This is a genomic window from Ruegeria sp. CDSA193 (genome assembly GCF_059611885.1).
In genome coordinates this window covers 114,701-170,729 of the sequence record NZ_JBXWPN010000010.1, presented here as the reverse complement: position 1 = coordinate 170,729, position 56,029 = coordinate 114,701, and the positions used below count along the sequence as shown (strand labels likewise).

Annotated in this window: 56 protein-coding genes and 1 pseudogene (1 of these 57 only partly in view); 30 read left to right on the top strand and 27 right to left on the bottom strand. The window is 57.4% G+C overall.

What is annotated here, in order from left to right:
• Both AC2FLG_RS18125 and AC2FLG_RS18120 read right to left on the bottom strand, forming a co-directional pair.
• Window positions 1–210: pseudogene (locus AC2FLG_RS18125) on the bottom strand (hypothetical protein); the annotation flags it as partial.
• A gap of 54 nt (window positions 211–264) precedes the next feature.
• The gene (locus AC2FLG_RS18120) at window positions 265–978 is read right to left on the bottom strand and encodes a uroporphyrinogen-III synthase (RefSeq protein ID WP_142637490.1); all 714 of its coding nucleotides are present in this window, start codon (window positions 976–978) and stop codon (window positions 265–267) included.
• 97 nt (window positions 979–1,075) lie between these two features.
• Here AC2FLG_RS18120 and tsaD point away from each other — a divergent pair, with 97 nt between their 5' ends.
• The 4 genes from tsaD to AC2FLG_RS18100 are packed head-to-tail and all read left to right on the top strand — an operon-like array spanning window position 1,076 to window position 3,825.
• Window positions 1,076–2,173, top strand: a complete 1,098-nt coding sequence (gene tsaD / locus AC2FLG_RS18115) for a tRNA (adenosine(37)-N6)-threonylcarbamoyltransferase complex transferase subunit TsaD (protein WP_496707400.1) — start codon at window positions 1,076–1,078, stop codon at window positions 2,171–2,173.
• Window positions 2,170–3,132: an NAD(P)H-dependent glycerol-3-phosphate dehydrogenase gene (locus AC2FLG_RS18110; RefSeq protein WP_496707399.1), complete on the top strand. Its 963-nt coding sequence runs from the start codon at window positions 2,170–2,172 to the stop codon at window positions 3,130–3,132. Before tsaD ends, AC2FLG_RS18110 begins: the two co-directional genes overlap by 4 nt.
• 1 nt (window position 3,133) lies before the next feature.
• Window positions 3,134–3,403 carry a YciI family protein gene (locus AC2FLG_RS18105; RefSeq protein ID WP_496707397.1) on the top strand — a complete coding sequence of 90 codons (270 nt, stop codon included), beginning with the start codon at window positions 3,134–3,136 and terminating at the stop codon, window positions 3,401–3,403.
• Window positions 3,403–3,825 carry an EVE domain-containing protein gene (locus AC2FLG_RS18100; RefSeq protein WP_281995804.1) on the top strand — a complete coding sequence of 141 codons (423 nt, stop codon included), beginning with the start codon at window positions 3,403–3,405 and terminating at the stop codon, window positions 3,823–3,825. The genes AC2FLG_RS18105 and AC2FLG_RS18100 overlap by 1 nt, the downstream gene beginning before the upstream one ends.
• A 204-nt stretch (window positions 3,826–4,029) precedes the next feature.
• On the opposite strand, the gene AC2FLG_RS18095 is transcribed toward AC2FLG_RS18100, so the two are convergent.
• From AC2FLG_RS18095 to AC2FLG_RS18080, 4 genes are all read right to left on the bottom strand, one after another.
• The gene (locus tag AC2FLG_RS18095) at window positions 4,030–4,371 is read right to left on the bottom strand and encodes a DUF2853 family protein (RefSeq protein ID WP_496692583.1); all 342 of its coding nucleotides are present in this window, start codon (window positions 4,369–4,371) and stop codon (window positions 4,030–4,032) included.
• Window positions 4,372–4,642: 271 nt separating this feature from the next.
• Window positions 4,643–5,392: an extensin-like domain-containing protein gene (locus AC2FLG_RS18090; protein WP_496707396.1), complete on the bottom strand. Its 750-nt coding sequence runs from the start codon at window positions 5,390–5,392 to the stop codon at window positions 4,643–4,645.
• Window positions 5,393–5,405: 13 nt separating this feature from the next.
• Window positions 5,406–6,794: an adenosylhomocysteinase gene (gene ahcY / locus AC2FLG_RS18085; protein ID WP_281995843.1), complete on the bottom strand. Its 1,389-nt coding sequence runs from the start codon at window positions 6,792–6,794 to the stop codon at window positions 5,406–5,408.
• Between the two features lie 101 nt (window positions 6,795–6,895).
• A complete protein-coding gene (locus tag AC2FLG_RS18080) occupies window positions 6,896–7,213 on the bottom strand; it encodes a hypothetical protein (protein WP_142637476.1) in 318 nt (105 codons plus the stop codon).
• Window positions 7,214–7,417: 204 nt separating this feature from the next.
• Here AC2FLG_RS18080 and AC2FLG_RS18075 point away from each other — a divergent pair, with 204 nt between their 5' ends.
• Entirely contained in the window at window positions 7,418–8,017 is a 600-nt protein-coding gene (locus AC2FLG_RS18075) for an HD domain-containing protein (RefSeq protein WP_271950659.1), read from the top strand.
• 6 nt (window positions 8,018–8,023) lie between these two features.
• Here AC2FLG_RS18075 and AC2FLG_RS18070 read toward each other — a convergent pair whose 3' ends face one another.
• The 3 genes from AC2FLG_RS18070 to AC2FLG_RS18060 all read right to left on the bottom strand — a co-directional run bounded on the left by AC2FLG_RS18070 (window position 8,024) and on the right by AC2FLG_RS18060 (window position 10,719).
• Window positions 8,024–9,100, bottom strand: a complete 1,077-nt coding sequence (locus AC2FLG_RS18070) for a CapA family protein (protein WP_496707394.1) — start codon at window positions 9,098–9,100, stop codon at window positions 8,024–8,026.
• Between the two features lie 357 nt (window positions 9,101–9,457).
• Entirely contained in the window at window positions 9,458–10,012 is a 555-nt protein-coding gene (locus AC2FLG_RS18065; RefSeq protein WP_142637470.1) for an ActR/PrrA/RegA family redox response regulator transcription factor, read from the bottom strand.
• Window positions 10,013–10,098: 86 nt separating this feature from the next.
• Window positions 10,099–10,719: an SCO family protein gene (locus AC2FLG_RS18060; RefSeq protein ID WP_281973374.1), complete on the bottom strand. Its 621-nt coding sequence runs from the start codon at window positions 10,717–10,719 to the stop codon at window positions 10,099–10,101.
• 92 nt (window positions 10,720–10,811) lie between these two features.
• Here AC2FLG_RS18060 and regB point away from each other — a divergent pair, with 92 nt between their 5' ends.
• The 8 genes from regB to trxA all read left to right on the top strand — a co-directional run bounded on the left by regB (window position 10,812) and on the right by trxA (window position 22,631).
• Window positions 10,812–12,206, top strand: a complete 1,395-nt coding sequence (regB, locus tag AC2FLG_RS18055) for a sensor histidine kinase RegB (protein ID WP_142637465.1) — start codon at window positions 10,812–10,814, stop codon at window positions 12,204–12,206.
• Window positions 12,207–12,269: 63 nt separating this feature from the next.
• Entirely contained in the window at window positions 12,270–13,775 is a 1,506-nt protein-coding gene (locus tag AC2FLG_RS18050; protein ID WP_142637463.1) for a PAS-domain containing protein, read from the top strand.
• 41 nt (window positions 13,776–13,816) lie between these two features.
• Window positions 13,817–14,290 (top strand): tRNA (adenosine(37)-N6)-threonylcarbamoyltransferase complex ATPase subunit type 1 TsaE, encoded by a 474-nt coding sequence (gene tsaE / locus AC2FLG_RS18045; RefSeq protein WP_281973376.1) that lies wholly within the window; start codon window positions 13,817–13,819, stop codon window positions 14,288–14,290.
• Window positions 14,287–15,291: an aminoglycoside phosphotransferase family protein gene (locus tag AC2FLG_RS18040; protein ID WP_496707392.1), complete on the top strand. Its 1,005-nt coding sequence runs from the start codon at window positions 14,287–14,289 to the stop codon at window positions 15,289–15,291. The genes tsaE and AC2FLG_RS18040 overlap by 4 nt, the downstream gene beginning before the upstream one ends.
• On the top strand, window positions 15,288–15,974 hold the full coding sequence (locus tag AC2FLG_RS18035) for a nucleotidyltransferase family protein (protein WP_496707390.1): 687 nt from the start codon (window positions 15,288–15,290) through the stop codon (window positions 15,972–15,974). The genes AC2FLG_RS18040 and AC2FLG_RS18035 overlap by 4 nt, the downstream gene beginning before the upstream one ends.
• Window positions 15,967–18,894 carry a double-strand break repair protein AddB gene (addB, locus tag AC2FLG_RS18030; RefSeq protein ID WP_496707388.1) on the top strand — a complete coding sequence of 976 codons (2,928 nt, stop codon included), beginning with the start codon at window positions 15,967–15,969 and terminating at the stop codon, window positions 18,892–18,894. Before AC2FLG_RS18035 ends, addB begins: the two co-directional genes overlap by 8 nt.
• Entirely contained in the window at window positions 18,891–22,250 is a 3,360-nt protein-coding gene (addA, locus tag AC2FLG_RS18025) for a double-strand break repair helicase AddA (protein WP_496707386.1), read from the top strand. The genes addB and addA overlap by 4 nt, the downstream gene beginning before the upstream one ends.
• 60 nt (window positions 22,251–22,310) lie before the next feature.
• Entirely contained in the window at window positions 22,311–22,631 is a 321-nt protein-coding gene (gene trxA / locus AC2FLG_RS18020) for a thioredoxin (protein ID WP_271950641.1), read from the top strand.
• A 166-nt stretch (window positions 22,632–22,797) separates the two neighbouring features.
• Here trxA and AC2FLG_RS18015 read toward each other — a convergent pair whose 3' ends face one another.
• Window positions 22,798–22,992 (bottom strand): DUF1127 domain-containing protein, encoded by a 195-nt coding sequence (locus AC2FLG_RS18015; protein WP_142637449.1) that lies wholly within the window; start codon window positions 22,990–22,992, stop codon window positions 22,798–22,800.
• Window positions 22,993–23,190: 198 nt separating this feature from the next.
• Here AC2FLG_RS18015 and hslV point away from each other — a divergent pair, with 198 nt between their 5' ends.
• Window positions 23,191–23,742 (top strand): ATP-dependent protease subunit HslV, encoded by a 552-nt coding sequence (gene hslV / locus AC2FLG_RS18010; protein WP_142637447.1) that lies wholly within the window; start codon window positions 23,191–23,193, stop codon window positions 23,740–23,742.
• A 13-nt stretch (window positions 23,743–23,755) separates the two neighbouring features.
• Here the strand turns inward: hslV and AC2FLG_RS18005 are convergent, their stop codons facing one another.
• A complete protein-coding gene (locus AC2FLG_RS18005; RefSeq protein WP_496707384.1) occupies window positions 23,756–24,997 on the bottom strand; it encodes an MFS transporter in 1,242 nt (413 codons plus the stop codon).
• A gap of 180 nt (window positions 24,998–25,177) precedes the next feature.
• Between AC2FLG_RS18005 and hslU the strand changes: the two genes are divergently transcribed.
• The 3 genes from hslU to AC2FLG_RS17990 all read left to right on the top strand — a co-directional run bounded on the left by hslU (window position 25,178) and on the right by AC2FLG_RS17990 (window position 28,894).
• Complete coding sequence (hslU, locus tag AC2FLG_RS18000) at window positions 25,178–26,485, top strand: ATP-dependent protease ATPase subunit HslU (protein ID WP_142637444.1); 1,308 nt, start codon at window positions 25,178–25,180, stop codon at window positions 26,483–26,485.
• 97 nt (window positions 26,486–26,582) lie between these two features.
• Entirely contained in the window at window positions 26,583–27,677 is a 1,095-nt protein-coding gene (locus AC2FLG_RS17995) for an alpha/beta hydrolase (protein ID WP_496707382.1), read from the top strand.
• Window positions 27,677–28,894 (top strand): MFS transporter, encoded by a 1,218-nt coding sequence (locus tag AC2FLG_RS17990; protein ID WP_496707381.1) that lies wholly within the window; start codon window positions 27,677–27,679, stop codon window positions 28,892–28,894. The genes AC2FLG_RS17995 and AC2FLG_RS17990 overlap by 1 nt, the downstream gene beginning before the upstream one ends.
• On the opposite strand, the gene AC2FLG_RS17985 is transcribed toward AC2FLG_RS17990, so the two are convergent.
• From AC2FLG_RS17985 to AC2FLG_RS17975, 3 genes are read right to left on the bottom strand one after another with little or no spacing between them, the layout of a single operon-like run.
• A complete protein-coding gene (locus tag AC2FLG_RS17985; RefSeq protein WP_496707380.1) occupies window positions 28,891–29,478 on the bottom strand; it encodes a Smr/MutS family protein in 588 nt (195 codons plus the stop codon). The genes AC2FLG_RS17990 and AC2FLG_RS17985 overlap by 4 nt on opposite strands.
• Window positions 29,478–30,512, bottom strand: a complete 1,035-nt coding sequence (gene mltA, locus AC2FLG_RS17980) for a murein transglycosylase A (RefSeq protein ID WP_282027493.1) — start codon at window positions 30,510–30,512, stop codon at window positions 29,478–29,480. Before mltA ends, AC2FLG_RS17985 begins: the two co-directional genes overlap by 1 nt.
• Window positions 30,509–31,168 carry a Tim44/TimA family putative adaptor protein gene (locus AC2FLG_RS17975; protein WP_142637434.1) on the bottom strand — a complete coding sequence of 220 codons (660 nt, stop codon included), beginning with the start codon at window positions 31,166–31,168 and terminating at the stop codon, window positions 30,509–30,511. Before AC2FLG_RS17975 ends, mltA begins: the two co-directional genes overlap by 4 nt.
• 108 nt (window positions 31,169–31,276) lie before the next feature.
• Between AC2FLG_RS17975 and AC2FLG_RS17970 the strand changes: the two genes are divergently transcribed.
• Window positions 31,277–31,777, top strand: coding sequence for an FxsA family protein (locus AC2FLG_RS17970; protein WP_142637432.1), 501 nt, complete (start codon window positions 31,277–31,279; stop codon window positions 31,775–31,777).
• A 54-nt stretch (window positions 31,778–31,831) separates the two neighbouring features.
• Window positions 31,832–32,329, top strand: coding sequence for a protein-export chaperone SecB (gene secB, locus AC2FLG_RS17965; RefSeq protein ID WP_142637430.1), 498 nt, complete (start codon window positions 31,832–31,834; stop codon window positions 32,327–32,329).
• 27 nt (window positions 32,330–32,356) lie between these two features.
• Here the strand turns inward: secB and dnaQ are convergent, their stop codons facing one another.
• Genes dnaQ through AC2FLG_RS17945 form a run of 4 tightly spaced genes read right to left on the bottom strand, consistent with a single transcriptional unit; the run spans window position 32,357 to window position 35,091 of the window.
• On the bottom strand, window positions 32,357–33,079 hold the full coding sequence (gene dnaQ, locus AC2FLG_RS17960; protein ID WP_496707378.1) for a DNA polymerase III subunit epsilon: 723 nt from the start codon (window positions 33,077–33,079) through the stop codon (window positions 32,357–32,359).
• Entirely contained in the window at window positions 33,072–33,665 is a 594-nt protein-coding gene (gene coaE / locus AC2FLG_RS17955; RefSeq protein WP_496707377.1) for a dephospho-CoA kinase, read from the bottom strand. The genes dnaQ and coaE overlap by 8 nt, the downstream gene beginning before the upstream one ends.
• Window positions 33,662–34,495, bottom strand: coding sequence for a shikimate dehydrogenase (locus tag AC2FLG_RS17950; RefSeq protein ID WP_496707375.1), 834 nt, complete (start codon window positions 34,493–34,495; stop codon window positions 33,662–33,664). The genes coaE and AC2FLG_RS17950 overlap by 4 nt, the downstream gene beginning before the upstream one ends.
• Window positions 34,492–35,091, bottom strand: a complete 600-nt coding sequence (locus AC2FLG_RS17945) for a Maf family protein (RefSeq protein WP_142637605.1) — start codon at window positions 35,089–35,091, stop codon at window positions 34,492–34,494. The genes AC2FLG_RS17950 and AC2FLG_RS17945 overlap by 4 nt, the downstream gene beginning before the upstream one ends.
• A 404-nt stretch (window positions 35,092–35,495) precedes the next feature.
• On the opposite strand from AC2FLG_RS17945, the gene AC2FLG_RS17940 reads away from it, so the two are divergent.
• From AC2FLG_RS17940 to AC2FLG_RS17910, 7 genes are all read left to right on the top strand, one after another.
• On the top strand, window positions 35,496–35,945 hold the full coding sequence (locus AC2FLG_RS17940) for a CopD family protein (protein ID WP_142637422.1): 450 nt from the start codon (window positions 35,496–35,498) through the stop codon (window positions 35,943–35,945).
• Between the two features lie 124 nt (window positions 35,946–36,069).
• Window positions 36,070–37,341 carry a transcription termination factor Rho gene (gene rho, locus AC2FLG_RS17935; RefSeq protein ID WP_142637421.1) on the top strand — a complete coding sequence of 424 codons (1,272 nt, stop codon included), beginning with the start codon at window positions 36,070–36,072 and terminating at the stop codon, window positions 37,339–37,341.
• A gap of 31 nt (window positions 37,342–37,372) precedes the next feature.
• Complete coding sequence (mnmE, locus tag AC2FLG_RS17930) at window positions 37,373–38,659, top strand: tRNA uridine-5-carboxymethylaminomethyl(34) synthesis GTPase MnmE (protein ID WP_496698689.1); 1,287 nt, start codon at window positions 37,373–37,375, stop codon at window positions 38,657–38,659.
• 12 nt (window positions 38,660–38,671) lie between these two features.
• Complete coding sequence (gene mnmG / locus AC2FLG_RS17925; RefSeq protein WP_496707373.1) at window positions 38,672–40,540, top strand: tRNA uridine-5-carboxymethylaminomethyl(34) synthesis enzyme MnmG; 1,869 nt, start codon at window positions 38,672–38,674, stop codon at window positions 40,538–40,540.
• Window positions 40,537–41,151 carry a 16S rRNA (guanine(527)-N(7))-methyltransferase RsmG gene (gene rsmG, locus AC2FLG_RS17920; RefSeq protein ID WP_496707372.1) on the top strand — a complete coding sequence of 205 codons (615 nt, stop codon included), beginning with the start codon at window positions 40,537–40,539 and terminating at the stop codon, window positions 41,149–41,151. The genes mnmG and rsmG overlap by 4 nt, the downstream gene beginning before the upstream one ends.
• Window positions 41,144–41,947 carry a ParA family protein gene (locus tag AC2FLG_RS17915; protein ID WP_142637414.1) on the top strand — a complete coding sequence of 268 codons (804 nt, stop codon included), beginning with the start codon at window positions 41,144–41,146 and terminating at the stop codon, window positions 41,945–41,947. The genes rsmG and AC2FLG_RS17915 overlap by 8 nt, the downstream gene beginning before the upstream one ends.
• A 19-nt stretch (window positions 41,948–41,966) precedes the next feature.
• Window positions 41,967–42,863, top strand: a complete 897-nt coding sequence (locus tag AC2FLG_RS17910) for a ParB/RepB/Spo0J family partition protein (protein WP_142637412.1) — start codon at window positions 41,967–41,969, stop codon at window positions 42,861–42,863.
• Here AC2FLG_RS17910 and AC2FLG_RS17905 read toward each other — a convergent pair.
• The 4 genes from AC2FLG_RS17905 to rph are packed head-to-tail and all read right to left on the bottom strand — an operon-like array spanning window position 42,853 to window position 45,678.
• On the bottom strand, window positions 42,853–43,206 hold the full coding sequence (locus AC2FLG_RS17905; RefSeq protein WP_496707370.1) for a YbaN family protein: 354 nt from the start codon (window positions 43,204–43,206) through the stop codon (window positions 42,853–42,855). The two genes, AC2FLG_RS17910 and AC2FLG_RS17905, sit on opposite strands and share 11 nt — an antisense overlap.
• A gap of 3 nt (window positions 43,207–43,209) precedes the next feature.
• Window positions 43,210–44,364: a radical SAM family heme chaperone HemW gene (hemW, locus tag AC2FLG_RS17900; RefSeq protein WP_496702901.1), complete on the bottom strand. Its 1,155-nt coding sequence runs from the start codon at window positions 44,362–44,364 to the stop codon at window positions 43,210–43,212.
• On the bottom strand, window positions 44,354–44,968 hold the full coding sequence (gene rdgB, locus AC2FLG_RS17895) for an RdgB/HAM1 family non-canonical purine NTP pyrophosphatase (RefSeq protein WP_496707368.1): 615 nt from the start codon (window positions 44,966–44,968) through the stop codon (window positions 44,354–44,356). The genes hemW and rdgB overlap by 11 nt, the downstream gene beginning before the upstream one ends.
• Window positions 44,965–45,678: a ribonuclease PH gene (gene rph / locus AC2FLG_RS17890; RefSeq protein WP_496692602.1), complete on the bottom strand. Its 714-nt coding sequence runs from the start codon at window positions 45,676–45,678 to the stop codon at window positions 44,965–44,967. Before rph ends, rdgB begins: the two co-directional genes overlap by 4 nt.
• 112 nt (window positions 45,679–45,790) lie before the next feature.
• On the opposite strand from rph, the gene hrcA reads away from it, so the two are divergent.
• Window positions 45,791–46,855: a heat-inducible transcriptional repressor HrcA gene (hrcA, locus tag AC2FLG_RS17885; RefSeq protein ID WP_496690208.1), complete on the top strand. Its 1,065-nt coding sequence runs from the start codon at window positions 45,791–45,793 to the stop codon at window positions 46,853–46,855.
• A 10-nt stretch (window positions 46,856–46,865) separates the two neighbouring features.
• A complete protein-coding gene (locus AC2FLG_RS17880) occupies window positions 46,866–47,429 on the top strand; it encodes a nucleotide exchange factor GrpE (RefSeq protein ID WP_142637400.1) in 564 nt (187 codons plus the stop codon).
• A 32-nt stretch (window positions 47,430–47,461) separates the two neighbouring features.
• Here AC2FLG_RS17880 and mutS read toward each other — a convergent pair whose 3' ends face one another.
• Window positions 47,462–50,074 (bottom strand): DNA mismatch repair protein MutS, encoded by a 2,613-nt coding sequence (gene mutS, locus AC2FLG_RS17875; protein WP_496707408.1) that lies wholly within the window; start codon window positions 50,072–50,074, stop codon window positions 47,462–47,464.
• Window positions 50,075–50,234: 160 nt separating this feature from the next.
• On the opposite strand from mutS, the gene AC2FLG_RS17870 reads away from it, so the two are divergent.
• Window positions 50,235–52,490, top strand: coding sequence for an NADP-dependent malic enzyme (locus AC2FLG_RS17870; protein WP_496707367.1), 2,256 nt, complete (start codon window positions 50,235–50,237; stop codon window positions 52,488–52,490).
• Window positions 52,491–52,493: 3 nt separating this feature from the next.
• Window positions 52,494–53,363, top strand: coding sequence for a ribokinase (locus AC2FLG_RS17865; protein WP_496707365.1), 870 nt, complete (start codon window positions 52,494–52,496; stop codon window positions 53,361–53,363).
• Here AC2FLG_RS17865 and msrA read toward each other — a convergent pair.
• The 4 genes from msrA to AC2FLG_RS17845 all read right to left on the bottom strand — a co-directional run.
• A complete protein-coding gene (gene msrA, locus AC2FLG_RS17860; protein WP_496707364.1) occupies window positions 53,360–54,031 on the bottom strand; it encodes a peptide-methionine (S)-S-oxide reductase MsrA in 672 nt (223 codons plus the stop codon). The two genes, AC2FLG_RS17865 and msrA, sit on opposite strands and share 4 nt — an antisense overlap.
• 96 nt (window positions 54,032–54,127) lie before the next feature.
• Window positions 54,128–54,412: an SCP2 sterol-binding domain-containing protein gene (locus tag AC2FLG_RS17855; protein ID WP_496707362.1), complete on the bottom strand. Its 285-nt coding sequence runs from the start codon at window positions 54,410–54,412 to the stop codon at window positions 54,128–54,130.
• Between the two features lie 63 nt (window positions 54,413–54,475).
• Complete coding sequence (locus AC2FLG_RS17850) at window positions 54,476–55,564, bottom strand: M48 family metallopeptidase (protein ID WP_496707360.1); 1,089 nt, start codon at window positions 55,562–55,564, stop codon at window positions 54,476–54,478.
• Window positions 55,524–56,029, bottom strand: the 3' portion of a protein-coding gene (locus AC2FLG_RS17845) for a YjgN family protein (protein ID WP_496707359.1). The gene runs 469 nt beyond the window's last position; the window shows 506 of its 975 coding nt (coding positions 470–975); its start codon lies off the right edge, out of view — the gene reads right to left on this strand; it ends in the stop codon at window positions 55,524–55,526. The genes AC2FLG_RS17850 and AC2FLG_RS17845 overlap by 41 nt, the downstream gene beginning before the upstream one ends.

Sequence of the window (56,029 nt, the reverse complement as noted above, 5' to 3'; positions counted from 1 at the left end):
TTCGGCTTCGGCTTCGGCTTCGGCTTCGGCTTCGGCTTCGGCTTCGGCTTCGGCTTCGGCTTCGGCTTCGGCTTCGGCTTCGGAAGGCGTTTCTTCTACGGGGGCAGCATCGTCAACAGGTGCCTCATCCGGGGTCTGGACAATGTCCTCGACTGCCTCAGCCTTGGGGTCATCTTCCGGCTTTTGATCGGTTTTCTTCTTACCAGCCACCGCAATGTTCCCCTTTTCGAATCCAAAACAACCTGAACAACTAACCAGACTAAGTTAATCTGTGGCCTCGCCGCCCTCAACCCGCATCGCATGTTTCACAAGCTTTTTAACGGCTTTCCGCATTTTCTTCGGTGTCGGCTCTTTGGCAATCTTCAGGCGGACATAATCCAAGGAATAAAGGGGTTCAGCCGTGGCCTCGCTGATTGCAGCCAGCCAAAGTGGTGCCGAACCCACCCAGATGTCGGCAAATTGTCGCGCTGTTCTGGGTGAAAATATGGGGGCAATCACCGGTTCATTGCCCTCAGCAACGGCGCCTGCCCGATCTGTGAGCGGTAACAGGTGCTGTTTATAGACAGGCTGTTCACGCACAGCCAGACCGGATTCGGTCAACCGTTCAGCAATGTTACCACGGCTGTGTTCCCCCCGAAGATGAAGCAGCGGGCTTTGGGGCCGGTGCTTTAGCAGGTTTGCAATCAGCTCTTCGGCGGTAGCACCCACCATCCGGGCATCCCAGCCAGCGCCTTTGGCCGTTCCGGTGGTAACAGGACCCACACAAAAGGCCGGCATCTTTCGAGATACATCTAAAGACATCGCCGCATTAACGGCGTTGGCCGAAGTAAAGATCAGCCCCTTTGCTTCATCCGCATGCACTTGCACCGCCAAAGGTTTTATTTCCAGGATCGGCGAATGGATAACCTCTACCCGGCTTCTGATGCGGGTTGGCAACTGCGCGACGAACCTTTCAGACGCAGCGCGCGGGCGGGTCATCAACAAATACAACAGTTGGCGCCTTCGGCCTTGGGATTGTTTGCATCCGCGCAGGGTGATACCCCGCTTGGCAACCAAGGTGTAACGGATCAGGCCAATGGTGCAAACACTTACTGTCCTCGGGTTGGAAAGCAGCTGTGATGACACGGCCGCCGCAGTCGTGCGCCAATCCGATGATACAGCCGCCGAGGTGCTGTCCTCGGTTGTCTATGGCCAGACCGAATTGCACAGCGCATTTGGTGGCGTGGTGCCTGAGATTGCCGCCCGCGCCCATGCGGAAAAGCTGGATACCTGTGTGATGCAGGCGTTAGAGGCCGCAGGTTTGGGCCTTGCCGACATGGACGCTATTGCCGTAACCGCCGGTCCCGGCCTGATTGGGGGGGTTATGTCGGGCGTCATGTGCGCCAAAGGGATCAGTGCCGCCACGGGCCTGCCATTGATCGGAGTCAACCATCTGGCCGGTCACGCGCTGACGCCACGCCTGACGGACGGGATCGCGTTTCCCTATCTGATGCTGCTGGTTTCGGGCGGACACTGCCAATACCTGATTGCCCATGGGCCCGAGGAGTTCACCCGCCTTGGCGGCACCATCGACGATGCCCCGGGCGAGGCCTTTGACAAGACAGCCCGCCTGCTGGGCCTGCCGCAACCCGGTGGCCCCTCGGTCGAGGTCGAAGCCCGCACGGGCGATCCCAAACGGTTCCGGTTTCCGCGGCCACTGCTGGACCGTCCGGGTTGCGATTTGTCCTTTTCCGGGCTCAAGACCGCGCTGATGCGAATGCGCGACCAGATCGTGGCCGAAAAAGGTGGCCTGACGCGACAGGACCGCGCCGATCTTTGCGCCGGGTTCCAACAGGCGATCGTGGACACTTTGGCCGAGAAAACCTGCCGCGCAATCGACCTTTACCGATTGGAAGGCCCTGCGGAGGCGGTTGTGTCTGTTGCGGGCGGCGTTGCGGCAAATACAGCCATTCGTACCGTGTTAGAGTCTATCTGCGTCGAAAAAGGTGCCCGATTTACCGCCCCTCCGTTAGCCCTGTGCACCGACAATGCCGCCATGATCGCCTATGCCGGAATTGAACGTTTCCGCACGGGTGCCCGCGATGATCTGACCCTGACCGCGCGTCCGCGTTGGCCTCTGGATCAAACCAGCCCGGCCATGTTGGGCAGCGGCAAAAAAGGAGCCAAAGCATGAGCGTGTCGGTTCTGGGGTCCGGAGCGTTTGGAACAGCTCTGGCGATTTCGCTGGCCGGGAAAGGCCCCGTCACGCTATGGGCTCGGGATCCGGAACAGGCCCAGATGATGCAGAACCATCGCGTAAACAGCGCGCGCCTGCCGAATGCACCTTTGCCCAAGGCGATTACGGTTACTTCGGACGCTGATCTGGCGGCAGAAAGCGAAATCATCCTCCTGTCCGTGCCGATGCAGAAATTGCGGAGCGCGTTGTGTGCGCATTCCGCTACCCTCAGAGATAAAACGCTGGTCGCCTGCTGCAAAGGGATAGAGCTGACCTCGGGCCTTGGGCCGGTTTCCGTTATCCGTGAATCCGTCCCAGAGGCACGCGCTGCGCTGTTGACCGGGCCAAGCTTTGCGGACGACATCGCGCGCGGCCTTCCCACCGCATTGACCCTCGCTTGTGCGGATGATGCGATTGGCCGTGACCTGCAGCATGAATTGAGCACCACAAATCTGCGCCTCTATCGCACTGCGGATACTGTTGGCGCCGAGCTCGGCGGGGCCCTGAAAAACGTCATGGCCATCGGATGCGGCGCCTGTATTGGCGAGGGCATGGGCGAAAGCGCCCGGGCCGCCCTTATGACGCGGGGCTTTGCCGAGATGCAGCGCTTTGCGCTGATGCGCGGGGCCCGCCCTGAAACATTGATGGGCCTGTCGGGTATGGGTGATCTGGTACTGACCTGCTGTTCCGAACTGTCCCGGAACTATCGATTTGGCCTGTCGCTTGGGCGTCAGGATGCTTTTGACACAAACACAACCGTCGAAGGTGTTGCCACGGCCAAGGCTTTGGCCAAAATTGCCAAAGCAGAAGATTTGGACATGCCCATTAGCACCATCGTGTCAGAAATAAGCACCGGAGAATGCAGCGTTGGTGAAGCCATGCGCTGGCTGCTGAACCGACCCCTGAAGGAGGAATAACATGCTGATCGCCCTTGTCGCCAAGGATAAACCCGACGCGCTGCAAACCCGGCTGGATAACCGTTCCGCCCATCTTGCCTATATCGAAGAAACCGGTGTTGTTGCCCAGGCCGGACCCCTTCTGGAAGGCGATGCGATGATCGGATCACTGATCATCCTCGAGGTCGAGGATATGACGGCGGCGCAAAACTGGGCCGACAAAGATCCCTATGCCAAAGCAGGTCTGTTCCAGTCGGTTGATCTGATCGTCTGGAAAAAGGTGGTCGGCTGATGGCGTATTGGCTGTTCAAATCCGAACCCTCGACCTGGAGTTGGGACCAGCAAGTCGCCAAGGGCGCAGAGGGCGAAGAATGGGATGGGGTGCGCAACTATCAGGCACGCAATTTCATGCGGCAGATGGCCGTGGGCGACCGTGGTTTTTTCTATCATTCGCAAAAAGACAAGGCGATTGTCGGCATCGTTGAGGTTTGCGCCGAAGCCCATCCAGACAGCACCACCGAGGATGAGCGTTGGGAATGTGTGGATATCAAAGCCGTGCGCCCGTTCACCATCCCGGTCACGCTGGATCAGATCAAAGTGGATGAACGTCTGGATGAGATGGTTCTGGTCAAGAATTCCCGCCTGTCCGTACAACCGGTCAGCGATGCCGAGTGGCAGGTGATCTGCGATCTGGGGCAGACGAAGTCGGATTGATTAAAGGGAAGGTCCTGACAGATGCAGAACCTTCCCTACCCCGCGTGCTCCCGACTCACCACACGCGTATAGAATTTCGGTTCTGACCGTCCTGGTCACAAACTGACACTAGCCCATTTGGCCGGTTTGGCACAAACAACAAGTACCTAAAATTGGAAACGCCCGCCACAGATCGGGCGGGCGCTGATTGGTCGAAACCCGGATTTAGCTATAGACCGACTCTTTGCCGAAATGCTTGGTCAGCATATAGTAAACGACAGCACGATACTTGTTACGCTCGGACATGCCATAGGTTTCCAGCGCCTTGTTGATCGCTTCCATCAACTCGGGGCCGTCGGAAAGGCCCAGTTTCTTGACCAGGAAGTTGTTTTTGACGGTCTCAAGCTCACCTGACTGAGTGGCTGCCACGGTCGACGCGTCGGCGTCATAAATCGCCGGACCACATCCGATTGTGACCTTGGTCAAGAGGTCCATGTCGGGGTCCATCCCGCATTTGTTTTTCAGATCATCTGCGTATTTGGCGATCAGTTCGTCGCGTTTTCCCATGAATATTTCTCCCGTTGAGCAGCTTTGGCTGCGATTTTCAATGCGCCTATGAACAGGTGTCGGAAGGTTAGTCAGTTGTTCTGTTTACACAAAGGGAAAATTTCAGGTCATTCCCCGTAAGCGAAATTATGGCAGCACAGATAGACTCCGCGTACCACAATGCCTGATTCTGGCCTTCTGCAAGGGTCAGGTGGTTTGGATTTAGGGCGCAGCGGGAAAATGTTGAAACCAGTGCAGCGCGCCGACATGGCACCTACTAACCGACCGGTGGTTATCTGCAATATCCCCAACCCGGTCCCTGAAGATGGAAGTGGTCCGCATGCAGCCGGTTGTAGTTTGGCCCAAGTACCACCCGAAACCATTCGCATGCACCCCGGCCAATCCGGTGTAGAAAATCTGCTTCGGGTCCGGGTGTTGTCCAGTCCGACAGCAGGCTCAGGCTTCGCCCATCTGCCAACTCGACCCCGACAATATCGATGGCATCAGCGGTGGCATGACTGCTCCAACCGCTGTCCTTTCCCTGCGCGGTGCGCATTCGCCGGCAGCTATAGCTGCCCAGGTGGCGCAAGCTGCGCACCCTGCTGCCCAACATCTCGCGCGCGGCCGGTTGGACCACATGGTGTTCCCACATGGCCATTCGCAGAGCCGTGGCACAACGGGTCTCGACGCCATTGACGCTGGCCGTGGTTAAGCCCGAGAGAACCCCGCGCCCGGCTATTCCGCATTTCTCGTCGACAATCAGATCCTCGACCAGTGAAAAGCTTACCCCCGCCCCGGCCAATGCGGCCCTGCACTGCGTTTCATCGGCCAAAGCTCGTCGCATTTGCACAGGTGTGACCGGCGTGACCCGAGCCGTAATGGTCAGATCTCGCAAAGGGTTCCAGTGGTCCGGAACCGGTGATTGCGGGTGGGACAAAAGCCAGTAGCCACCCCCACCCATCAAAACCACCAAGGCGAGTGCTGAGAAAACGAGAGACGCCGCCAGATGCAATATCCGACGGCGTCCAGAAGGTTTGGTCATGCCTGACCCGCAATCAATAGCGGTAATGTTCAGGCTTATAGGGGCCTTCCGGATTCACACCGATATACGATGCCTGTTCGCTGTCCATCTGCGTCAGCTTCACGCCGATACGGTCCAGATGCAGGCGTGCAACCTTCTCGTCCAGATGTTTAGGCAGGATGTAGACCTTGTTTTCGTACTGATCGCCTTTGGTGAACAGCTCAATCTGGGCCAACACCTGATTGGTGAACGAAGCCGACATCACAAAAGACGGATGACCGGTGGCGTTGCCCAGGTTCAGCAGGCGGCCTTCGGACAGCAGGATCAGACGATTGCCCGAGGGCATCTCGATCATGTCCACCTGTTCCTTGATGTTGGTCCACTTGTGGTTCTTCAGGCTAGCCACCTGAATTTCGTTGTCAAAGTGACCAATGTTGCCGACGATGGCCATGTCCTTCATCGCGCGCATATGCTCGATGCGGATCACATCCTTGTTGCCGGTCGTGGTGATGAAGATATCCGCGCTGTCAACTTCGTCTTCCAGCAGCGTAACCTCGAACCCGTCCATCGCGGCCTGCAGGGCGCAGATCGGATCAACTTCGGTCACTTTCACACGGGCACCGGCACCGCGCAGCGACGCGGCCGAGCCTTTGCCCACGTCACCATAGCCACAGACCACGGCAACTTTACCAGCCATCATAGTGTCGGTGGCGCGGCGGATACCGTCGACCAGCGATTCCTTACAGCCATATTTGTTGTCGAACTTCGACTTGGTGACACTGTCGTTGACGTTGATCGCTGGGAACGGCAGTTGGCCGTCTTTCACCAGCTGATACAGGCGGTTCACACCGGTCGTGGTTTCTTCGGACACGCCCTGGATCTGGTCGCGCATTTTGGTGAACCAGCCGGGGGACGCGGCCATCCGCTTGGCGATCTGCTTTTTGATCACCTCTTCCTCTTCCGAGCCCGGTACGGGGATGATGTCTTCGCCCGCTTCGGCGCGGGCGCCCAGCAGGATATACAGCGTCGCATCGCCGCCATCGTCCAGGATCATGTTGGGGCCGTCGGTGAACAGGAAGGATTTGTCCAGATAATCCCAATGCTCTTCCAGAGTCTGGCCCTTGATGGCGAACACCGGGATACCGGCTTGGGCAATCGCCGCCGCCGCGTGGTCCTGGGTTGAGAAGATGTTGCACGACGCCCAACGCACATCCGCGCCCAGCGCCACAAGTGTTTCGATCAGAACGGCTGTCTGGATGGTCATGTGCAGCGACCCGACAATACGCGCGCCCTTCAGGGGCTTTGCGTTACCGTATTCCGCGCGCAGGGCCATCAGGCCCGGCATCTCGGTCTCTGCAATATCCAGTTCTTTGCGGCCAAACCCGGCCAGCGAAATGTCTTTGACGATATAGTCCCCGGCCATCAGGTGCTCCATTCCGGTATAATTCAATCCGGGTTGCCCTAGCATCCCTTTTGGGACGTGGCAACGCAGATGGCCGGAAACGGGGTTTTAAGCCGCCAAAATCAACTTGGTATGCCCTCTACCTTGATTTTGGGGATCGCTTGGAAAAAGTCAGTCCCAACGGCGACAATGCAGCTGATGCCGTTCGGACGTGTCACCAAAACGGTATAGCTACCCGTTTCCTGAGAGGTCCAGACCTCCATCACCGATTGCGAGCCACGGGATTTTTGCAATCCGCCAAAGGCCAGTTCCTCGGAATAATTGTCCTGTAGCGTTGAAATCAGTTGATCACGCAGCGCACAGCTTTGCTGGGCAAAGGCAGGCGGTGCAGTGGCGGCCATACCAAAGGCCAGAGCAATTCCTAACAAACGCTTGAACATAGCAAGCTCCTTTCGATACGAGTTACGTCCGAGAGGGGCACACCGGGAGGAGCATGCGCCCCCCTCGGTACAAATGTCGGTATCACCGCGCGCTTGTTCAAAGCACGATTGCTCAAGAAAAAGTTGGCAGCTGGTGATCTTGACAGGTACAGCTTACCACAAAAATGCGAACTTAATGTGTCCCACTTCACAAGGCATGGCAGAATGGCAACACAACCCCGCGCATGGCAAAGAATGCTGTCCGGGCGCAGGCTGGACCTGCTGGACCCAACACCGGTGGATATCGAGATTGAGGATATCGCGCATGGGCTGGCCTTTGTGGCCCGCTGGAACGGGCAGACACATGGGGATTTCGCCTATTCGGTGGCCGAGCATTCGCTGTTGGTCGAAGAGCTTTTTGGTCGTATTGCCCCCAAGGCACCGGTCAAATGGCGGCTGGCGGCCCTGCTACACGATGCGCCGGAATACGTGATCGGAGATATGATCTCTCCGGTCAAATCCGCTGTCGGTCCCGACTATGGCGCACTGGATGACCGGCTGGCTGCGGCGATCCACATCCGGTTTGGCCTGCCCGCTGCGGTGCCTAAAACGGTTAAACGGCAAATCAAAAAGGCCGACAAGATCAGCGCCTGGATGGAAGCCACCCAGATCGCGGGCTTTTCCGAGGCCGAGGCGACAAAATTCTTCGGCCGCCCGGACAGGGTTATTATGGAAGGGCTGCAGATCAAATTGCGGCCACCCGTTGAAGTAAGATGTGCCTATACGCATAGACATTCGGCATTGATGGCCGAGATTGGGCCCTGACCACTATCAGCCTTCTGATCGCGCCACCTTCTGAAAGACGTTACCGTCAATCTCATGGGCATGCCAACGCACTGGCGTCGCCTTCAGATTTGTTATTTCGGCCTTGCCCTCAGTCTTTTGTACTTCAATCTGCATAATCGTGCTGCTGGCAATGTCTCTATCGGCGAAACCCCACAGCAGACTTCCTAGGGAATAGGCGATTGGCACCGTCCGATCTCCGGTCTGCGTGCGATACAGCTGAATCGGCTGAGGGACATGGGGGTGGTGGCAGACGATAAGATCAGCTCCGAATTCGGCCAAGTCCTGTGCGGCCTCTTGCTGCGCTCGGCGCGGGAACAGCTCGAACTCATGACCCCAATGAATAATCCCAATAACCAGATCACAGCCAGCCGCTTTTGCGTTCGAGATCTGTGTCTTTAGAAGGGTGGTGTCCGGCGCTTGATGTTTTGAAGTCAGCTTGGCGATATTGATGCTCTGCTTTTGACCTTCTGGAAGCGCGTGGCCGTTGGTACCAAAAGCGCAGGACGCAAATCCGAACTTTATCCCTTTTCGTTCGATCGTTTTGACGGCTGTGGCTTCTGTCAAACTCTCATTCACACCGATTTGCATGATATTTCTGTCACTTAAGACGTTCAGAGTCGTCTCAAGCCCCTCAACACCCATGTCGAGAATATGGTTGTTTGCAAGGTTCAAAACATCAATGAACCTCTCGTTATGGCTGGTCAAAGCATCGAACTGTTCTTCCGACGCACATTCGATCGGCGGGCCAGCGTCCCCGATCACTTCGTCAATCAAAGGCTGTGTCGTTACAGGTGACTCGTAGTTGGCGACCAAAATATCATCCTGAAACAAAAGATCTTCGATCTCAGCATATACCTGATCTTTTGCGACACTGGCCCTGTGGGTTCTTAGAATGTCCCCGGCAAAGCTCAGAGTGACCGAATTTGATGTGTCACTGATGTCAGCGGTTGAAAGTCGTACGGCCGTTTTAGTCATAAAGCAGGACTGATCCAGCTCCGCTTCAGGCTGCTGAATGGGGTTCTTACTTTTATAGACCCAGTACAGGTTGTCCAAAATGTTCATTTCGGAAAGCTCACCCGCAGCGCCCTTTCGTGGTCGCGCCCAAAACCCAAATCTCTCTGCTGCCCAGGTGACAACAGAGACAATGACCTTAAGGGCAGGGTTGGAAATACGGAGGCTTTCGTATGGCGTATTAGGGAGCGGCGACACTTCGATACATCTCAACTATTTGTTCGGAAAATATAAATATTGAACTTAACGAAAACACAAATTGGTTAACAGACACTAAATTAAAGTCTTCAGGGGTTGCGGGCCATCAGCCGCGACAAAGCATATGTTTGATAGCCGCCTGTCGAGACTCAATTCGGTTTTCCGGCTTCATGAGTTCTGGTCTGTTATGCGCAAGCTAAACTCACGATCTCATCGCGGGCTGCGCTTCGCCAAGATCCGTTGCAATGTCCGGCGGTGCATGTTCAGGCGTCGCGCGGTTTCACTGACGTTGCGATCACACAGCTCATAGACCCGCTGGATATGCTCCCAGCGCACGCGATCCGCGCTCATCGGGTTTTCCGGCGGCGGGGGCAGTTCGTCGCCCTTGGCCAGCAATGCGTTGGTGATGTCGGTGGCGTCGGCGGGCTTCGACAAATAGTCGGTGGCACCAATCTTGACTGCGGCCACAGCGGTGGCAATCGCGCCGTACCCGGTCAGAACCACAACCCGGCTGTCGGGGCGCTTTTCGCGCAGCACTTCGACCACATCCAGGCCGTTGCCATCCTCCAACCGCAGGTCAACAACCGCATATGCAGGCGGGCGGGCTGTGGAAATTGCGCGGCCAGCGGCGACAGAGCCCGCGGTTTCAACCTCGAACCCGCGTTTTTCCATGGCCTTGGCCAGACGTCTCAGAAACGGTTCGTCATCATCCACCAATAACAGCGATTTATCCGGGCCGATGTCGAGGTCAGAGCTGTCCGCCATATTCTATTCTTTCCGCTAATTCACGCCGTTGGCTTAAACATGAGTAATAGCAGCGCCATTGCAAAGGTCAAACAGACCGTTGCGTTCTAGATCTTGTCCAGAAAGCAGCCCACCTTGTCAGCCATCTGCTCGGCTGTGTCATTGCGATCGAAAAATTCGATAAACCCGTCCTGGGGTGTGACCAGATAAGTAAAGGTCGAGTGATCAACCAGATAGTACTCATCACTTTTGTCATGGGCCTTATAATAGGTCTTATAGGCCTTGCTGGCGGCCTTGACCTGATCGGGCGTGCCGGTCAGGGCGATGGTCTTACCACCAAGGTTAAAGGCGTAATCGGCCATAACTTCGGGTGTGTCGCGATCCGGGTCGATCGAGATAAACAGCGGCGTCACCGATTGCCCGCGTTCGGCCAGAATATCCACCGCTTCGGCATTGCGGGACATGTCAAAGGGGCAAACATCCGGACAGAAGGTATAGCCGAAGTAGACCAGCGTAGGTTCGGTTATCACCTGTTTGTCGGTCACAGTCTCGCCCTTGCCGTTGATCAGTTCGAAGGGCCCGCCAATGGTGGCCGTACCCCCTGCGATCTGGCTGGACCGGCACTGCGCGAATTTGTCGTCCGAGCCTGCGCCGCGCGTCAGCAGCCACATGGCCCCCAGACCTACGGCCAAAACAACTGTTGCAAGGATAGCGTATAGACGGACCATGGCATCTTACCTGACGATAGAGGAGTTGTTGATCGTTCCGGCCGGGACACCTATCAAGATGAACAGCCGATGCAACAGGACATAATGGACCAATGGCAGATTCCAACATCACTTTTTGGCCTGGTCAGGAACGCAGCTGGATTCGCCTGCGGACGCTGATCCTGCTGCGCTGGGTGGCCATTTTTGGCCAGATCACCGCAATCACCGTGGCGCAACAGACCTATGATGTGCAGTTGGATGTGACGCTGTGCTATCTGGCCATCGGCATTTCGGTCATGGGCAACTTGACGGCTATTCTTGTCTTTCCACGCAACAAACGCCTGTCCGAGTTCGAGAACTTTCTGATGGTGTTGTTCGATTTGTTGCAGCTGACCATCCTGCTGTACCTTACCGGAGGCCTCAATAATCCGTTCGCCTTGCTGTTGGTGGGTCCTGTGACTATCTCGGCCAATGTCATGAGCACCCGGTCAACCCTGATCATCGGTACGGTGGCCATCATTCTGACCACGCTGCTAGCCGAATTTCACCTTCCCCTGCACACGGATGGCGGTGTGGATCTTGAGATCCCTGATATCCTTCTGTTCGGAAACTGGGCTGCCATCGTTATCGCGATCGTTTTCCTGGGGGCCTATTCCCACCGCGTAAGCTCTGAGGTGCAGTCGATGTCTCAGGCGCTGTCGGCCACGCATATGGCCCTCGCTCGTGAACAGAAACTGACCGATCTTGGTGGAGTTGTCGCCGCCGCCGCGCACGAACTTGGAACACCTCTGGCAACAATCAAACTGACCAGTGCCGAACTGATTGAAGAGCTGGACGACCGCCCGGACCTGAAAGAAGACGCCGCCTTGATCCGCGAACAGGCCAATCGTTGCCGCGACATTCTGCGCGACATGGGGCGGGCTGGCAAAGACGACCTCCACCTGAGACAGGCCCCCCTGTCCACTGTCATCCATGAGGCCGCCGAGCCACATATCAACCGCGGCAAGCAGGTACACTTTGCCGAAGGTCCGGTTGGGGATGGCGATGTTCAACAACCTTCGATCCTGCGTAAACCTGAGATCATCCACGGAATGCGCAACCTCATCCAGAATGCTGTGGATTTCGCGCGCAGCAACGTCTGGGTCGAAGCGGAATGGACAGCCGAAAGGATTACGATCAACATCATGGATGACGGCCGCGGGTATCCTTCGCAAATGATTGGCCGGATCGGGGATCCGTTCATGCGCCGACGGCGGGCAGAATCGGAAAAGCGGGCCCGGCCGGAATATGAAGGTATGGGCCTGGGCCTGTTCATCGCAAAAACCCTACTGGAACGCAGCGGTGCGCATTTGGATTTCGCCAATGGCTCTGATCCATATCAGACCTTGTCGGACAATCCCGAACGTATAGGGGCCATCGTCCGGGTATCCTGGCCGCGAAAACTTGTGGATGCACAGACCGGCGACACCCCCGTTCCTTCAGGTGTAAATCAGCATATCCAAGTCTGAGTTAAGACCCCGTTAACCATTTCCACCCATAGCTATACCCGTGAATTCACCGCGGGAGAGCACATGGTCGACTGGATCATATTGGCCGTCATCAGTGTGGTGTCTGCCAGTCTGGCGGTTCAATGGCTTTTGCCCCGTCGTCAGCAGACAAGTGACAATTTCGGCCTGTCCGAGCCGGCCTCGTTGTTCAATGTCGTGTTTCTGTTCGACGGTGACCGCCTGATCAGCCACACAGACATCGCTCTGGATGGGTTTGAGGCTGTGCGCGACTGGTCAGATCTGCGTCGGCTGCTGCAGCGGGATTTTCCGGGCTTTCCTGAAACCCCTGAACGCGTCAGGCACGAAGGGAATCTTGTCATCCCCGCCATTGATTGCTCGGTCGAGCGGGACGTTTTGTGCGAATGGATCGACGGGGTCGTGCGCGTACAGCTGCGGGAAAGCTCTGATTACCCCAGAACCGTATTGCGCGAGAATAGCGATCCGATCCGCCTGGCGATGGAGCTGGCGCCCTACCCGGTCTGGCATCTGGATTATCAAAACAAGATCCGCTGGTGCAACGCCGCCTATGTCTCGCTTGTCCGCAAAGTGCGCGGTGGCGATACCGACCTGACTGCACCTCTTTTTCCCGGGCCCGAAAATGGCGCGCGTATCAGCGCCAAGACCCGTGTATTCATTTCGTCCGAAGACAGTGCAAACAAGCTTTGGTTTGACCTGACGATGGTGGACCATCCGGAAGGCAGCCTTTGCTACGCTGTGGACATCAACGCCATCGTCGCCGCCGAGACAGCGCAGCGAAAATTCGTACAGACGATGACCAAAACCTTTGCACAGCTGTCCATCGGCTTGGCCATTTTTGACAGAAATCGCCAACTTGCCCTGTTCAACCCCGCCTTGATTGACCTGACCACCCTGCCCCCGGATTTCCTGAGCTGCCGCCCCAACCTGTCCAGTTTCTTTGACCGCCTGCGCGATCAGCACATGATGCCGGAACCCAAGAACTATCGCAGCTGGCGTAATCAGATGAACGATCTGCTGGAGGCCGCAGAAGACGGAAATTACCAGGAAACATGGTCGCTGCCATCCGGCTCGGTCTATTCCGTCAGCGGCCGCCCGCACCCGGATGGTGCGGTGGCCTTTCTGTTCGAAGATATCACGGCCGAGATCACGTTGACCCGCCGCTTTCGGGCGGAAATGGATTTGATGCAATCCATCCTGGATAAGCTGGCCGACGCGGTTGCCGTTTTCGGTGATGACGGTACCTTGGCCTTCACCAATTATGCCTATCAGAAATTATGGGGTGAAGCCGATGGTGCCGGATTTGAACCCGACACGGTTCTGGACGTGACCCGCAACTGGCAGAAACATTGCACGGCCACTCCGATTTTGGGTGAAATCCGGGATTTCGTCGAAATGCGGGACAGCCGGGCTGAGTGGTCAGCCAGAATCCAAATGCGTAATGGAACCGATCTGAACTGCACCATCTGCCCATTGCAAAACGGGGCCACCATCATTCGCTTTGCCACGCACAATGCGTTGCCACAGCACGAGATACAGCAAATCAGCGCCTGAACCGGGTTGCAGCCAATCCAGCGTGGGGCCATTGTGGCGCCATGACGTTACCACCCCTCAGGATCACCCTGAATTCGCCCGAAGATACGACCAAATTTGCCAGTCGGCTGGGTGCAATTCTGCATCCGGGCGACATCCTGCTGCTGCAGGGTGAGATCGGAACCGGTAAGACCCATTTTGCGCGTAGTCTAATCCAATCGCTGATGACCCGGTCCGAGGATGTGCCCTCGCCCACATTCACGCTGGTTCAGGTCTATGACACCCGTAAAGGTGAGATCTGGCACTGCGATCTATACCGGCTGAGCGCGGTGGAGGAAGTCGAAGAGCTTGGGCTGGCCGAAGCGATGGAACAAGCGATCTGCCTGATTGAGTGGCCTGAGAAACTGGGCCTGCTGACACCCGGTTCTGCCCTGACGATGACATTTGAAACAGACCCGGACATGCTGGATATGCGCCACATCACCCTCACATGGACCGACGAAAAATGGGCTCAAAAACTGGAGGTCAGCGAATGACAAACCGCGCCGTCCTTGCCGAAGCCCTGATTTCACACACGCCGTGGTCCAAGGCCCGCCGAGAGCCTTTGGCGGGGGATGCCTCGAACCGCCGGTACGAGCGCCTGACCGACCCGGTCACGGGCAAGTCCGCTGTTCTGATGGATTCGCCCCCGGGCCAGGCGGAACCGGTCGAAGCCTTCGTACGGATGGCCCGGCATTTACAATCTATCGGGCTAAGCGCCCCACAGATCTACGCCGAAGACACGCAATATGGGTTTCTTCTTTTGGAAGACCTTGGCGATGACCTGTTCGCGCGGGTTCTGGTCAAACATCCCGATATGGAGCGGGAATTATACGAGGCGGCGACAGATGTTCTGATCACGTTGCACGAGGCCCCGACCCTGTCGCTGCAATCTTACGGCCCGGCACTGATGACCGAACTGGCGGCCTTATCCTTCACCAAATACGCCCAAGGGGTTCTTGACGATTATGACCAGGATGCGCAGGATCGGTTCGAACACCGATTTGCTGATATCCTGCATCAAGAAACATCCGGCACCAAAGTTGTTGTCCAAAGGGATTACCACGCGGAAAACCTGATCTGGCTCCCTGACCGCCAAGGGGTTGAGCGCGTTGGATTGCTGGATTTTCAGACCGCCATGCTGGGCCATCCTGCCTATGATCTGGTGTCTTTGCTCCAGGATGTGCGCCGCAAAGTGACGCCGGGTACGGAAATGCGGATGGTCAGCCACTATATCTCGGCTGCGGGCGTCAACGATCATGATTTCCGCAGTGCCTATGCCGTGCTGGGTGCCCAGCGAAATCTGCGGATTCTTGGTGTGTTTACCCGGCTCGCGACCGAGTATGGCAAACCCCATTATGTCGATTTTATCCCCGCCGCGTGGGGCCATCTGATGCGGGATCTGGATCACCCGGCGCTGGTGAATGTTGCCGACCTGCTGCGCGCGGCTCTGCCCGCGCCGACACCCGAAAACCTGAACAGGCTCAGAAAGAGATGACCCAGCCCCCCAATGCCGTCATGCTGTTCGCAGCCGGGTTCGGCACCCGCATGGGCACCCTGACCCTGAACCGCCCCAAGCCGCTGATCGAGGTAGCCGGGCGCCCGCTGATCGACCATACGCTGGATCTGGTTGACGCGCTTGGGCCGGTTCGCAAAGTGGCCAACCTGCACTATCTGCCGGATCAGCTTGAGGCGCATTTGACGCCGAAAGACGTACATGTTTCACACGAACAGCCCGACATTCTGGATACTGGGGGCGGATTACGGGCAGCTTTGCCCTTATTAGGGTCTGATTCAGTGTTCACGTTGAATTCAGATGCCATTTGGTCCGGCCTGAACCCGCTGACAATGCTGCGGGCCGCCTGGAACCCTGATTTGATGGACGCATTGCTAATGTGCATCCCGACCGCGCAGGCGATTGGTCATGCCGGCGCCGGAGACTTTACTGCTGATGAAACGGGCCGGATTACCCGCGGCCCCGGATTGATCTACGGAGGCGCGCAGATCATGAAGACGGAAGGGCTGGTCGAAATTCCAGACAAGGTGTTTTCGCTGAACCTGCTTTGGGATCGGATGCAAAAGAAAGACCGGCTGTTTGCCCTGACCTATCCCGGCCGCTGGTGCGATGTTGGCCATCCGGAAGGGATCGCCCTTGCTGAAGGTCTGTTGGCGGATGTTTGACCCCTCACCCCTGCCCCGCGTCTTTGCCGTACCTCCGGGTGTGGATTTTCCAAAGACGCTGGTCCGGGGGTTGAGAAATCGCTGTGCCGCTCTTCCGCCCGAGGCTTTGGCCCGAGTGGAGCTGGTTGTTAACACGCGGCGTATGGCTCGCAGGGTGCGTGAGCTGTTCGACCAGGGCCCTGCCTGTTTGTTGCCGCGCCTATCACTGGTGACTGATCTGGGTGTAAGCGTGAATCTGGCGCAGATACCACCCGCAATCCCGCCCCTGCGACGGCGGCTGGAATTGACGCAGCTGGTCTCGAAGCTGCTGGATCAACAACCGGATCTGGCGGCGCGCTCGTCTTTGTTTGACCTGTCAGACAGTCTGGCCGCATTGATAGATGAGATGCAGGGCGAAGGCGTTTCACCCGAAGCGATCCGGCGGCTGGATGTCACCGACATGTCCGGGCATTGGGCCCGCGCGCAGGCGTTTATCGGGATTGCGGATCAGTTCATCGACTCAGAAGACGACATCCTGGACACGCAGGCCCGGCAGCGCCGCGTGGTCGAGAACCTAATCAAACATTGGCGAGTGGATCCACCTCAGCACCCGGTCATTCTTGCCGGCTCGACGGGGTCACGGGGAACGACACTGATGCTGATGCAAGCCGTTGCCTGCCTGCCGCAGGGCGCATTGATCCTGCCGGGTTTTGACTTTGACCAGCCCGATCAGGTTTGGGCTCAGCTGGATGCGGCGTTAACCTCTGAGGATCACCCGCAATACCGGTTCCGGAAGCTGATGAACCAGCTTGGGCAGAACCCGGATCAAATCACAGCCTGGACCCAGGACAATCCACCCTCACCCGCCCGTAACAAACTGATATCGCTTGCGTTACGCCCTGCCCCGATCACGGATGCATGGATGTCCGAAGGTCCACAACTGACCGATCTGCATGGTGCAACCAAGGAGCTGACCCTGGTCGAGGCGCAGTCCCCCCGGGCCGAGGCCCTGGCCATAGCACTCCGCATGCGAGAGGCGGCTGAAACCGGCCAGACCGCCGCTCTGATCACCCCCGACCGAATGCTGACCCGTCAGGTCAGCGCTGCGCTGGACCGGTGGAACATCCTGCCCGATGACAGTGCTGGCCTGCCGCTGCAGCTGTCCCCACCCGGACGGTTCCTGCGCCATGTCGCGGCCCTGTTCGCGCGTCGATTGGACGGCGAAGCGCTGTTGACCCTGCTGAAACATCCGCTCTGCCATGACGGGGGCGAGCGTGGCTCTCATCTGTTGCACGCCCGCGATCTGGAACTGGACCTGCGCCGCCACGGGCCACCATTCCCGGATGCCGCCAGCCTGACGGCATTTGCCATCCGCAAAGAGGTGCCCGAAGGCTGGGTCCAGTGGTTGGTGCAGCATTTCTGCGACCAGCAAATCGCTGATGAGTTGCCACTGGCGGATTGGGTTGATCGCCTCTGCGGGTTGGCTCAGGCCATTTCCGCGGGCAACACCGGCGATTCCGGCACCCTATGGGACAAGAACGCCGGTCAAAAGGCGCTGGCGGTTGTGACCGAGCTGCGAAATGAGGCTCAGCATGGCGGCACTATGACCGCCCATGACTTTGCCGATCTGCTGGGTGCTTTGCTGGCCGGAGAAGAAGTCCGCGACCGCGACGCGCCACACCCCCGGATCATGATCTGGGGCACGCTCGAGGCCCGGGTGCAGGGCGCCGATTTGCTAATCCTTGGCGGTTTGAACGAGGGCAGTTGGCCCGAGGCGCCCGCGCCCGATCCCTGGTTGAACAGGCAGATGCGCGATAAGGCCGGGCTGTTGCTGCCAGAGCGGCGCATTGGCCTGTCGGCACATGACTTTCAGCAGGCTATCGGCGCGCCCGAGGTCTGGCTGACCCGGTCGACCCGGTCCGACGATGCCGAAACCGTTCCTTCCCGCTGGTTGAATCGGTTAACCAACCTGTTGAGTGGCCTGGCAGAACAGGATGGCCAAACCGCCCTTGCAGAAATGCGCGGCCGAGGGCGGCAATATCTGGGGTGGTCCGAACAACTAGAATACGCTCCAGAAATCAAGGCGGCACCGCGCCCATCTCCGCGCCCTCCGGTCGGGTCGCGCCCGCGCCGACTGAGCGTCACCGAGATCAAGCGCCTGATCCGTGATCCTTATGCTATCTACGCCAAACATGTGCTGCGGTTAAAACCTCTGGACCCTTTGGTTCAGGCCCCGGATGCGCTGCTGCGCGGGATCGTGATCCACGAGATTTTGGAGCAATTCGTCAAGGACAGCGTGCTGGACACGGCCTTGCTGACACGCGAAAGCTTCCTGAAACGCGCCGAAAGCCTGCTGGTCCAGCATGTCCCATGGCCCACAGCGCGCAAATTATGGCTCGCGCGGCTGGAACGGATTGCGGATGATTTCCTGCGGGCCGAGAACACCCGGCGCAGCGATGGTGGGCCTGTGGCTTTTGAGGCCGCGATGAAACTGGCGCTCAGTCCGCTGGATTTCACCATAGTCGGGCGCGCCGACCGCATTGACCTGAACAGCCGCGGGGCGCTGCGGCTGGTCGACTATAAAACCGGTGCGCCTCCGACCGAAAGCCAGCAGGCCAAGTTTGACAAACAGTTGCTGATCGAAGCCGCAATGGCCGAGCAGGGCGGGATCGAAGGGTTTGACCCGCTGCCTGTGGCCGAAGCAATTTTTGTCGGCATGGGCGGCACCTATAAAGAGGTGCCCGCGCCTCTGACCAAAGAGCCGGTCGACAAGGTCCTGGCCGAGCTGAAACAGCTGATTTCCTCTTATTTAGAGCCTGACCAGGGCTTCACCTCGCGCCGCATGCTGCACAAGGATACCGATATCGGGGACTATGATCATCTGGCACGTTTCGGTGAGTGGGACCGAACCAGCAACAGCGCCCCCGAGGACCTGAAATGAGCGCCCGCAACGACGCCACCGAACGGCAGGTGCAGGCCGCACGACCCGATACCTCGACCTGGCTGGCGGCAAATGCGGGATCTGGCAAAACGCGGGTTCTGACCGATCGGGTGGCGCGGCTGTTGCTGGACGGGGTGCAGCCGCAACACATCCTCTGCCTGACTTACACCAAGGCTGCAGCCAGCGAGATGCAAAACCGGTTGTTCAAACGCCTCGGTGAGTGGGCCATGCTGGGGGATGCTCCGCTATTGGCGCAGTTGACCGATCTGGGCGTTCAGGGTGCGATTGACCCGGACCGTCTGGCACAGGCCCGCACATTGTTTGCCCGTGCGATCGAAACGCCCGGCGGGCTGAAAATTCAGACCATCCACTCTTTCTGCGCCTCGCTGCTGCGCCGTTTCCCACTTGAGGCTGGAGTAAGCCCACAATTCACCGAGATGGAGGATCGGGCCGCCGCCTTGCTGCGCGAAGAAATCGTCGAGGATTTTGCCCAAGGGCCTATGGCCAATCTGATCGGCGATGTCGCCCGTTTTGTGACTGACACAGGGTTCGACAAACTGACCGCCGCCATCACGCAAAAGCGCAATCTGTTTGCGCAGGCCGTCGATTGGACGCAGGTTTTGCAGCAATTCAATCTGCCCGCCGGCTTTGACGAAGAGCTCTTGCTGGGTCAGGTGTTTTTGGGGGGCGAGGTCGACCTTATTCGCAGCGTCCTGCCCGCACTGACCGAAAGCGGCGGGAACAACGCCAAGGCAGCCACCAGGCTTGCGGCCTTCACCCGCGCCGAAATCGGCGCGCTGCCGGTGCTTGAAGATGTATTTCTGACCGGAAAGGCGGCCAAGGACCCGTTTACTGCGAAGATTAACGCTTTCCCGACCAAACCCCTGCGCGAGGGTGTCTTGGCGAGTCAAATGCCACAGCTAGAGGCGTTAATGTTGCGCATCGAAGCCGCGCGGGAACAGCGGCTTGCACTGGTTGCGGCCCGCAAAACGCTGGCGCTTCAGCGGTTCGCAATGGCCTTTCTGCCAGAATATGAGCGGCGCAAGCAACTGCGCGGCTGGCTGGACTTTGACGACCTGATCTTGCGCGCCCGAAACGTACTGAACGACCCGGCGGTAGCGTCTTGGGTATTGTACCGGCTGGACGGCGGGATTGACCACATTCTTGTGGATGAGGCCCAGGATACCAGCCCGGACCAATGGGACGTCGTCGAAAAGTTGGCGCAGGAATTCACCAGCGGGGAGGGGGCCCGGTCCGGGATTGAGCGCACTATTTTCGTGGTGGGTGACAAGAAACAATCGATCTATTCCTTCCAGGGGGCCGACCCTCAGGCCTTTGACAGGATGCAGGCCGAATTTGGGCGGAAACTGGAAGAATCAGGCTCTAAACTGTGGGATTCTACGCTGGAGTACTCGTTCCGCTCCTCCAGCGCCATTCTGTCTCTGGTCGATATTCTGTTCGAAAACCATGCCGAGGCCGGGTTTCACAAAGAAAGCCAGCACCGCGCCTTCAAGTCCGATCTGCCAGGGCGCGTCGACCTATGGCCGGTGGTCGAAAAAGTCAAAGACGAGGAAGATACCGAATGGACCGACCCGGTGGACCGCCCTGGAGCGCGCCACCATACCGTTGTTCTGGCCGAGCAGGTTGCACAGTCGATCAGGGATATGATCGAACAGGGGGAAACCATCCCCGAAGATGGCGAGGTACCGGGCAGTTTCGTCCGGCGAAAGGTACAGCCGGGGGATTTTCTGATCCTCGTCCAGCGCCGCTCGGACCTGTTTGCTGAGATCATCCGCGCCTGCAAGGCTGCCGAACTGCCGATTGCAGGGGCTGACCGGTTGAAGGTCGGAGCCGAGCTTGCGGTCAAGGACCTGGCGGCTCTGCTGAGCTTTTTGGCCACGCCCGAGGACAGCTTGTCGCTGGCCACGGTACTGAAATCGCCTCTGTTTGGCTGGTCCGAACAGCGGCTTTTTGATCTGGCGCATCGGCGACAAGAGCAATTCCTTTGGGCCGCGCTGCGAAGTCGGGCCGAGGAATTTCCCGAGACGCTGGCCATTCTGAATGACCTGCGCAGCCAAATCGACTTTCTGCGCCCATATGACCTGATCGAGCGGATTCTGACCCGTCATCACGGGAGGCGCCTGCTGCTGGGTCGGCTGGGCCCCGAGGCCGAAGACGGCATCAACGCGCTGTTGTCACAGGCGCTGGCCTATGAACGCACCGACATTCCAAGCCTGACAGGTTTTTTAGTCTGGATGCAGACGGACGATCTGGAGATCAAACGGCAGATGAGCGGTGTCGGCAACATGATCCGCGTGATGACCGTGCACGGATCGAAAGGGTTGGAAGCCCCCATCGTGATCCTGCCGGATACCGGCAGACGGCAAGCCCCGCGCGATGCCGAGATCATGGTGACGGATGCTAAGCCACTATGGAAAGTACCGGCAGACGCGTCCCCGGCGCTGATCGCGCAGGCGCGAGCCGAGGCGCGCGAACGGGAAGAGAATGAGCGGTTGCGCCTGTTATACGTGGCGTTGACCCGTGCAGAGAAGTGGCTAATCGTTGGTGCGGCAGGGGATGTCGGCAAGGACGGAACCAGTTGGTATCAACTGGTGCAGGCGGCTATGGCGCGGGCAGGGGCAACAGCTCTGCCCAACAGTGAGATCCTGCGCTTGTCGCACGGAGATTGGCATGATCCGGAATTTATCGAACACACAGGCGCCGTTCATGCCCACAGCGAATTGCCGCCGACCTTCCTGAATTCCGCCCCCGCGGTTGATGCGGCGCCGGAAACCCTCAGCCCGTCTGATCTGGGCGGGGCCAAGGCCTTGCCCGGGGACATGGGCCTGGATGAAGAGGCCGCCAAGCTGCGCGGCACCCGCCTGCACCTGCTGCTGGAGCATTTGCCGCGGGTCCTTCCTGAGAACTGGCCGCAGCTTTGCGCACGGGTTCTTCCCGATATGCGTGAGGCCGAGCGGCAAGGATTGCTGGCCGAGGCGCAAAATGTGTTGACGGCGGATCACCTGAAGGCAGTGTTCGCCCCCGATATCTTGGCCGAAGTCCCGGTAACGGCCGATCTGGGCGGGCGGCGTATCCATGGTGTCATTGACCGGCTGATCGTCACTGAAACGGACGTCCAAGTAATTGATTTTAAATCTAATATGACAGTTCCAGACAATGCAGCAACCTGCCCCGAAGGACTGCTGCGACAGATGGGTGCCTATGCTGATTCATTGTCGCAGATCTATCCGGACCGCGAAGTCAGAACTGCAATTCTGTGGACCCGAACAGCCCAGCTGATGTGGCTGCCACACGATCTGGTGAAAGCTGCGCTAACCCGTGCGCTGACGCCTTGACCTTGGCATACCCGACACCTAGTTTCAGTGACCAAGCATTCCCCATTCAGGAGACAGAATATGTCGACCGTAGCTGTTACCGACGATACTTTTGACGCCGAAGTCAAGAATTCCGACATCCCCGTAGTTGTCGATTTCTGGGCCGAATGGTGTGGCCCCTGTAAACAGATCGGACCCGCTCTGGAAGAGTTGGCGGCTGAATATGGCGACAAGGTCAAGATCGCCAAAGTCGATGTAGACAGCAACCCGAACTCTGCCGCCGCCATGGGCGTACGTGGCATCCCGGCGCTGTTCATCTTCAAGGATGGTCAGGTCGTTTCGAACCGCGCAGGCGCCGCGCCGAAAGCCGCGCTGCAAAGCTGGATCGAAGAAGCGCTCTGATCCGGTTCGGGAAACAACGTTTGAAGGCGCCTTATTCGGGGCGCCTTTTTTCGTATCTGGGGCAAAGCGCTTCCGCCTGAATTGTCTGACTGGAAAAAGCTGCGCAGAAAAAGAAAAAGCCGCCCAGACCCGGGCGGCTTATCTTGAATTCACGAATTCTCGTGGATCAGAGGGTGGTGATATCCGCGCGGCACAGGCCGATATCGTCCAGCTGTTCATCACTGAGAGCCGACAGGGCATTGCGGGTTTTGCGGGATTCATTCCAATCGGCGGCTTTTTCAAAAGCGCCAAAAAACGCGTCCACTACATGCAGGATGGTAGCTGCTCCGAGCGGCGCATGGATATTTGCGGTAGTTGCCATTTGCGCATTCCTTATAAACAGAAACAGCCGACCCGTTGTCGGTTGTGAGCCTCATGTAGGATTTTCAACTGAGTCCCACAATTGCTGGTTTTACAGCCCCGATTTGCGTTTTTTGCATATCTTATAAGCAAGTTGTGAACTGTTGCGCTGCGGATGAGACCGGCCCATATAGAACAGCAGGCGAAAACGGAGGCCCCCATGGCAGACAGCGACTTTCCCGGTTGGCACGGCACAACCATTATTGGCGTCAAAAAAGGCGGGCAGGTGGTCATTGCCGGGGACGGGCAAGTCAGCTTGGGCCAGACCGTGATCAAAGGGACCGCGCGCAAGGTACGCCGCCTGTCACCCGGCGGATTCGAGGTTGTCGCAGGCTTCGCCGGATCAACCGCCGATGCCTTTACCCTGCTGGAACGTCTGGAAACCAAGCTTGAGGCCACGCCCGGCCAACTGGCCCGCGCCTCGGTCGAGCTGGCCAAGGACTGGCGCACCGACAAATACCTGCAAAAGCTTGAGGCGATGCTGATCGTCACTGATGGCAAGGATCTGCTGGTGATCACCGGGGCAGGGGATGTGCTGGAGCCGGAACACAACGTGGCTGCCATCGGATCGGGTGGTAATTTTGCCCTGGCAGCGGCGCGCGCGATGATGGATGGCGACAAACCGGCGGAACAAGTCGCCCGCGAAGCCATGGCCATCGCCGCCGATATCTGCGTCTATACCAATGGCAATCTCACGGTTGAGACGATCTAAGACGCAAGTTGTCTCAGGCCAACAGCTCTCGGATCTCTTTGCCCTTCCACCGCATATGCATCCCGACCAGCCCCAACAGGGCGGTCAGGATCACGATGTAGTAGGGCAGTCGGATGTCGATACTCATCAACCCGCCGCCGATCAGGGACATGACGCCCCCGGCCAGACAGAAGACAGCCGTAGTCACCCCCATGACCCAGCCTTGATCGGTGTCGCTGACACTGGAGGAAAACAGGCCCAGCAGTGTCGGGTATGAGACGCCAAAGAAGAAATAGAAGAAAAAGACCGGGACATAGCTCAGCACACCGCTGGGGCTGAAGGCGAAACCTAGGCCGCTGATCACCATCACAACCAGTGAGACATAGATGATCTGGTGTTTGCTGAACCGTTCCTGCGCAGGTTTGACCAGGAAGGTGCTGGAAAAGGCCAGCGCAACCCCAATGACGACCATGGCCATGCTGCCGCCGATGACCCCGTATCCAAATGCGCTGGTCAGGAAGTTGTCGACAAACACATAGAAGGTCACATTGGCGATCATGAACAGGCCATAGACCGGCATGATTTTCAGAACCATCGGATGTTCGCGCACCGCTATCAGGCTGTCGGTGATATCGCGGGGGCGAAAGACAAAGGGCTCACGCTCGGTCCGGGTATCCTTGAAATACGCGGCGACAAGGAAAATGGCGATCAATACCAGAACAAAGGCGCCGTAGAATGGCGTTTTCAGCGTCGCCGCGCTGCCCAGCAGGGCCGAGTCCGACAGGACCGCGCCAATAATGGGACCGCCAACCAGGCCAAAGCTGACACCTGTCACGATATAGCCCATGTTGCGGTCGCGGTCAGTGACATCGGTGCTGCCGTCAATCATTGCCGCCTGCGCGATAGGCTGGTTGCCAGCTGTGAACCCGGTGATCGACCGGCCGACAATCAACAGCAAAAGGCTGTTGAGATACAGCGCAGTGATGGTCAGCGCATAACCTACCAATGCCCCTCCCAGACACACTAGCAGCGCGTTCTTGCGACCAATGGAATCTGAAACCTTAGAGACATAGACCACGCCCAGAAACCAGGACAGAAAGAAACAGCCAATCACCAAGCCGTAGTAGAAATGCCGGGTGCCCATGGCCGTGTTTTCAGGCAGGAACCCCGATTTCGTCTCCATGATCAGTGAGTTGATGATCGGAAAGACCAACCCTTGCCCGATCAGGTCGACAAACACGACAAACAGCAGGGTGATCTTGGCAATCTTGGTCATTTCCGCGCTCCGGGCTCTCAACGCTTTGAAATCACTGTAACAGAGGCCGGGCGCTTTACCTATGGAAAGCATTTGCAAACCGGGTGGGGCATTGCTAACCAACGCTGCCGCTGTTGTTTTCGCCGTTGCGGTGATTACCTAGACCGCAGCCAACTTATGCCGACCGAAAGGACTGCCCCCGTGACCGACCTGACCCCGCGCGAGATTGTCTCGGAACTGGATCGCTTTATCATCGGGCAGAAGGATGCCAAGCGTGCAGTCGCCGTGGCGCTGCGTAATCGCTGGCGGCGCAAGCAACTGGCTGATGACATCCGGGATGAGGTTTATCCCAAGAATATCCTGATGATCGGCCCCACCGGCGTTGGCAAGACTGAGATCAGCCGGCGTCTGGCCAAGTTGGCCCGCGCACCCTTCATCAAGGTCGAGGCCACCAAATTCACCGAGGTTGGATATGTTGGCCGCGATGTGGAACAGATCGTGCGTGATCTGGCCGATGCCGCGATCCTGCAGACCCGTGAATTCATGCGTGAGGACGTCAAAGCCAAGGCCCATCAGGCCGCCGAAGACCGGGTGATTACTGCCATTGCCGGGGAAGACGCACGTGAGGGCACCCGCGAGATGTTCCGCAAAAAGCTCAAATCCGGAGAGCTGGACGACACAGTGATCGAGCTGGAACTGACGGATACCTCAAGCCAGATGCCGATGTTCGATATCCCTGGCCAACCCGGCAGTCAGATGGGGATGATGAATTTGGGCGATATTTTCGGCAAGGCCTTTGGCGGGCGCACCGTCAAGAAACGCCTGACCGTCGCCGAAAGCTATGACATGCTGATCGGAGAAGAGGCCGACAAACTGTTGGATGACGAAACCGTAAACCGCGCGGCGCTGGAATCGGTTGAACAGAACGGCATCGTGTTTCTGGACGAGATCGACAAGGTTTGCGCCCGTTCGGACGCACGCGGCGGTGATGTCAGCCGAGAGGGGGTGCAGCGTGACCTGTTGCCTCTGATCGAAGGCACAACCGTCTCCACCAAGCATGGGCCGGTCAAAACCGACCACATTCTTTTCATTGCCTCAGGCGCGTTTCATATTGCCAAACCATCCGACCTGTTGCCGGAACTGCAGGGGCGCCTGCCGATCCGTGTCGAGCTGCGCGCACTGACCGAAGAGGATTTCGTCCGCATCCTGACCGAGACAGACAACGCGCTGACCCGCCAGTACACTGCCTTGATGGGCACCGAGGATGTCACGGTCAGCTTTACCGAGGACGGCATCGCAGCCCTGGCGAAAATCGCAGCGGATGTGAACCAAAGCGTCGAGAATATCGGTGCACGTCGGCTTTACACCGTGATGGAGCGCGTATTCGAGGAATTGTCTTTCACAGCCCCCGATCAGGCCGGTTTGGAAATCACCGTGAATGCACAGTTCGTTGACGACAATCTGGGTGAGCTGACAAAGTCTACGGACCTCAGCCGTTACGTTCTGTAATATCTCCAGCCGGTTTTTGCCGGTCCGTGTCATTGACCCCGCTGGACCTGGGATCAGAATAGAGTAGCGTGTGCGCAAATTCCTTAGGGGGCGACAGGTGCTGCGCTATATTATTTTTGTCCTGACTGCGGCAACGCTAGCCGCATGTGTCGACCGGACCGTATCTCAAACCGTGCCCTCGGCACTGGAGATTGGCACGCCCAAAACCATTTACGCAGCAACCACCCGCGCGCGCGAAGCGGACGGATCCTATGGGTACCGCCGCAGCGATCAGCTGCAGTTTCTCGAGATGACGGTCTCGATTCCACCCAATCACACACCCGGGACATTGGATTTTTCCTATGCCGACCCGGACCCGGAAAATCAGTTCGTGATGGCTGATGAAGACGAGCTTGCTGGACCCCAGGGCCTTGCCTCGCGACTAAGAGGTGTGGACGAGGTTTCGATCTTTATCCACGGCTATAACACGACCCAGTCAGAAACAGTGTTCCGCGCCGCGCAGTTGGAACATGATCTGGAAATACCGGGTGAAACCATGGTCTATTCCTGGCCAAGCCAGGCAACGGGTTATGGCTATGCCTATGACATCGACAGCATGCTGTTCGCCCGAGATGGTCTGGAACAAACTGTTCGCCAGCTGAAATCAATGGGGGTCGATCGGGTTATCCTTGTGGCGCATTCCATGGGCACCGCCCTGACGATGGAGATGATGCGGCAGGCCGAGCTGCGCGAACCAGGCTGGTCGCATCGGAATATCGAAGGGGTTGTTCTGATCGCACCGGATCTGGATGTCGATCTGTTCCGGTCGCAGATGGACAGCATCAAAACGCTGCCTGACCCGTTCATTGTGATGATCTCACGCAAAGACAGGCTGCTGAGTATATCCGCACGCCTGCGCGGTACCGCCAAAAGCGAACGTCTGGGAAATATCAGCTCGGCCGATGCGCTGTCCGAATATAAGATCAGTATTCTGGATACGACCGCCTTCAACAGCGATGCCGGGTCGTCTCATTTCGTGGCTGCAACCTCTCCGGCGCTTTTGGCGATTATCAATTCCACCCGCCGGGTCAGCAGTACCTTTGGCAGGCAACGCGGGATTGACGTGATCGCCCCCGCCGAGGTCCGCAACCCGACCGGGGCGACCGAGATTGAGCTGACCGAGACCGGGCAGGCCAAGGTCAGCTCTCCGTAATGTCCTTTCACCTGGGGCATTATCTGAAAGCAAATGCCTCATGGCTTGGCGCCGGAGTTCTGCTGACCTTTCTGTCCTGTTTTGGGCAAACGTTCTTCATCTCGATCTTTTCCGGCGAAATTCGTGCGACGTTCGGGTTGAGCCATGGGGCCTGGGGTGGGATCTATTCGCTGGGTACGACCGCATCTGCCATCATCATGATCTGGGCGGGCGGGCTTACGGATATCTTCCGGGTGCGTGTGCTCGGCCCCGCTGTCCTGGCTGGGCTAGCCGTGGCGGCGCTAGCGATGGCGTTGAACCGCTGGCTGATCCTGCTACCGCTGGTGATCTTCCTGTTGCGCCTGTTCGGGCAGGGGATGAGCACCCATCTTGCCTTGGTCGCGATGGCGCGTTGGTTTACCACAACGCGCGGCAAGGCCTTGTCGATCGCCTCGGTCGGATTTGCGGTTGGCGAAGCGCTTTTGCCGGTAATCTTTGTCGCTGCGATGGTGTTTTTGGATTGGCGCCTGCTCTGGATCATCTCGGCAGGTATTTGTGTGGCCGGCATTCCGATTCTGCTGCGCTTGCTTCGGCAAGAGCGCACACCGCAAAGTCTGGCCAGCGAGTACTCAGCAGCAGGTATGCAGGGGCGGCACTGGACACGCACCGACGCTTTGCTGAACCCGTTGTTCTGGTTCATGGCCCCCGCTTTGCTGGGTCCTTCTGCCTTTATCACCGCCTTCTTCTTTCATCAGGTCCATCTGGCCGAGGTCAAAGGCTGGCAACATATCGAATTGGTGGCGCTGTTTCCCGTCTACACAGGTGTTTCCCTGATCTCGATGTTTGTCGCGGGATGGGCACTGGATAAATGGGGAACCACCCGAATGATGCCCTTTTATCAGGTGCCGATAGCTATCGGGTTCATTTTGGCGTCTGCAAGCACCTCGATTAGGGGTGCGGTTGCTGCATTGGTCTTTCTGGGGCTTACCGTCGGCGCAAACAGCACCTTGCCCAGCGCGTTCTGGGCGGAATTCTATGGAACCCGTCATATTGGCGCGATCAAGGCCATGGCCACTGCGGTCATGGTCCTTGGGTCGGCGATTGGCCCCGGACTGACCGGCGTGTTGATTGATCAGGGGGTTCCGCTGGACACGCAGTTCCTGTGGATCGGCGTCTTCTTCCTGCTGGTTTGTCTGCTGACCTGGATTGGAATCAGCCGCGCCGCACGCACGCTTTAGCGACTGCGACGCAGATAGACGTAATAGGCCCCGTCGCCACCATGGCTGATATGCGCGGGCGTCACCTGCATCACAGCCTGTGCCAAGGGCGGCAGTGACAGCCATTGCGGTACCTGATTACGCAAGACGCCGCGCGGAGTGGGGATGGGGCCGGGCTCGTCCCGATCCTTGCCCTTTCCGGTCACCACCAGAACCAGACGCTTGCCCGAAGCCTGCGCGGTTAGCACAAAGCGCACCAGTGCCGGATAGGCCGTGTCCATCCGCAAGCCATGCAAGTCCAACTTGCCCTCGGGCCGGAGCTTGCCACGTTTCATCCGGGTAAAAGCCTTGCTGTCCATTTGCACCGGGTTGGCGCGTAACCCTTCGGTAACGGATGGTTTCAACACATGCCGTACACCCCTGCCAGCCGCGTTCTGCCCGACTTCAAACGCCTCGATCCGGGGCTTAAAGGTCTTTGTCGGTTTCGGCTTGGGCAATGAGGTGGGGTGCACCGACTGCGGCAGTTCGGGATGCAGGCGATCTGCCTGTTTGGTCACCTTGCGCCACAGATCCATTTCGTCAGGGGTCAATTTGCGGCGCGACATCAGAACTCGTCCGGTAAAAGAGCATAGGCGCGCTGAATCGGCAGCAGAACCACCATGCGACCCGGATCTTTCAGGCGCCCCGCTGCGGCCCCTGCGGCATCGCCGGTTCCAAAGAAAATATCAGCCCGCTGCGCGCCCTTGATTGCGGACCCGGTATCCTGAGCGATCATCAGCCTGCGCAAAGGATCTTTGCCGTCCTTTTCGACCCAGACTGGAGCACCCAGCGGTGTGTATGCCGGATCGGCGGCAATGCTGCGCATGGTGGTAACCGAACGGTTCATCGCACCCAGAGGGCCAAATTCCGGTGCAACACGATTCACCTCGCGGAAGAACACATAAGACGGGTTGTGAAACAGCAATTCGGTACCCGCCTCGGGATTCTTGCGGACCCAGGATTTGATCATCTGCGCACTGACCTGATGCGCACCCAGGGCACCGCGCCGGATCAGTTCGGACCCGATCGAACGATAAGGATGCCCATTGGCGCCCCCATAACCAACCCGCAGCGCCTTCCCATCGGGCAACCGGATACGGCCTGAGCCCTGAATCTGCAGAAAGAACAGCTCGACTGGGTCGTCCACCCAGGCGATTTCAAGACCGCGGCCCTGCATGACATCACCGGTCAGCAGATCGCGACGGGATAACCATTTTTCGGCTCCGCGCGCCTCAGGAGGCATTTTATAGATCGGGTATTTATACCGCTCCGATCTGGTTTTGGACCCGTCCAGTTCGGGTTCAAAATAGCCTGTGAACAGGCCATCCTTCCCGTCTTCGACCAGAACGGGACGGAAGAACAGCTCAAAAAATGACCGGGCCGCATCGGGCTTATAGGTGCGTGCCACGCCGCACAATGCCTGCCAGTCCGGATCATCCAGATCACCGCACGTGTTCAGAAAAACCGAAAGGGCCGCCCCGTGATCATCGGCGGCCCAACCATTCAGGTCATCATAGGACAGTATGGATCGTGTCACCTCGGCGCTGGCAGAGGTGGTCATGACAGCCACCAGGAAAAGCGACCGAAACGCTGCAATCATGCGTCCGTGGCAACAAGCAGCCAGTTCGGATCGTCCGAGCCCATAACGCGGGCAAAGGTCCAGCTGTCCTTTTGACGTTTAACCGTATTTGGGTTGCCCTCGATGATATCGCCACCACGATCCCGCACGGCCGAAGTCAGCTCACCAACAAATTTCATGGTGATTTCGGCCTGGTTGGTATCCTTGTCAAAGCTCACATCTGCCAGTGTGGTTTCGCGCACACCGATAAATTCGGCCTCGATGGTCAGCCCCTGATCCTCGCGCGCGGCAACGACCGAAACAAAGGTTTCAAATACCTCTTCCGACAGGAAGGGCTGGATTTCATCCAGATTACCCTTTTCGAACCCCATGACGATCATCTCATAAGCGCCGCGAGAGCCCTGAACAAACTCACCCACCGAAAAGCCCGGCTCGATCCGTTTCATAGCGGATAGGGTCTGCGCCTGTTCGCTGTCCTCGGGCACGTGATCGGTAATGTCGTGATCTGGCCCGCCCTCAATCACCTCAAAATCACGGCGCGACTTATTGGCTTCGGACTGTTGTTGAAGCGGGGGTTTCTCAAAACCCTCACGTGTACCCAGTACGCTTTTCAGGCGCAGGATCAGGAAAACGGCAATTCCGGCCAGGACCAGCAACTGGATCATAGGTTCGTTCATTTCATCCTCTTGGTCAGACCGCGGCTTTGTATACACGGCCTCTTGCCACTATGTAGGTGACAGTTCGGGACAAGTCTACCGCCCGACCTGCAGTAAAGGATAATGCAAATGTACCTGTTCCTGGCTTTTTTACTTGTTCCGATCATCGAAATCGGCCTGTTCATTCAGGTTGGTGGGCTAATCGGACTGTGGCCAACCCTTGCGATCGTGGTTCTAACGGCCGTTCTGGGTACCGCTTTGGTGCGGACACAAGGTCGCATGGCGTTGGAAAACCTGCAACGATCCTTTGCAGAGCTTGACGACCCGACCGAACCTTTGGCCCATGGCGCGATGATCTTGCTGTCTGGTGTCTTGCTGCTGACACCGGGGTTTTTCACCGATGCCGTTGGATTTGCGCTGTTAATCCCTGGCGTCCGGGTCTCTGTATTCCGCTATCTCCGCTCGAAGGTCACAATCACGCAGTTTCAGATGGGCGGCGGGACGCAGTTCAGGACCGGGCCCCAAGCATCGACCCAGGGCGATGTGGTCGACGGTGAATACACCGAGGTTCGCCCCCGTCAGAACCCGTCAAAGCCATCGAAATGGGTCGAAGGGCCGCACCAGCATTGAGGTGCCTCGCCCAACTTGCTAAGCAGTGGCGAAATTCAGTTTCGGAGTAGACCCATGGCCGAAGACGGCGCCCAAGAAAACACCGCGGCCCAGACCGCACCCCAGATCCAGATGCGCGTTCTGGGACAATTCATTCGCGATATGTCCTTTGAAAACGTGATGGCGCAAAAAGGCGTGTCTGGCGATGTCCAGCCCGAGATCGCGGTTCAGGTCAATCTGGACGCCAAAAAGCGCCCGGCTGAGCATCAATACGAGGTGTCGATCAAGCTGAACCTCAAATCCAAAGCCAAGGGCATGGAAGACATCCTGTTCCTGTGCGAGCTGGATTATTGCGGCCTGTTCCATGTGGAAGGTGTCGCCGAAGACCAGCTGCATCCGTTCCTGATGATCGAATGCCCGCGGATGCTGTTCCCGTTCCTGCGACGCATCGTCAGCGACATCACGCGCGACGGTGGGTATCCGCCGGTGAACCTGGACAACATCGATTTTGTCAGCCTGTACCGGAATGAATTGATGCGCCGTCAGGCCGAGACGCAAAAAACACAGGCCTGATCAGCCTTACCCGCGCCGGGGCTGACCTCAGGCGCGGGACCACAAGGCGTTTTCGCCCAGTTTTTCCACAAATTCCTCATGTGCCGCGCGTTCGTCCTGGGTGATCCGGGGCGGCAGGGCGTCTTTGCGCGGCGATGGCCGCCACTCTTCTGCTCCGCCAGCGGAAGACGACGCAGAGGTCGAAAGCCCGAAATCAGGCTGACGGCCCCCGATCAGCTCAAGATAGACCTCAGCCAGAATTTCCGAGTCGAGCAAGGCCCCGTGCAAAACCCGGTTCGAATTGTCGATATTGAACCGCCGGCACAGCGCATCCAATGAGGCGGGCGATCCCGGAAACCGTTTGCGCGCAATCGCCAGCGTATCCAGCGCCTGATCCATCGGGATCGGCGGCAGTCCCATCCAGCCCAGCTCGGCATTCAGGAATTTCATGTCGAATGACGCATTGTGGATCACCAGTTTCGAGTCAGCGACAAAATCCCGAAACCCCTGACCAACCTTGGCAAAAACCGGCTTGTCCTTCAGCGTGACCTGACCTTTTTCCACCGGGCGGGGCGGTTCCAGCAGGTCCGGGCCAATGCCATGCACGCCAAACGCCTCTTCGGGCATGAACCGTTGAGGGTTGATATAGACGTGATAGGTTTCGCCCGTGGCGACGTGATTCCAAAGCTCAACCGCACCGATTTCCACAATCCGGTCGCCGCTCTCAGGATCAAAGCCCGTGGTTTCGGTATCGAGTACAATCTCACGCATCTGCCAGCCCTGCCCGTATCTGCCTGACCACATCCTGCACCTGTGTGCGGGCGTGGTCCAGACTGTCCGTGACGATCACAAAATCAGACCGCGCGCATTTTTCGTCATTCGGCATCTGCTTGGCTTTGATCTGCTCGAATTGCGCCTCGGTCATGGTACCGCGCGCCATCACGCGGCGTTTCTGCTCGTCAGCCGGGACCGAGACACAGGCGACTGCATCCATCGCCGCATCTCCATCGGTTTCAAATAGCAGGGGAATATCGAAAACCAGAATATCTGCGGTGGCTTGTTTCCGGAACGCCGCTCGATCCGCCGCCACCAGCGGGTGAACAATGGCCTCAATCGCTTTCAGCGCCGCTGGGTCTGCCGAAATGAACCGTTTCAATACTTCCCGGCTAACCGCGCCGTCGATAATGGCCTCAGGAAACGCCCTACGCATCGGCTTGATCGCTGTCCCGCCACGCGCGTATAGCCGATGCACGGCGGCATCTGCGTCCCACAACGCACAGCCTTCGTCGACGAACATGCTGGCAGTTGTGCTTTTTCCCATGCCTATAGAACCGGTCAGGCCAAGTGCAAAGCTCATCCCAGTACCGCAGCACGCAAATCAGAAGTGACTTCAGGGCGCACCCCAAACCAGCTTTCAAATCCAGGTACGGCCTGATGCAACAACATACCAAGGCCATCTACGGGTGTGCATCCCGCCTGTTCTGCTGTTTCCAGCAAGCGTGTCTTAAGTGGCGCATAGACCAGATCGGTGACTATGGCACCGGGCTGTAACCCGTCCAGAGGCACCCGCAGCTCGGGCTGGCCGTGCATCCCAAGCGAACTTGTGTTGACCACAAGTTCCGCATCTTCAACCACGTTGCCCGCTTTCAACCAATCCACCACCGTTATGGTCGTACCAAACTCTTCCTTCAGGCGATCTGCACGTGTGCGCGTCCGATTGGTCAAGAAAATCTCGGGCACACCTGCATCGACCAACGCTTGAAGAACCGCACGTGCGGCGCCTCCGGCACCAAAGACAACCGCGGGGCCATCCGCTGGAATCCAATCTGGGGCGCCGCTGCGCAGGTTCTGCATGAACCCGTACCCATCGGTGTTATCCGCATGGATCGAACCGTCGGGCTGAAACACAAGCGTATTAGCAGCCCCGATCTGCCTGGCCCGGTCCGAAGCCGTATCCGCCAGATCCAAGGCCACCTCTTTATGGGGCACTGTGATGTTGGCCCCGACAAATCCGGCTTTGGGCAAGGTTCGTAGAACAGCCTCAAGATCATCCGGTGCGACATCCAAGGGGATATAGTGACCGGCCAGGCCATAAGTTTTCAGCCAATGGCCATGCAGTATTGGGGATTTCGAATGGGAAATCGGATGCCCGATCACACCCGCCAGCGGGATCTGCTTGCCACTCATTGATCAATCACCCCTTTGACCGCCAGAAAATTCAACAGCTCCAATAGGGGCATACCCAAAACGTTAAAATAGTCACCGTCAATGGTTGCGAACAGCCGCACGCCTTCTTCCTCAAGCTTATAGGCCCCGACTGCGTGGCGGATGCTGTCCCAGTTGCGCGCAACATAGTCGCGTAGATAGGCGTCCGAACTCATCCTCATCCGCAGGCGCACCTGACCTACATGTCGCCAGATCGGCTCGCCATTCTGATAGATGACGGCTGCGGATAACAGCATATGCCGCTTGCCCCGCATCGCTTTGAGCTGCGCCAGCGCATCCTCGGGCGATTGCGGTTTGGACAAAAGCTGACCTTCGAAATCCAGCACCTGATCACATCCCAGAACCATCGGCCCCGGCACCTTGTCGCTGACCTTGCGGGCTTTCATCTCTGCCAGAGTATCGGCAATATCACGTGGAGATGCCTCTTCGGCCAGCAAAGCCCGTTTGGCGGTCTCTTCGTCCACGCGTGCAGTTTGAACGGTAAACCGCACGCCCGCATTCTCTAGCAACTGCGCACGAATGGATGACCCCGAGGCCAATATGATGGGGACAGAAATGTGGAAAACCCCCTGAGCAAATGGTTGATCGTTCAAGGATGGTTTGTATGGTTTTCCTGTTGACACGCAAGCCCGGTGTTTTCGCGAAAAACTTCTATGAGTCGCCCGAACCCTGTCCAGTCTGGACAAGGATAACTTTGAACATCGGGACAAGAGGGATATCCCAGCTTATTCATCAAGTTATCCCCGGAAGTCTACGCATTACATATTCATAACATATTGTTTTATTGTAGTTTTTTATGAAATCAACAGAAACACCCAGTTCTCGGGTGAAACTATCCACCTGGGGAAAACAGATGGGTAAATAAGTAATCCACGGAATTTAATCTCCCTACAAAACCATCATCCTTTCTCTTTTCCTATTTTTTTTATAGGGAGAGATCCAAACCACGCCCGGAGCTGGAATGACTGATCTTCTTTTCACCATCTATCCCTGGGTGAAGTCCCTGCACATCATGGCCGTGATCTCTTGGATGGCCGGTTTGTTCTATCTGCCTAGATTGTACGTCTATCACGTAGAAAAAGCCCAAGGCGTTGACGGGGCGCAGGAGATCTTCTTTGAAATGGAAGAAAAGCTGCTGCGGGTGATCATGCGCCCGGCGATGTACGTGGCCTGGGCCTGCGGCCTGATCATGGTATTCACACCAGGCATAGTCGGCTGGGATTTTGCCTGGCCCTGGGTCAAAGGCGCAGCAGTGATTGCGATGACTTGGTTCCACTACTGGCTGATGGTACGTCGAAAGGACTTCTTAGAGGGCCGAAATACGCTCACTGGGCGGCAGTATCGCATGATGAACGAGGTGCCTACCATTTTGATGGTTATCATCGTTCTGGCGGTCGTTCTGAAGTTCTGAGCAGCTATTTGACTCTTTGTAGGTAAGCGCTTATTTATCGCGTAACACGCCCGTCCGGGCGGCGTATCTTCCGTATTGAAATTCCAGTCCGAGCCGCATCCATGCGGCCAAGGTTCTTATCATCATGTCTAATGAATCCCTCAATCTGGCCGATCTGAAAGCCAAAAGCCCCAAAGACCTACTGGCGATGGCCGAAGAGCTTGAGATCGAAAACGCCTCGACCATGCGAAAAGGCGAGATGATGTTCCAGATTCTGCGCGAACGCGCAGATGAAGGCTGGACCGTGGGCGGCGATGGCGTACTTGAGGTTCTGCAAGATGGGTTCGGGTTCCTGCGTTCGCCCGAGGCGAACTATTTGCCCGGTCCTGATGATATCTATGTCTCGCCAGAAATGATCCGCCAGCATTCGTTGCGCACCGGTGATACGGTCGAAGGTGATATCAAGGCGCCGGACGAGAACGAACGGTATTTCGCACTGATCAAGGTCACCAAGATCAATTTCGAAGATCCCGAGAAAGCCAGGCATAAAGTTGCTTTCGACAACCTGACACCGCTTTATCCGGATGAGCGCCTGAAGATGGAAGTCGAAGATCCAACCATCAAGGACAAGTCCGCCCGTGTCATCGATCTGGTTTCACCGATCGGTAAAGGTCAGCGGTCGTTGATTGTGGCACCGCCACGGACCGGTAAGACGGTGATCCTGCAGAATATTGCGAACTCGATCGAAAAGAACCACCCTGAGTGCTATCTGATCGTCCTACTGATCGACGAGCGGCCGGAAGAGGTGACCGACATGCAGCGTTCGGTGAAGGGCGAGGTCGTGTCGTCGACCTTTGATGAACCCGCCACCCGCCACGTTGCCGTATCTGAGATGGTTATCGAAAAAGCCAAGCGTTTGGTCGAACATAAACGAGATGTTGTTATTCTTCTCGACTCGATCACAAGACTTGGTAGGGCATTTAATACCGTGGTTCCATCCTCGGGTAAGGTTCTGACCGGCGGTGTAGATGCAAACGCTCTGCAACGGCCTAAGCGGTTCTTTGGTGCGGCACGGAATATCGAAGAAGGCGGCTCGCTGACCATCATCGCCACTGCGCTGATTGATACCGGCAGCCGGATGGACGAAGTCATCTTCGAAGAATTCAAAGGCACTGGTAACTCGGAAATCGTTCTGGATCGTAAGATCGCAGATAAGCGTGTGTTCCCGGCCATCGACATCCTCAAATCTGGCACAAGGAAAGAGGACCTGCTGGTCGACAAAGGCGATTTGGCGAAAACCTTCGTTCTGCGCCGCATCCTCAACCCGATGGGCACCACCGACGCGATCGAGTTCCTGTTGTCCAAGTTGAAACAGACCAAGACAAATGGCGAGTTCTTCGATTCGATGAACACCTGACACAGGTCCTGGACGCAAGCGAGGCGGTCGAATGGATACGATATTCGCCTTGGCCAGCGCACAAGGCAAGGCAGGGGTGGCGGTCATCCGTCTCTCGGGCCCCTTGGCGCATCCTGCCGCGGCTGCTCTTTCCGGTGCTGCTTTGCCCTCCCGCGGGATGCGGGTGCGCAGCCTGTATGGCAAAGACGGATCGCGCCTGGATGATGGGGTAGTTCTGACCTTCCAGGCCCCGGCCAGCTTTACTGGCGAAGACGTGGCAGAGCTACAGATTCACGGCAGTACAGCGGCGGTCAACGCCGTCATGCGCTGCCTTGCGGACATGGACGGTTTGCGCCTGGCCGATCCCGGGGAATTCACCCGCCGTGCCTTGGAAAACGGCAAAATGGATTTGACACAGGTCGAGGGCCTTGCCGATCTGATCGACGCTGAGACAGAGGCTCAACGCAAGCAGGCACAGATCATTCTGGCCGGAGAGCTTGGGAATTTGGCTGAACGCTGGCGGCGCGATTTGATCCGCGCCGCATCGCTGCTTGAGGCAGTGATTGATTTTGCCGATGAAGAGGTGCCAACCGATGTTACCCCTGAAGTGCGCCAGTTGATCACGGATGTCATTGCAGATCTACAACGTGAAGCTGAAGGGGTTCGTATTGCAGAACGCATTCGAACCGGGTTCGAGGTTGCGATTGTTGGCTTGCCAAATGCCGGAAAGTCGACATTGCTGAATGCTCTGGCCGGTCGCGATGCAGCGATCACGTCGGAATATGCCGGAACAACGCGCGATGTGATTGAAGTTCGAATGGACCTTGAGGGACTTCCCGTTACTTTGTTGGATACAGCGGGCTTGCGGGAAACCGACGATCACGTCGAAAGCCTGGGAATTGAGCGGGCCAAAAAGCGCGCCGAGGCCGCCGACCTGCGCGTATTTCTGACTGATGATCCAAAAGAGCTGGGCGTTCAGATGTTGGAAGGAGATATTCAGGTTCTTCCGAAGTCCGATCTGAGAAACAGTTCTGATGAAGGAATCTCAGGGAAAACCGGGCAGGGTGTGGATCGGTTGATTTCCAACATATCGCGTGTTTTGGGTGATCGTACTACTACCCATGGTATCGCCACGCGTGAAAGGCATCGTATAGCGCTGATCACAGCGCGCGACGCACTTAGTGCTGCAATCGCTGTTCTGGAATCAGGTCCCGACCTGTATGATATCGCAGCCGAGGAACTGAGGACCGCGATCCGCGCTTTGGAAGCTCTGGTTGGCAGAATTGGTGTAGAAGACTTGTTGGATGAAATATTCTCAAGCTTCTGCCTGGGAAAGTAAGGAGTGTTTCACGTGAAACATTCGGATTTTGACGTCGTCGTTATCGGAGCGGGCCACGCCGGAACAGAGGCGGCCCATGCGGCCGCCCGGATGGGTGCGACTACCGCCCTTGTGACTCTGTCGGCCACTGATATCGGCGTAATGTCCTGTAACCCGGCTATTGGGGGCCTCGGGAAAGGGCATCTTGTTCGCGAAATTGACGCGTTGGACGGGGTGATGGGGCGCGTCGCAGACCAGGCGGGAATTCAGTTTCGTTTACTGAATCGCCGTAAAGGCCCCGCTGTGCAGGGGCCCAGAACGCAGGCAGACAGGGCTTTGTACCGAGCTGCGATGCAGCGAGAAACCACGGCACAGCCGGACCTCAGCGTCGTAGTCGGCGAGGTGACAGATTTCCTGGTGAATGGATCTGCTGTTACCGGAATTCGATTGGCGGATGAGTCTGAAATACGGGCCGGCGCTGTGATCCTGACGTCTGGGACATTTTTGCGAGGCGTTATTCACATTGGTGACGTATCGCGCCCTGGCGGACGTATGGGGGATCGTCCCTCGGTAAAGCTGGCCGAGCGTTTGGATAGCCTTAACCTGCCGCTAGGACGCTTGAAAACGGGGACACCGCCCCGGCTGGATGGTCGGACGATTGATTGGTCAGGTCTCGAAAGTCAGGACGGCGATGATGAACCTACGCTGTTCTCATTCCTTTCGATGGGGGTGGTGGCGCCGCAGATTTCTTGCGGGATTACGCATACCAATGCCAGAACACATGAGATCATTGAAAAGAACCTTTCCAGATCGGCGATGTATGGGGGGCATATTGACGGTATAGGCCCCAGATATTGCCCTTCGATCGAAGATAAGATTGTGCGGTTTGCTGATAAGGAATCTCATCAAATTTTCCTCGAGCCAGAAGGTGTGAATGATCACACAATCTATCCGAATGGAATTTCTACCTCACTGCCACAGGATGTTCAGGTCGACTATGTCAGATCAATTAAGGGGCTGGAAAAGGCAGAGATCCTCCAACCTGGCTACGCCATCGAATATGACTACGTAGATCCTCGCGTTCTTACATCATCACTGTCGTTGCCTGAGGCGCCAGGACTATATCTTGCGGGTCAGATTAACGGTACCACAGGATATGAGGAAGCTGCAGCTCAGGGAATGGTGGCTGGCCTCAATGCTGCCCTTCAGGTCTTGGGTCGGGATCCAATCCATTTCACGCGTTCCGACAGTTATATTGGTGTCATGGTCGATGACCTGACCACTCGCGGAGTGGCGGAACCTTATCGGATGTTTACCTCACGGGCAGAGTTTAGATTGTCTTTGCGCGCCGATAATGCCGACCAACGACTGACGCCTATTGGCCTACGCCTAGGTTGCGTAAGCGAGACACGCCGCAAGCACTTCTCTGAAAAGATGGAGAAGTTGGAGGCTGCGAAAAAGAAGCTCACAGATCATTCCTATACTCCGAAAGAAGTGCGAGAAGCTGGTATCGAGGTCAATCAGGATGGCAATCGCCGCGATGGTATGGCGATTTTGGCCTTTCCTGATGTGAACTTTGAGGACCTTGTTCCCTTGATTCCTGAGTTGCAGGACGTTGATTCAGGCATTCGGCAGCAAGTGGAACGCGATGCGCTGTATGCGAATTATATCGAGCGGCAAAGACGTGATGTCGAAGCGATGAAACGCGATGAAGCCTATGAGATTCCGCGTGATTTTGACTTCTTCGCATTGGATGGGCTGTCGTCAGAGATGAAGCAGAAGTTGTCCAACGCCCGTCCTGAGAATGTAGCGCAGGCAAGCCGGATAGAGGGTGTGACGCCGGCTGCGCTGACTCTGGTGTTGGCCAAGCTTCGCCGCGATCAGAGGGTGCGCAAAGCATGAAGGAAGAGCTGTTTGACGGTCTGAATGTTTCACGTGAAACATATGATCGACTGGCAACATATGTTGCCCTTGTCGAGCGCTGGAACCCGAAAATCAACCTCGTATCGCGCAAAAGCTTGTCCGAAATCTGGACACGGCACATTCTGGATTCCGTTCAGGTTTTTCGATGTGCCGAGAACTTTTCGCATTGGGTTGATATTGGAAGTGGTGGTGGGTTTCCCGGTATGGTCTGTGCAATTATGGCGATCGAAGAAGCGCCAGGCGCAAAATTCACCTTTGTTGAAAGCGATCAGCGAAAATCTGCGTTTTTACGCAATGTATCCCGGGAATGTGGCGCAAACTGTAAAGTGGTGGCGAAACGCATTGAAGCGGTGGACCCCCTGAATGCAGATGTTTTGTCTGCCCGCGCCTTGGCAGATCTCGGGGTATTATTATCTTTTTGTGACAGACATTTAGGCGATTCTGGCGTCGCTTTGTTGCCGAAAGGTGTAAGCTGGAAAAAAGAGGTACAGGATGCGCAGGAAGAATGGAATTTCACCTGTGATCCGATTACAAGTTTAACAGAACCCCAAGCCGTCATCCTCAAGGTCAAAGGAGTATCACGTGGTTGATCTATCTCGTCCCTCAGGCCCCCGGATCATAGCGGTAGCCAACCAGAAGGGCGGGGTTGGGAAGACGACAACAGCCATAAACTTGGCAGCAGGCCTGGCCGAGGCCGGATGCAGGGTTTTAGTGGTTGATCTGGATCCACAGGGGAATGCTTCAACCGGTTTAGGTGTCGAGGATCGAGATTGGACAACTTATGACCTGATTCTGGATGATGCGCCTTTGGATGCGGTCGTTCAGGACTCGGAGATTGAAGGCATTCTCGTTGTCCCCGCTACGGTAGACCTCAGTTCCGCCGATATTGAACTGATTTCGAACGAAAAACGCAGCTATTTACTGCATGATGCGTTACGCCAGACTGCTATTGATAAGTACGATCTGGATTTCGTCCTGATTGACTGTCCGCCATCGCTGAATCTTCTGACGGTAAACGCGATGGTCGCAGCGCATTCCGTACTGGTGCCATTGCAAAGTGAGTTCTTCGCATTAGAGGGTTTGTCCCAGCTCATGCTGACCATTCGCGAGGTGCGACAGACTGCGAATCCAGACCTCAGAATCGAAGGTGTTGTGCTGACTATGTATGACAACCGCAACAACTTGTCCCGTCAGGTCGAAAAAGACGCACGTGACAATCTGGGTGAGATGGTATTTAAAACCAAAATACCCAGAAATGTGCGGGTCAGTGAGGCTCCGTCATACGCGTTGCCGGTTTTGCAATATGACTCGGGGTCTCTGGGCGCGATGGCCTATCGGCATTTGGCCCGGGAAGTCATGCATAAGAACAATAAAACCGCAGTCTGAGCGGTACTAGGAGGACCCTGTGACAGCCAGAAAATCAAAACCAAGAGGGTTGGGTCGCGGGCTTTCGGCGTTGATGGCAGATGTCACACAAGAGCCCCAGGGACGCGTGCCAACTGATTCACGGCGGCCGGACCTGACGATTCCAATCGAAAAGCTTCACGCAAACCCAAATCAGCCGCGCCGCACCTTTGCCCGGGAACATCTGGATGAGCTTGCCGCTTCGGTCAAAGAGAAGGGGATCATTCAGCCGTTGATCGTCCGCGAGATTGCCGAAGGCGATTATGAAATCGTCGCGGGTGAACGCCGCTGGCGCGCGGCGCAAATGGCGCAGTTGCATGATATCCCCGTTATCGTTCGCGATTTTGATGACACTGAGGTTCTGGAAGTCGCCATTATCGAAAACATTCAGCGCGCGGATTTGAATGCGGTGGAAGAGGCGGCCGGCTATAAGCAGCTGATGGACCGCTTTGGTCATACGCAAGAAAAGCTGGCTGAAGCATTGGGCAAAAGCCGCAGTCATATTGCCAATTTGCTGCGCCTGTTGTCCCTGCCAATGGATGTACAAACCCTTGTAATAGAAGGAAAATTATCGGCTGGCCATGCGCGGACGCTGATCACGGCCGAGAATGCCTCGGACCTTGCAAAGCAAATTGTCAAAGACGGGCTGTCGGTGCGGGCAACGGAAGCGCTGGTGAAGAAGCAACAGCAGGGGGATGCGGCCCGACCGGCACCAAGGTCTCGGGATCTGAATGCGGGTAAAGATGCGGATACCCGGGCGCTGGAAAAGGATCTTTCCGCGATTCTGGCGATGAAAGTGGCGATCAATCACAAAGCGGGCTCGGAAACGGGGCAGGTGGTCCTGACCTATGAGAACCTGGATCAACTGGATGATCTTTGTTCCAAGCTCAGCCGCTAGGGCGGGTCCAGATAAAGAACATCACGCCGCCTAGTACAATCGCCTGGATGATCAGGACATGAGACGGCGCAGATATCATGACCGATAGTCCAAATACGGCGGTGACCGACAGGGTGGCCGCCTTTTTTGCGGCCGGACGAATTGTGCCTGAACTCTGCCAATCGACGATCATTGGGCCAAACAGTCGGTGCGTTATCAGCCAGCTATGCAGCCGTGAAGACGAGCGGGCAAAGAAGAAGGCGGCGAGTAGCAGAAATGGAACCGTTGGTAGTAGGGGAAGCACCACCCCAACAGCGGCTAGCCCGACGCATAACAATCCAAGCCCTGCCCACAGATATTGCATGGTCTATCCCAAAAGTTCGCGGATCACCGCGTTCAAGACGGCCCGCCCGTCGGTTGTGGCCATCAGTCTACCATCCAGCATTTGAACCATGCCGATATCCTGAAGATGGCCCAATGGGTCTTGTGGTAAGGGGTGGCCTGATATTCCCATATATCTATCTATATCTAGCCCGTCGGAAACTCTAAGACCCATCATAAGGTATTCACTTGCCTGATCTTCACGCGACAATGCGGCGCGTTCTTTCTCTCCGCTACCACAGGAAGCCGCATCCAACCACCGCTGCGGATTCAGATAGGTTTCAGTCGCGTATTTCTGGCCATTCTGGGTGATCCGCCCATGGGCGCCGGGGCCAATGCCGACATAGTCACCATAGCGCCAATAGATCAGATTGTGCTGTGATTCCGCGCCGGGGCGGGCGTGGTTCGATACCTCATAGGCGGGCAGACCATGAGCCTCGCAGATTTCTTGCGTGGCCAGATACATATCGGCGGCGCTATCATCCAAGGGTAGGCCGCGTAGCTTGCCCACGGCATAGCGATCACCAAAGGCGGTTCCGTCTTCAATGGTCAGTTGGTACAGCGACAGGTGATCGACCGCCATCGACAGGGCTTCGGTCAACTCTGCGCGCCAGGCATCAAGGGTTTGATGTTGCCGCGCATAGATCAGGTCAAAGCTGACCCGTTCAAAACAATGACGGGCTATGTCATAAGCAGCCCGCGCTTCGGCCACGCTGTGAATGCGGCCCAACCGGCGCAGATCGTCATCATTCAGCGCCTGTACCCCCATCGAGATACGGTTGACGCCTGCTTCTCGGTAGGCAGCGAACCGTCCCGCCTCGACCGAGCCGGGATTGGCTTCAAGTGTGATTTCCATGTCATTGGCGGGGTGCCAAAGGGCGCGGGCGGTATCAATCACTGCGGCGACGGTTTCGGGATCCATCAGAGACGGGGTGCCGCCGCCAAAGAAGATGGTGTTCAGGACACGGTTGGGGGTTTCGGAAGCGCTACGGCGCAGCTCGACCAGATATGCATCAAGCCATTGCTTTTGATCAATATTTCTTGAAACATGGCTGTTGAAATCGCAATAGGGGCATTTGGCCTCGCAAAAGGGCCAATGCACATACAGGCCAAAGCCCCCATTGCGCCAATCATCCGCCAAAGCAGCCTTTCACGAACATCTCAACCGCGCGACCGCGATGGCTGATCTTGTTCTTTTCCCAGCGATCCATCTCGGCAAAGGTAATGTCATGACCCTCGGGCACAAACATTGGATCATAACCAAAGCCGTCCGCACCGCGAATGGGCCAGACCAGATGGCCGGGGGCGATGCCTTCGAACACCTCATCATGCCCGTCGGGCCAGGCCAAAACCAGCGTGCAACGAAATTGTGCGGTGCGGGGATGGGCGGCGTTCTTCGCCTCAAGCTCCCCATGTGCGCGTGTCATCGCCACTAGGAAATCGCGGCCATTGCCGGTTTCTGCCCAATCGGCGGTGTAGACGCCCGGCGCCCCGTCAAGCGCGTCGATGGCGATCCCGGAATCGTCCGACAGGGCAGGAAGGCCGGTGGCTTTGGCGGCGGCATGGGCCTTGATCCGGGCATTGCCGACGAATGTATCCTCGGTCTCTTCCGGTTCAGGCAGGTCCATGTCCGCGGCGCCGATAACACTGACGCCAAAGGGTTCAAGCAGATGTGCCATCTCCTCAAGCTTGCCTTTGTTATGCGTGGCCACCAGCAACCTGTCGCCGTCGAACTTGCGGGTCATGCGGTGGCGGCCTTTTGCGCAGCAGCCAGTTCACTAACGCCCTGTTCAGCCAGATCCATTAGTTGATCCATCTGAACGCGGCTAAAGACCGAGCCCTCGGCGCTCATTTGAACTTCGATCAATTTGCCGGACCCAGTCATGATAAAGTTGCCGTCCACGCCGGCTTCGCTGTCTTCGGGGTAATCCAGATCCAGCACCGGTTGACCGGCGTAAATACCGCAGGACACGGCTGCAACCGGGTCAACCAGCGGGTCCGAGATCACGTCACCCGTTTTCATCAGCTTGTTGACCGCAAGACGCAGCGCAACCCAACCGCCTGTGATCGAGGCACATCGGGTGCCACCATCGGCCTGGATCACATCGCAGTCGACGGTGATCTGGCGTTCACCCAAGGCAACCCGATCGACACCTGCACGCAGGGCACGGCCGATCAAACGCTGGATTTCCACGGTACGACCACCCTGCTTACCGCTGGCAGCCTCGCGCCGCATCCGTGTATTGGTCGCACGGGGCAGCATGCCGTATTCGGCGGTAACCCAGCCCAGGCCCGAACCCTTGATGAACGGTGGCACGCGATCTTCGATCGTGGCAGTGCACAACACATGGGTATCGCCCATCTTAATCAGGCAGGAACCTTCGGCATGTTTGGTAAATCCCGTTTCGATTGAAACGGCGCGCATTTCGTTTAGATCACGTCCTGAGGGTCGCATGGGAATTCCTTTGTTTGCTGGTTTGGGGATACCGCCCCGCAGCGTCAGGATGCAACCCTGATTGACCTTTCGCCTACCTGCTATTTAATGGCCATCCAGCAGAGGATTGCCGATGAGTGACGCAAGCAAAATTCTGAACGAGATGAATGACCGGTCGCGCGAGGTGTTTCGGCTGATTGTCGAAAGCTATCTGGATAGCGGTGAGCCTGTCGGCAGCCGTACCCTGACGCGCACTTTGTCGGAAAAAGTCAGTGCGGCGACGGTTCGCAATGTGATGCAGGATCTTGAGTTTCTGGGCCTGCTCGACAGCCCTCATGTCAGTGCGGGGCGGATTCCGACGCAACACGGGTTACGGATGTTCGTGGACGGATTGCTGGAGGTCGGTGATCTGGGCGCGGATGACCGGCAGAAGCTGGACGACACACTGGGCGCTAACTCGGGGGATGTCGGCGGGATGCTTGATCGTGTCGGCGCGGCCTTGTCACACGTGACACAAGGGGCCTCGCTGGTTTTGACGCCGAAACACGAAGCGGAAATCAAACATATCGAATTTGTGTCGCTTGGGCATGACAGGGCCCTGGTGGTTTTGGTCTTTTCCGACGGTCAGGTGGAAAACCGGCTGTTCAAGCCGCCACCCGGGCAAACGCCCAGCTCGATGCGGGAAGCGGCGAATTTTCTGAACGCGCTGATCGAGGGCCGCACCATCAGCGAGGTTCGCCGTCAGATGCTGACCCAGATCGATGTGCGGAAACAGGAAATTGACGTGCTGGCCCGTGAAATGGTCGACAGCGGCATGGCCGCATGGGACGGGGATGATGGCGACTCGGCTCGTTTGATCGTCCGAGGGCGGGCGAATCTGCTGGGTGAACGTGGCGAAGCAGATGAGTTGGAGCGCATTCGCACCCTGTTTGACGACCTCGAACGCAAGCGCGACATCGCCGAATTTCTGGAATTGACCGAAGAAGGCGAAGGTGTGCGCATTTTTATCGGGTCTGAGAACAAACTTTTCTCACTTTCGGGTTCCTCTTTGGTGGTGTCTCCATATATGAACGCTGATCGTAAGATAATCGGTGCGGTTGGGGTCATCGGGCCCACACGTCTGAATTATGGACGGATCGTGCCGATCGTGGATTATACGGCGCAACTGGTCGGCAAACTGATATCCGACCGGAGCTAGAGGGTAAGAGATGGCAGAGCCCAAGAACGAAGATTTTCTGGACGATATCGCAACGGCCGAGGCCGAAGAGCTGGCTGATGAATTTGCTGAGATCAGCGAAGAAGCGCTGGAGCTGGATGAGCTGCGCGCCGAGCGCGACGACTACAAAGACAAATTCATGCGTGCATTGGCCGATGCGGAAAACGCGCGCAAGCGCGGCGACAAGGCACGGCGCGATGCTGAACAATATGGCGGCTCGAAACTGGCTCGTGACATGCTGCCGGTCTATGACAATATGAAACGCGCGCTTGAGGCCGCAACCGACGAGCAGAAAGAGGTCGCAGGCGCTTTGCTGGAAGGTGTTGAACTGACCATGCGCGCGCTGAAGGACGTGTTTCAGAAACACGGGATTCAGGTGATCACGCCAGAAGTTGGCGATCGGTTTGACCCCAATGTGCATGAGGCGATGTTCGAGGCCCCTGTGCCCGGAACACGCGCTGGTGACATCATCCAGGTATCTGCAGAAGGCTTTATGCTGTACGACCGGCTCTTGCGCCCCGCGCAGGTGGGTGTGTCGTCCACGCCGGCAAGCTAAGCACCTAAGATATCAATCAATTATTGAGGCGGTCAGGATCTGGCCGCCTCTTTCAATTTATAGATCAGGTCCAATGCCTCGCGCGGGCTTAGCTCATCCGGCAAGATCTCACCCAACATATCCGCAACGGGTGAAGCTTTTGGGGGAGGCGGTGGCGGCGGGGCAGCCGAGAACAGCGGTAGATCGTCGATCAAAGCCTTTTGCTTGCCGCCTTCGCGTTCGGTTTTCTCCAGCTGGTCCAGCACAACGCGGGCACGTTCGACAACGGATGCCGGCAGGCCAGCCAGTTGCGCCACCTGGACACCATAAGATCGATCCGCGGCGCCTTTGTGAACCTCGTGCAAAAAGATCACCTCGCCCTCCCATTCCTTGACCGCAACGGTGGCGTTGTCGACACCTACCAGATTTCCGGCCAGCGCGGTCAGCTCGTGATAATGCGTTGCAAACAGCGCGCGACATCTATTGGCGGCGTGCAGATGTTCGAGCGTGGCCCAGGCGATGGAAAGCCCGTCATAGGTGGCCGTCCCGCGTCCGATTTCATCCAGGATGACCAGCGCATGATCGTCGGCCTGATTGAGGATGGCGGCGGTTTCGACCATTTCAACCATAAAGGTCGACCGCCCCCTGGCCAGATCGTCAGATGCCCCGACACGGCTGAACAGCTGGCTGACCACGCCGATATGGGCTTGTTCGGCGGGAACATAGCTGCCCATTTGGGCAAGCAGGGCGATCAGCGCATTCTGCCGCAGGAAGGTTGATTTACCCGCCATGTTGGGGCCGGTCAGCAACCAGATTGCAGCACCATCTTCCGCGCTGAGATCACAATCATTGGCGATAAACGCGTCACCGCTTTGTTGGCGCAGCGCATGTTCAACAACCGGATGCCGCCCGCCCTGAATATCAAAGGCACGAGAGGCATCGACCTGCGGGCGACACCAGTTCTCGCCCCGTGCCAGATCGGCCAGCGCAGTGGTTAAGTCCAGTTCTGCCAGCCCGCGCGCGGCTTGGTTCAGCTGCGCAGCACGGGTAAGAATCTCATCAGAAAGCCTTTGATAGAGCCGCTTTTCGATTTCCAAAGCATGGTTGCCCGCATTCAAGATACGGGTCTCGATCTCGGAGAGTTCGACAGTGGTGAACCGCACCTGATTGGCCGTGGTTTGCCGGTGGATATAGGTTTCGGAGAACGGCGGGTTCAACATCTTCTCGGCATGGGTGGCCGTGGTTTCAATAAAATAGCCCAGCACGTTGTTATGCTTGATCTTCAGTGAGGTGATGCCGGTGTGCTCGGAGTATTTCTGCTGAAACCCGGCGATGACGGATCGACCTTCGTCGCGCAGGGTCCGGGCTTCATCCAGTTCCACATCATAGCCGGGGGCAATGAAGCCGCCATCGCGCGCCATCAGGGGCGGTTCGGCCACAAGCGCCTCATCCAGCAGGGTCAGCAGATCATCAAACCCCGTCAGGTTTTGCACTGCAGTGGCCAGCAATACCGGCAGATCTCCGGCATTGCACAGTTCGGCGATGGTTGCGGCCTGCGCCAGCCCGTTGCGGATGGCGGCCAAATCGCGAGGGCCGCCGCGTTCCAGCGACAGGCGCGACAAGGCGCGGTCCAAATCGGGGGTTTTGCGCAGGGCATCGCGCAGATCTTGGGCGATCAGGCTGTCATCGGCTGAAAAACTTACCGCATCCAATCGCCCGTGGATCACATCCAGATTGCGCGAGGGGCTGGACAGGCGCTGTTCCAACAACCGCGCGCCGCCCGGCGTGACTGTACGGTCAACCACCGACAAAAGCGATCCGGCGCGCCCGCCAGACAGCGACCGGGTCAGCTCCAGATTGCGGCGCGTTGCGGCGTCGATTTGCACCACGCGGTCCTCGGATTCTTTCAGCGGCGTTTGCAGCAGGGGCAATTTGCCTTTTTGTGTGATCTCCAAATAGTCAATCAATGCGCCCATAGCGGACACTTCGGCCCGGCCAAAATTTCCAAACGCGTCCAGCGCGCCCACGTGAAACAAAGCGCAGATGCGCTTTTCAGCCGCCGTGCTGTCGAAACTGGCACGGCCGATGGGCGTCAGTGAGATGCCCAGATCGCGGGCAGGTTCGTGCAGGACCTGTTCGGCCCCGTCCGCCACGATCAGTTCCGACGGGGCCAGTCGAGCCAGTTCAGGGCTTAGGCGCACAGAGGTCAAAGGCATCACGTGAAACGCCCCGGTCGAGATATCGGCCCAGGCCAGCGCGGCCTCATCCCTCACCTCGGCATAACAGGCCAGAAAGTTGTGGCGGCGCGCCTCTAGCAGCGCGTCCTCGGTCAGTGTTCCGGGTGTCACCAGCCGGACAACACCGCGCTTTACCACCGATTTAGAGCCTCTCTTCTTGGCCTCAGCCGGGCTTTCCATCTGTTCGCAAACGGCCACGCGAAAGCCTTTTCGGATCAGCGTCAGCAGGTATCCTTCGGCGGCATGGACCGGCACACCGCACATCGGGATGTCGGCGTCGTTGTGCTTGCCGCGTTTGGTCAGGGCGATGTCCAGCGCCTCGGCGGCGTTGACGGCATCCTCGAAAAACATCTCGTAGAAGTCGCCCATCCGGTAAAACAGAAGGGCGTCGGCATGGGCCTCTTTGATTTCGAGATATTGCGCCATCATCGGCGTGACTGTGGACAAGGCTGATCCCTTTTGACGGCGTTCGGTCGCGACCTTACAAATCCGCCATCTGGTGCGAAAGGCAAAAGTATTCTCGTTGAGGCGCGCGCGTGCCTGCGCTATGAGGCAGAAGCCCCGTAGTTGCAGAGAAACGACGTATCAAATGCCCAAAGCGAAGATCACCAACGAAGAGGCGCTGGCCTTTCACCTGGACCCAACTCCTGGCAAGTGGGAGGTACAAGCCACCGTTCCCATGACCACGCAGCGCGACCTGTCGCTGGCCTACAGCCCCGGAGTAGCTGTTCCATGTGAAGCAATCGCGGAAAATCCAGAAACGGCCTATGACTATACCAACAAGGGAAATCTGGTCGCCGTGATTTCGAATGGGACGGCGGTTTTGGGTCTTGGTAATCTGGGCGCGCTGGGCTCAAAACCGGTGATGGAGGGCAAGTCAGTCCTGTTCAAGCGTTTCGCTGACGTAAACTCAATCGATATCGAGCTGGACACCGAAGACCCGGATGAGTTCTGCCGCGCCGTGCGTCTGATGGGCCCGACCTTTGGTGGCATCAATCTGGAAGACATCAAGGCGCCCGAGTGTTTCATCATCGAACAGCGCCTGAAGGAAGAAATGGATATCCCCGTCTTCCACGATGATCAGCATGGCACGGCGGTGATCTGTGCAGCGGGCCTGCTGAATGCGCTGCGTATCTCGGGCAAGAAGATTGAAGATGTGAAGATTGTTCTGAACGGTGCTGGGGCTGCTGGGATAGCGTGTATCGAACTGCTCAAGTCCATGGGCGCGCGGCATGAAAACTGCATCGTGTGTGACACCAAAGGCGTGATCTATCAGGGCCGGACCGAGGGCATGAACCAGTGGAAATCGGCCCATGCGATCACCACGGATCTGCGTACGCTGGAAGACGCCATGAAAGGCGCAGACGTCTTTCTGGGCGTGTCGGTCAAAGGGGCTGTGACGCAAGATATGGTCGCCAGCATGGCCGATAACCCGGTGATTTTTGCCATGGCAAACCCCGATCCGGAAATTACGCCGGAAGAGGCCCACGAAGTGCGCGTGGATGCCATCGTCGCCACCGGGCGCAGCGATTATCCGAACCAAGTGAACAACGTGTTGGGCTTTCCCTACCTGTTCCGCGGCGCGCTGGATATCCACGCCCGCGCCATCAATGACGAGATGAAAATTGCCTGTGCCCACGCCCTGGCCAACCTTGCGCGCGAGGATGTCCCGGATGAGGTCGCGATGGCCTATGGTAAGTCGCTGACCTTTGGGCGCGATTATATTATCCCGACACCCTTCGATCCGCGCCTGATTCACCGCATTCCGCCCGCCGTTGCGCGGGCCGGGATGGATACCGGCGCGGCGCGGCGCCCGATTATCGACATGGACGCGTATGAGCTGAACCTGAAATCCCGCATGGACCCGACCGCCAGCATTCTGCGCGGCCTGAACGCGCGGGCCCGTCAGGCGCAAAGCCGAATGATCTTTGCCGAGGGCGACGATCCGCGTGTGCTGCGGGCTGCGGTGATGTATCAACGCTCGGGCTTTGGTAAGGCGCTGGTCGTAGGCCGCCCGGATGACGTCAAGCAAAAGCTGGAAGAGGCCGGGCTGGGCGATGCTGTGCGTGAGCTGGAGGTCGTGAATGCCGCCAACACTGCGCATCTCGATACCTATTCTGACTTTTTGTACGATCGCCTGCAGCGTAAAGGCTTTGATCGAAAGGATATTCATCGACTTGCCGCGCGCGACCGGCATGTGTTTTCATCGCTGATGCTGGCGCATGGGCATGGCGACGGTTTGGTCTCGGGCGCGACGCGTAAATCGGCGCATGTGCTGGATCGGATCAACCATGTGTTCGACGCAGATGCGACCCGTGGCGCGGCCGGTGTGACGGCGTTGTTGCACAAGGGGCGGATCGTGCTGATCGGCGACACTCTAGTCCATGAATGGCCGGACGAAAACGATCTGGCCAATATCGCCGAGCGTTCAGCAGCCGTTGCCCGCCATATGGGGCTGGAACCGCGCGTTGCCTTTGTCAGCTTTTCGACGTTTGGCTACCCGGTGTCGGAGCGGGCCGAAAAGATGCACCGCGCTCCTGCCGTTCTGGATCAGCGTGGCGTAGATTTCGAATACGAAGGTGAAATGACGGTGGACGTGGCGCTGAATGTCGACCAGCAGGCAAACTATCCGTTCCAGCGCCTGACCGGACCGGCGAATATCCTGATTGTCCCAGCACGGCATTCGGCCTCGATCTCGACCAAGTTGATGCAGGAAATGGGTGGGGCCACGGTGATCGGCCCGATCTTGTCGGGCATCGACAAGCCGATTCAGATCTGTTCGACCATATCGACGGCCAATGACATTCTGAACATGGCCATTCTGGCCTCCTGCGATATTGGTTAAGCCATGACAATCTGGAATCTAGGCTCGATCAACGCAGACATGATTTATGATGTGCCACACCTGCCGGGCGCGGGTGAGACGCTTTCGGCCAACCGTTTGGATCGGTTTCTGGGCGGCAAGGGCGCGAATATGTCCGTCGCCGGCGCGCGGGCCGGCGCGCGGGTGGCGCATATTGGGGCCATTGGGCCCGATGGGCGATGGGCGCGTGACAGGCTGACCGAATATGGCGTCGATACCCGGTGGATTGCCGAGGTTTCAGATCCTACCGGGCACGCCATTATCGCCGTAGACGCCGAGGGTGAAAACAACATCATCCTGTTTCAAGGCGCAAATCATGCAATTACGTCAGATCAACTGGGCCAGGCGCTGTCATCGGCGGATCAGGGTGATCTGATTGTGACGCAAAACGAAACCAACTTACAGGTCGAAGCCGCAAAAATGGGCCGCGAAATGGGGCTGACTGTCTGTTACGCGGCGGCCCCTTTTCAAGCCGATGCAGTGCGGGCGGTTCTTCCGTATCTGGATTTCCTGATCCTAAATGAGGTCGAGGCCGAGCAGCTGAGGCAGGCAACCGGACAGGGCCTGTCCGAGTTGGGGATAGAGCATGTCATTGTGACCCTCGGATCAAAGGGCGCGCGATATCATCATAAGGGGACGACCTCGGATTTTTTGGCTCACAAGGTTCAGGCGGTGGACACAACTGGTGCGGGCGATACGTTCACAGGTTACGTTCTGGCAGGAATAGATCGTGGCATGCCGATGAAGCAGGCAATATTGCAGGCAAACCGGGCTGCCGCGTTGATGGTGACACGGCACGGTACGGCGGATGTCATTCCTGATCTGAAAGAAGTGCGCGAAGCGCGCTTTGATTAAGACCCGGCAAAGGGCGCGTCACTGCCCCACAGCTGTTTGACGCGGGCGTCGCGACCGCAGGCTTTGCGATAGGCCTTATAGGCGTTGCGTTGGCGTTTGGGACCGAACCTCGTAAAGACCAGTTTTTCGCCCTTATAGTAATCCTGATGATAGGCTTCGGCCGGGTAAAACCGGTCCTGTTGCAGGATCGGGGTGACAATCGTTTGACGCAGGACGTTCTGCGCTTTGGATTTTGCAGCCTCGGCCAACGCCTTTTCACCTGTATTAGAGACGAAAATCGCTGTACGGTAACTCTCTCCACGGTCGCAGAACTGTCCGCCCGCATCCGTAGGGTCGACCGAGCGGAAAAACAGGTTCAGCAGGGTTTCACGGGAAACACGGTCCGGATCAAAGGTGATCTGAACAGCCTCATAATGGCCGGTGCCGCCTTTGGTTACCTCGCCATAGGTCGGGTCCGCCGTTGCGCCCCCGGTATAGCCCGAGACAGCCTGAACCACGCCCGGCACGGATTCGAAATCGGATTCAACGCACCAGAAACACCCCCCGGCCACGGTCAGCGTCTCGGTACCGGCAGCCGGTGCAGGCGCGGCGCGCAGCATTGCGACGATGAGGATCAGCGCAAACAGAAGCCAAGGTTTGACAGCGTCAATGTATGTGGTTCGGATCATGGTGGGTCTCCTTCCATGATCAGACTGCCTTGGGAAACCCCCGGGCGCAACGCGCTGACATCTGTTCTCACGCGCTGGTGAGACGAGTTTATCGCCTTAGCCCAGCAACTGCCCAAGCTTCATCGCCACACCCATATTGCCCGAGATCTTGAGCTTGCCCATGGCAATACCGGTCATCGGGTTCAGCTTGCCGGTCAACAGCTTGGTCAGGTTCTCTTGCGAGATACGGATGGTGCAATCAGTGTCCTGATCCTGCGTCGTCGCCTGATTGTCGGCCAGAACAATCACACCGGCATCGCCGCAATCGAATTTCAACGACCCATCGAAGTTGCGCCCGACAAGGTTTTTCTGAATGCCTTCGACAATAGTGCTGAGTTCCATATGTCCCCTCCTGATCACAATGCAGGGTTAGGGGGCTTCAAAATGATCGGCAAGGGCCGCGATCTAATGACCTTGGGTAAGGGATTTAAGATTGTCTTTTCGGTCATCGAAACCGGGATGGGTGCTGAGCCAACTGTCATCTTGGTTGCCATATTGGGCCGCCATCAGATCAAAGAACTCCTCCAGCCCGCCCGGATCGAACCCCGCCTTTGCGGCCAGATCGACGCCAAAGCGGTCCGCCGACAGCTCATGTTCGCGGGAAAAGGACAGGGACAGGATCAGATTTCCCTCAAGCAGGATCTCATCAAGGATCGGCCCGGTATCACCTGCCAGCAAGCCAATCAGCACATACCCACCGGCCGAGCGATAGACCTGGTGCAGCCCGTGCTGTTCCGTGACATGCCCCATCTCATGCCCGATCACCCCGGCCACCGCATCGGTAGAGGCGAGGTTAATCAGGTCATCCGTGATCACGATGGTGCCATTTGGCAGGGCAAAGGCGTTTGGACCCATACCCGGCATGTGGCGAAACTCTAGCTGGTAGTCGTGATCCTGCGCGTCCGCGCCCATAGCGGCCAGAATACGGTCAAAGCTGTCTTGCACCTCGGCCTTTTTGCTGTCGGAGAGGGCGCTGGGTTCGGCTGTGAAGCGATCCACAAACTGCATCACCCCGGCGTCAATCGCTGCAACCAGCGGCGGCGGAGTCATCCAGACCGCCAGCGCAGCCAGCAGCGTAAGCCCAAACTTCCACACCGCCCAGGCGCCGGCCAGACAGGCCATCGTGACGACGATCAGGCGAGGGTGAAACCGCTCAAACCCATGCAGAACCGATCCACTGTTGTCTCCGATCAGATGTTCCAGCGCCGCGTGCTGATCTGTCAGGAACAATGTACCATCGGCAAAGATAACCCGGCGTTCGGTCTGGCCGATGCGCGGTTCGATCTGCAATTCATCAGGGTTGCAGCGGGTCAGGATCTGGCCCTTGTCATCGATCAGCCAAGTGGTGTTGGTGCCGATCGCCAGCCGGCACGACAGTTCACGCGAACTTAACGCAGGATAGGCGCGCCCGGTGACGGACGCGCCTTGATCATTGGTCGGATCGGCCACAGGCCTAGACCGCAATGCCGATATCGAACCCTTCGATATCGCCATAAGCATCGCCAATGGCGCTTACATTTGTGGTGACCTCATCGACAAACTCATCCAGCGGGCCACCGGGGATGAAGATGGTGTGGTTTGCCAGATACCGCACCCGACGCACATGTGCCCAGGGCAGCATCAGGCCCAATGTCATGACAACAACGATCAGGTTAGAAACGGTGATCCACAGAAGGTGCAGGGCAGAAATGTTGGAGTGAAAACGGTGGTTTTCACCCAAAACCGAGTGGTTATAGACCGTGTTGCGCACCATGGCGTGATAGATGATCGTCGCCGGGATGATGGCCAACAGAAGGAACCCATAAAGCGAGGCAACGGAAATCAAGGCAGCGATGTTTTCCGGGTCACTTTCCAGCGTCTGAAGCGCGCTGAGGCTCGAAAGGCCAAAGCCAAAAAGGGTCACCGACAGGACCAAGGCAATGAAGACCCAGGCTGCGGCCGCAAGGAAGGCTTTGTAGA

Coding starts and splice junctions, on each gene's coding strand:
- mltA (WP_282027493.1), bottom strand. CDS start 30,512: ATGATTGCAGCGTTTCGGTCGCTTTTCCTGGTGGCTGTCATGACCACC.
- AC2FLG_RS18080 (WP_142637476.1), bottom strand. CDS start 7,213: ATGTTCAAGCGTTTGTTAGGAATTGCTCTGGCCTTTGGTATGGCCGCC.
- regB (WP_142637465.1), top strand. CDS start 10,812: ATGGCAGATTCCAACATCACTTTTTGGCCTGGTCAGGAACGCAGCTGG.
- AC2FLG_RS17850 (WP_496707360.1), bottom strand. CDS start 55,564: ATGGCGATATCGAAGGGTTCGATATCGGCATTGCGGTCTAGGCCTGTG.
- AC2FLG_RS18105 (WP_496707397.1), top strand. CDS start 3,134: ATGCTGATCGCCCTTGTCGCCAAGGATAAACCCGACGCGCTGCAAACC.
- tsaE (WP_281973376.1), top strand. CDS start 13,817: ATGACGTTACCACCCCTCAGGATCACCCTGAATTCGCCCGAAGATACG.
- msrA (WP_496707364.1), bottom strand. CDS start 54,031: ATGATCCGAACCACATACATTGACGCTGTCAAACCTTGGCTTCTGTTT.
- AC2FLG_RS17855 (WP_496707362.1), bottom strand. CDS start 54,412: ATGGAACTCAGCACTATTGTCGAAGGCATTCAGAAAAACCTTGTCGGG.
- AC2FLG_RS18035 (WP_496707390.1), top strand. CDS start 15,288: ATGACCCAGCCCCCCAATGCCGTCATGCTGTTCGCAGCCGGGTTCGGC.
- AC2FLG_RS17985 (WP_496707380.1), bottom strand. CDS start 29,478: ATGTCGCGCCGCAAATTGACCCCTGACGAAATGGATCTGTGGCGCAAG.
- AC2FLG_RS18120 (WP_142637490.1), bottom strand. CDS start 978: ATGACCCGCCCGCGCGCTGCGTCTGAAAGGTTCGTCGCGCAGTTGCCA.
- AC2FLG_RS18060 (WP_281973374.1), bottom strand. CDS start 10,719: ATGGTCCGTCTATACGCTATCCTTGCAACAGTTGTTTTGGCCGTAGGT.
- coaE (WP_496707377.1), bottom strand. CDS start 33,665: ATGAGCTTTGCACTTGGCCTGACCGGTTCTATAGGCATGGGAAAAAGC.
- mnmE (WP_496698689.1), top strand. CDS start 37,373: ATGGATACGATATTCGCCTTGGCCAGCGCACAAGGCAAGGCAGGGGTG.
- addB (WP_496707388.1), top strand. CDS start 15,967: ATGTTTGACCCCTCACCCCTGCCCCGCGTCTTTGCCGTACCTCCGGGT.
- AC2FLG_RS18100 (WP_281995804.1), top strand. CDS start 3,403: ATGGCGTATTGGCTGTTCAAATCCGAACCCTCGACCTGGAGTTGGGAC.
- ahcY (WP_281995843.1), bottom strand. CDS start 6,794: ATGGCCGGGGACTATATCGTCAAAGACATTTCGCTGGCCGGGTTTGGC.
- AC2FLG_RS17990 (WP_496707381.1), top strand. CDS start 27,677: ATGTCCTTTCACCTGGGGCATTATCTGAAAGCAAATGCCTCATGGCTT.
- AC2FLG_RS18050 (WP_142637463.1), top strand. CDS start 12,270: ATGGTCGACTGGATCATATTGGCCGTCATCAGTGTGGTGTCTGCCAGT.
- tsaD (WP_496707400.1), top strand. CDS start 1,076: ATGGTGCAAACACTTACTGTCCTCGGGTTGGAAAGCAGCTGTGATGAC.
- hrcA (WP_496690208.1), top strand. CDS start 45,791: ATGAGTGACGCAAGCAAAATTCTGAACGAGATGAATGACCGGTCGCGC.
- rdgB (WP_496707368.1), bottom strand. CDS start 44,968: ATGACCCGCAAGTTCGACGGCGACAGGTTGCTGGTGGCCACGCATAAC.
- AC2FLG_RS17880 (WP_142637400.1), top strand. CDS start 46,866: ATGGCAGAGCCCAAGAACGAAGATTTTCTGGACGATATCGCAACGGCC.
- trxA (WP_271950641.1), top strand. CDS start 22,311: ATGTCGACCGTAGCTGTTACCGACGATACTTTTGACGCCGAAGTCAAG.
- AC2FLG_RS17975 (WP_142637434.1), bottom strand. CDS start 31,168: ATGAACGAACCTATGATCCAGTTGCTGGTCCTGGCCGGAATTGCCGTT.
- AC2FLG_RS18065 (WP_142637470.1), bottom strand. CDS start 10,012: ATGGCGGACAGCTCTGACCTCGACATCGGCCCGGATAAATCGCTGTTA.
- mutS (WP_496707408.1), bottom strand. CDS start 50,074: ATGATGGCGCAATATCTCGAAATCAAAGAGGCCCATGCCGACGCCCTT.
- AC2FLG_RS17865 (WP_496707365.1), top strand. CDS start 52,494: ATGACAATCTGGAATCTAGGCTCGATCAACGCAGACATGATTTATGAT.
- AC2FLG_RS18005 (WP_496707384.1), bottom strand. CDS start 24,997: ATGACCAAGATTGCCAAGATCACCCTGCTGTTTGTCGTGTTTGTCGAC.
- AC2FLG_RS17905 (WP_496707370.1), bottom strand. CDS start 43,206: ATGCAATATCTGTGGGCAGGGCTTGGATTGTTATGCGTCGGGCTAGCC.
- AC2FLG_RS18075 (WP_271950659.1), top strand. CDS start 7,418: ATGGCAACACAACCCCGCGCATGGCAAAGAATGCTGTCCGGGCGCAGG.
- secB (WP_142637430.1), top strand. CDS start 31,832: ATGGCCGAAGACGGCGCCCAAGAAAACACCGCGGCCCAGACCGCACCC.
- addA (WP_496707386.1), top strand. CDS start 18,891: ATGAGCGCCCGCAACGACGCCACCGAACGGCAGGTGCAGGCCGCACGA.
- AC2FLG_RS18040 (WP_496707392.1), top strand. CDS start 14,287: ATGACAAACCGCGCCGTCCTTGCCGAAGCCCTGATTTCACACACGCCG.
- AC2FLG_RS17970 (WP_142637432.1), top strand. CDS start 31,277: ATGTACCTGTTCCTGGCTTTTTTACTTGTTCCGATCATCGAAATCGGC.
- dnaQ (WP_496707378.1), bottom strand. CDS start 33,079: ATGCGTGAGATTGTACTCGATACCGAAACCACGGGCTTTGATCCTGAG.
- hslV (WP_142637447.1), top strand. CDS start 23,191: ATGGCAGACAGCGACTTTCCCGGTTGGCACGGCACAACCATTATTGGC.
- AC2FLG_RS18070 (WP_496707394.1), bottom strand. CDS start 9,100: ATGAACATTTTGGACAACCTGTACTGGGTCTATAAAAGTAAGAACCCC.
- AC2FLG_RS18110 (WP_496707399.1), top strand. CDS start 2,170: ATGAGCGTGTCGGTTCTGGGGTCCGGAGCGTTTGGAACAGCTCTGGCG.
- rsmG (WP_496707372.1), top strand. CDS start 40,537: ATGAAGGAAGAGCTGTTTGACGGTCTGAATGTTTCACGTGAAACATAT.
- AC2FLG_RS17950 (WP_496707375.1), bottom strand. CDS start 34,495: ATGAGTGGCAAGCAGATCCCGCTGGCGGGTGTGATCGGGCATCCGATT.
- AC2FLG_RS17870 (WP_496707367.1), top strand. CDS start 50,235: ATGCCCAAAGCGAAGATCACCAACGAAGAGGCGCTGGCCTTTCACCTG.
- AC2FLG_RS18095 (WP_496692583.1), bottom strand. CDS start 4,371: ATGGGAAAACGCGACGAACTGATCGCCAAATACGCAGATGATCTGAAA.
- AC2FLG_RS18090 (WP_496707396.1), bottom strand. CDS start 5,392: ATGACCAAACCTTCTGGACGCCGTCGGATATTGCATCTGGCGGCGTCT.
- rho (WP_142637421.1), top strand. CDS start 36,070: ATGTCTAATGAATCCCTCAATCTGGCCGATCTGAAAGCCAAAAGCCCC.
- rph (WP_496692602.1), bottom strand. CDS start 45,678: ATGCGACCCTCAGGACGTGATCTAAACGAAATGCGCGCCGTTTCAATC.
- AC2FLG_RS17940 (WP_142637422.1), top strand. CDS start 35,496: ATGACTGATCTTCTTTTCACCATCTATCCCTGGGTGAAGTCCCTGCAC.
- AC2FLG_RS18015 (WP_142637449.1), bottom strand. CDS start 22,992: ATGGCAACTACCGCAAATATCCATGCGCCGCTCGGAGCAGCTACCATC.